Raw genomic sequence first — 50,143 nt, forward strand, 5'->3', positions numbered from 1 at the left:
TTGTTTTCGCTGTATCTTTGATACCCACGATTTCAACTTCTTCACCTACTTTAACGATACCAGTTTCTACACGGCCAGTTACAACTGTACCACGACCAGAAATAGAGAATACGTCTTCGATTGGCATTAAGAATGCTTGGTCGATTGCACGTACTGGCTCTGGAATGTAAGTGTCAAGCGCTTCAACAAGAGCTACAACAGCGTCTTCGCCATATTGACCTGATTCACCGTTAAGTGCTGCAAGAGCAGAACCACGGATTACTGGAGTGTCGTCGCCTGGGAAGTCGTAAGTAGAAAGAAGTTCACGAACTTCCATTTCAACTAATTCGATTAACTCTTCGTCATCTACGATATCGCATTTGTTTAAGAATACAACGATATAAGGTACACCTACCTGACGAGAAAGAAGGATGTGTTCACGAGTTTGTGGCATTGGACCATCAGTCGCTGAACAAACAAGAATCGCACCATCCATCTGAGCAGCACCAGTGATCATGTTTTTAACATAGTCGGCGTGGCCTGGGCAGTCAACGTGAGCGTAGTGACGAGTTGGAGAATCGTATTCTACGTGAGAAGTATTAATTGTAATACCACGTGCTTTTTCTTCTGGAGCAGAGTCGATTGCAGCGTAATCTTTCGCTTCACCACCGAATTTCTTCGCACATACAGTTGCAATTGCAGCTGTTAAAGTTGTTTTACCATGGTCAACGTGACCGATTGTGCCCACGTTAACGTGTGGCTTATTACGTTCAAACTTAGCCTTAGCCATGTTCATCTTCCTTTGTAGATTACTCATGCAGGATCACTGCATGAGCATTAGATTTTAACTATAAAATTAGTTAGGCAATATAGTAATCGAAAGATTACTCGTCGTCACCTTTTTTACCGCCAGCTTGGAACTTAGCGATGATGCCTTCCGCCACGTTACGTGGAGTTTCAGCGTATTTAGCAAATTCCATAGAGTAAGTCGCACGACCTTGAGACATAGAACGCATTTGAGTCGCGTAACCGAACATCTCAGCCAGTGGAACTTCAGCACGGATTGCTTTAGTACCGCCAGGTAAATCGTCCATACCTTGAACCATACCACGACGACGGTTTAAGTCACCCATGATATCGCCCATGTAGTCTTCTGGAGTTTCTACTTCAACTTTCATGATTGGTTCAAGAAGAACAGGATCTGCTTTCATGAAACCGTCACGGAATGCGTAAGAACCCGCCATTTTGAACGATAATTCGTCAGAGTCGACATCGTGGTAAGAACCGTCGAACAATGTCGCTTTGATGCCAACGACTGGATAACCAGCAAGGACACCATTCTTCATACGTTCTTGGATACCTTTGTCAACCGCACCGAAGAATTCTTTAGGTACTACACCACCAACAACTTCTTCAGCGAACTCGTAGTCTTTACCAGTTTCAGGATCAAGCGGTTCTAAACGTACGTATACGTGACCGAATTTACCTTTACCACCAGTTTGACGAACGAATTTACCTTCTTGTTCGATTGATTTCTTGATCGTTTCACGGTAAGCAACCATTGGTTTACCAATGTTCGCTTCAACGTTGAATTCACGCTTCATACGGTCAACGATGATGTCAAGGTGAAGCTCACCCATACCAGCGATGATAGTCTGACCAGATTCTTCGTCTGTGAATACGCGGAACGATGGATCTTCTTTCGCTAAACGGCCAAGCGCAACTGACATTTTTTCTTGGTCAGCTTTGGTCTTAGGTTCAACAGCCAATTGAATTACTGGCTCTGGGAATTCCATACGCTCAAGTGTGATTACGTTGTTTTCGTCACACAGTGTATCACCCGTAGTCGTGTCTTTAAGACCTACACACGCCGCGATGTCGCCCGCACGAATTTCTTCGATGTCGTGACGGTCGTTTGCGTGCATCTGTACAATACGGCCAATACGTTCACGTTTCATTTTCACTGGGTTGTAAACAGGGCTACCTGCTTTCAGAACACCTGAGTAAACACGTACGAACGTTAAGTTACCTACGAATTTGTCGTTCATGATTTTGAACGCAAGCGCAGAGAACGGAGCATCGTCAGACGCTTCACGAGAACCTTCAGTTTCGTCTTTGTCGTCTAGGATACCTTTGATCGCTTCTACGTCTGTAGGCGCTGGAAGGAATTCAATCACTGCGTCCAACATACGTTGAACACCTTTGTTTTTGAACGCCGAACCACACATCATTGGTTGGATTTCACCAGCCAAAGTACGTTGACGAAGACCAGCTACGATTTCTTCTTTAGAAAGGTCGCCTTCTTCCAGGTATTTGTCCATGAGTTCTTCTGATGCTTCAGCAGCAGCTTCAACCATGTTTGTACGCCATTCTTCAGCTGTATCTTGCAGATCAGCAGGAATGTCGCCGTATTCAAACTTCATACCTTGAGAAGCTTCGTCCCAGATGATTGACTTCATTTCGATTAAGTCAACAACACCTGTGAATGTGTCTTCTGCGCCCACTGGAACAACGATTGGCACTGGGTTCGCACCAAGACGTGTTTTCATTTGCTCAACAACGCGGAAGAAGTTCGCACCAGTACGGTCCATTTTGTTTACGAACGCAATACGAGGCACTTTATATTTGTTCGCCTGACGCCATACAGTTTCAGACTGAGGCTGTACACCACCTACAGCACAGTAAACCATACACGCACCGTCAAGAACACGCATAGAACGCTCAACTTCGATTGTGAAGTCAACGTGTCCCGGGGTGTCAATTACGTTAATACGGTGTTGGTCGAACTGGTTAGCCATACCTTTCCAGAAGCATGTTACAGCTGCTGAAGTAATGGTAATACCACGTTCCTGCTCTTGTTCCATCCAGTCAGTTGTTGCTGAACCTTCGTGAGTTTCACCTAGTTTGTGGCTCTCACCTGTGTAGAACAAAATACGTTCAGAAGTGGTTGTTTTACCTGCGTCAATGTGCGCAGAGATACCAATGTTACGGTAACGAGAAATTGGGGTTTGACGTGCCATGATTTCTAGCATTCCTAAATTTTGTTGTTTAAAACAGGACGCTTTAAGCTGCATAGCAACTTAAAGCGCTTTGATGACAAACTAGTGACAACTAAATTCATCACCCTCCTGATTAGGTCCTGTTTTATCCGCTTAGAAACGGTAGTGAGAGAAGGCTTTGTTGGCTTCAGCCATACGGTGCACATCTTCACGTTTTTTAACCGCTGCGCCTTTACCTTCAGCTGCATCAAGCAACTCACCAGCAAGACGTAAAGCCATAGTTTTTTCAGAACGCTTAGCAGCAGCATCTACTAACCAACGCATCGCTAGAGCAGTACGACGGGATGGGCGTACTTCCATAGGAACTTGATAAGTAGCACCACCAACACGGCGTGCTTTTACTTCAACCATAGGACGAACTTTTTCAAGCGTAGCTTCAAAAAATTCAACTGGGTCTACTTTGTTTTTTTCTTGAACGCGGTCTAAAGCACCGTAAACGATACTTTCAGCAATAGATTTTTTACCATCTTGCATTACGTGGTTCATGAATTTAGCGATTGTTTGGCTGCTGAACTTAGGATCCGGAAGGATTTCACGAGCAGCGACTACGCGACGTCTTGGCATTTTAAAACTACCTATAAATATGACACTTCAGGTTAATCCAGCAGTAGCATAAAGTGTCGTATGCATTCGCTGGCCTTACTATACGTCGCTTGAATATTCACAAAATAAATGCAGAAATCAGACAAGCGAGACGATAAAGGATTGCAGTTCTAACGAACTAAGAGCTTAATCTCGAAAGATTATTTCTTAGGACGTTTAGTACCGTATTTAGAACGTGACTGGTTACGATCTTTCACGCCAGCACAGTCTAAAGAACCACGAACGGTATGGTAACGTACACCTGGTAAGTCTTTAACACGACCACCACGGATCAGAACAACACTGTGCTCTTGCAGGTTATGGCCTTCACCACCGATATAGCTAGAAACTTCGAAACCTGAAGTTAAGCGAACACGGCAAACTTTACGCATTGCTGAGTTAGGTTTTTTAGGTGTAGTTGTGTAAACACGTGTACAAACACCACGACGTTGTGGACAAGCCTTCAACGCAGGAACTTTAGATTTTTCAACTAAAGTCGTACGACCCTTACGGATCAACTGATTTGTTGTTGCCATGTGGCAATTCTCCCGTTAATAAAAAGCCCCAAAAACATACTACTTTTTGAGGGCATGCAATTGTAAGTCAAGATACTAAAATGGTCAATATTCGACAGACCGGCAAATATTGACCATTCCCGCATTAAAGGCTGATTTTACTGCTTTTTAAGGTATTAGCACCTTATTGCGCTTTTTGCTTTTTTGTAACCTTCTTCGCTACCGGTTTCTCAGCGTCTGCTTTTTGCGGTTCAGCCTCCGTTTCTGGTGGCTCCTCCACTGCCGGTGGCGTGTCGTCAAACTCGTCATCATCTGCAGGTTCCGGCTCAATCGATTCCGGTGGAATTGCCGGTTTTTGTGGCTCGACTGCAGCATTCGGTTCAACCATTTTATCGGCCAGCTGCTCTAGGCCCTGCTGGATATCCTGATCGACCTGTTCCGGCTCCGGTTTTTCCTCTGCCGATTTTTTCTGGATTTTCACCTTAGAGATGGTGCTGTTTTGCTGCAGCTCAATATCCTGATCCAGCTTTAGCTCCTCGACGGCTGGTGTAGCCGCATCTGGCTGTTCCAGTAATTTCGGTGCAGCTTGTGCCAGTAAGGCTGCGGCTTTTTCATAGGCATCGACCGGGGATAGCTGACTGCCCTTATGCTGGATGAGATATTCACGGGCATGCGAGAACACTTCCTGCGCTTTCTGGTGCACATGTTCGACCAGCTTCCAGCTATAGGCGGCACTGACCGAGGCTGTCGCCACCGGGGTTAATTTGCTTAACAGCGAGAACTTCGGCATCGAGTTCATCCACTGCCACTTCATTTCGCCCTGCTCATTGACCAGATATTTACGTAGCGCTTCCATATCATTGCTGGAACCAACCAGCTGCTGCAGCTGATGCACATCATGGGTTTGCAGCATGTTCAGCACGCTTTTAATACCCAGCAAGACCGCCTGCTTTTCGGCAATCAGGCCCAGATCAACCTGTTTGAAAATATATTGCACAATGGCCTGGCCTTCTTCTTTATTCAGCTCAAAGCCATACGAACGCCCAACCTGATAGATGGTACGTAACGACATGATCATCGAAACCGGCACATCTACCGCGGTTCCAATCACGCCGGTAGCCCCGGTGATCGCGCCCTGAATCGAGGCCAGCCATTTATTCTGCTCTGCCAGCGCCTGGCTGATGCGTTTGGAACGGTTCACATCCTGGGTCAGTTCCTCTAAGTCACGTACTCCGGCTTCATCTAAAACTGCATCGACCGAACTGATATTGGAGGTGAAGGTATTTAGCTGGTGAAAGAAGTAATCCGACACCTTATCGGAAAACTGAGGCGCCACAAAATGGGCAAGATTATTGACCTTATTATAATGACGACCTAGCAATTGACGTGAGACCTGCGGCAAATGTGCCTTCAGTACCTGCTGCGGATTGTCATAACGCGATGAATGGCGGCCGAATACCGGGCTGGCACTGCCTTCCACCACCCGCCCCTGACTGCTACCCGCCTCTTCTTTACTGGTCGAACCGGGCGCCACATGCTGAACCAGGTCAATGCCGGTATGACTGAGCTTTTTAGCCACTCCAAACGCACTCGAGAGGAATCCGCCTGATTGCTTATTATTAGAATCTGTCATTCTTGCTCCTCATTTTCTTTCTTAAGATTTATTGCTAAATACTAGGTATAGTCTGCGTTTATCTCAACCTTATTGTGTTTCTTTTGGTTATGTTCACGTAGTCTGCTCCCCAAATCTGGTCATTCCCAAAGAGGCATAGGATTTGCCATAAGAATTCAAAATTCTTTCTGTTATTATGAATCCAATTGAAAAACTTGGGAAATGCACTGGACACCGGCATTTGCGCCGACAGTCTCCAGGGTTGGACCCGATAATATCACCATAAGGGAACTGTAGATGAAACGTGTTGTAATCACTGGCATGGGCATTAATTCGTGCATTGGTAATACATTAGAAGATGTAACCCACTCTTTGCAAAATGGTATTTCAGGCACACGTTTTAACCAGACTTATGCTGAACTGAATTTTAAGAGCCATGTCAGTGCAGCTGCAGAACAGAATTTTGACAATATCGACCGTCGTTTAAAACGCTTCATGGGCGTGTGTGCAATGTATGCCTATAACGCAGCGGCAGCAGCCATTGAACATGCCGGCCTGAAAGTTGAAGATTTAGCTGGTAACCCGCGTTACGGTATTGCCGGTGGTTCAGGCGGCAACTCGACTGCATCTGTGGTTGAAATGGTGGAATTACTGGAAGAAAAAGGCGCGCGTAAAATTGGCCCATTCTTTGTACCACGTAACATGTCAAACACCATTACGGCCAACCTGGGCGTTGCCTTTAAACTGCAAGGCGTTGCGCACTCGATTACCAGCGCATGTGCAACTTCTGCCGATGCGATTGGTTATGCCTACAACCTGATTCAACTGGGTAAACAGGATCTTATGCTGGCTGGCGGTGGTGAAGAAGATCACTGGTCACAAAGCCTGCTGTTTGATGCGATGGGTGCGCTGTGTGCCAAATACAATGACACCCCAGAAACTGCTTCTCGTCCATATTCAGCAGACCGTGATGGTTTCGTGATTGCCGGCGGCGGTGGCTTCCTGGTACTGGAATCGCTGGAACATGCACAAGCACGTGGTGCCAACATTCTGGCAGAAGTGGTCGCGTATGCAGCCAACTCGGATGGTGCTGACATGGTTGCGCCAAGCGGTGAAGGTGCAACACGCTGTATCCTGATGGCGCTGGATGAAGCCAAACAGCATGGTGTTGAATCGATTGACTATGTGAACACACACGGTACATCTACCCCTGCAGGTGACGTGACTGAACTGAAAGCCATGGAACGTGCCTTTGGTGAAGGCCAGGTACCAGCCCTGAGCTCGACCAAATCTATGACCGGTCACAGCCTGGGTGCTGCCGGTGTACAGGAAGCGATCTACTCTGTCCTGATGATGCAAAACGACTTTATTGCGCCAAACATCAACGTGACCGAGCTGGATGAAGGCGCGAAAGGCTTTGATATCGTACTTGAAAAACGTGACGCAAAATTGAATACTGTGATGAGTAACAGTTTTGGTTTTGGCGGCGTAAACGCTTGTCTGATTTTCAAGAAATGGGATGCATAATCCCTAAATAGGATTTTCGATGGATGCACCTTCTGATGCTTTTTTATGGGTAAAAGCATTACATATTATTGCCGTGGTGTGCTGGTTCGCTGCACTGTTCTATCTGCCACGGTTATATGTTTACCATGCCATGAGTGAAGATGCGGTCAGTCATCAGCGTTTTGAAGTCATGGAACGCAAGTTGTACCGCGGAATTATGTGGCCTTCCATGATTGCCACCCTAATTACCGCCCACTTTCTGGTAGATTGGGGTGATGCCACCCGGAACTACCACGATGCCTTGTGGTTTTACCTGAAAGTGGCACTGGTCGGATTATTGGTGATTTACCATCTGGTTTGCGGTTATTACCGTCTGAAACTGATTGGCAATGCCCATTACAAGTCACACAAGTTCTGGCGCTTTTTCAATGAAATGCCGACAGTGCTGTTATTTGCAATTGTGATTCTGGTGGTGGTGAAACCTGTGTTCTAGCTCCATCGAAGAACAGATAAAAAAAAGCCTCGTTTGATACGAGGCTTTTTTGTGGGCTAGCGAAGGGTTTCTGACTTGGCATATTGCTCGGTCTGGGCATATTGCTGGTATTTACGCAGCCGCGGTTTATATAGACCATAGTAAGTCACGGTTAAAATCACCAGCCACAACGGACTGACCAGCAGTGCTTTCAGCGTATCCGGCTCCAGACTGAGAATCACCAGTGCAAACAGCAGGAAGGCCAACACCACATAGCTCATCAGCACCCCGCCCGGCATTTTAAAGCGTGAAGCAGCGTGTAACTGCGGCTGCAGTTTACGATAGCGCAGGTAACACACCATAATAATGCCCCAGATGCTAATAAACAGAATCACGCACAGCGAGCTGGCCAAGGTAAAGGCTTCAACGGTATTCGGCACAAAATACTGCAAGGCTGCACCGGCCATAATAAACAGACAGGAGAACAGCAGACCTTTGGCCGGTACTGCCCGTTTTGACAAGGTCGCCAACGCCTGTGGCGCCTGCCGGCCACGCGCCAGGCCAAACAGCATGCGGCTGGTCGAAAACACACCGCTGTTCATGGAAGACATCACCGAAGATAACACCACCAGATTCATAATAATCGCAGAGGTGGGAATACCGGCATGTAAAAACAACGACACAAACGGACTACGGTCTGCCGGAATCTGGTTCCACGGCGTCACCGACATCACCACAAATAAAGACAGCACATAAAACAGGATAATCCGGGTCGGAATTGCATTGACTGCTTTGGGTAAATTCTTTTCCGGATCTTTGGTTTCAGCCGCCATGGTGCCCAGCAGCTCCACCCCGACAAAGGCAAACAGCGCAATCTGGAAACCGGCCAGAAAACCGTTACCGCCTTGTGGAAACATACCACCATGTGACCAGACATGCTGAAAACTGGCAGTGGTGCCATCTGGCGCGGCAAACTGGTTAAAGACCATATAGCCACCAATACCAATCAGGCCTAAGATGGCCAGAATCTTGATCAGGGCAAACCAGAACTCGATTTCACCAAACAGCTTGACCGTCAGTAAATTCAGTCCCAGTACAAACAGCACACAACCAACACTGATCAGCGCCTGCCCCATGGGAGTAAACGTGGTATCTGGTGGCAGCCAGAAACCGAGATAATTGATGATGGCTGCCAGATCGGCAATTCCAACCAGAATCCAGCCCAGCCAGTAGGACCAGCCAATATAGTAGCCCGCACCCGGCCCGATCAGCTCATGCGCCATATCAATAAAGGATTTATAGTGCAGATTGGACAGCAGGATTTCACCCAATGCGCGCATCAGGAAGAAAAACATCAGGCCAATAATCATATAAATAAACAGGATGGATGGGCCAGCCAAGGCAATGGTTTTGCCGGAGCCCATAAACAGTCCGGTGCCAATAGCGCCGCCAATGGCAATTAACTGCAGATGCCGGTTGGAGAGTTTGCGTTGTAATTCATGTGGCGACGAATGAACGTCATCGTGACGAGAGGAAGTCATGTTCAATATCCTTATTGTGCCCTGACCCTGCCATCAGCGCAGGCTGTGCATACGTCATCCTGCAATGATGGTCCTGTACATCCCAACAAATCCTATCTTGGGCTGTACGCAGCGTCAGTGGCTGGGAGAGAAAACCAAACCAGACGGCTTATTTCTGTGCAGCGGTCACTGCAATTTCAATCAGCCAGTCCGGGTTGACCAGTTCCGCCTGAATGGTGGCGCGTGCCGGTGTGGCATGGCCCTGCAACCATTCAATCCAGAGCGCATTCACGGTCTGGAAATCGGACAGATTCTTTAAAAAGAGTTGCGCAGATAAAATCCGGCTTTTATCGCTATTGGTTTCGGCCAGCAGCGTATCAATGGTCTGCAGCACTTCTTGCGTTTGCGCAGTGATGTCCTGCCCGGCAGTGGTTTTCGGAATCTGACCCGACAGATAGACCACCTGATTAAATACCGTTGCCGCACTCATCACTTCAGTGCTGTGAATACGTTGAATATCTTGAGAACTCATGTTGTGATCCTGTTGAATAAAATTTTATGCCTGCACCACAAACGGCACCCGGGCGGTGATGGCGCACATCAGCTCATAGCCAACGGTACCGGCTGCCTGACTGACCTCATCGACCGGCAAGATGGCACCACTGCTGGAATAGCCCCACAGCACCACTTCAGCGCCAATATCGGCGTCAGGAAGATGGCTGAGATCGACCGCCAGCATATCCATACTGACCCGACCCAGCGTCTGGCTGCGCTGCGAATTGACCAGTACCGGTGTACCGCTTGGAGAAATTCGCTGATAGCCATCGGCATAGCCACAGGCCACTACGCCAATCCGCATGGCTTGTTCAGCAACAAAGCTGGAGCCATAGCCAATACTTTCTCCAGCCTTCAGCTGCTGGACAGCAATAATTTCACTGCGCAGGCTCATGCTCGGTTTCAGGTTCCAGTCCTGAATCGTATGCTGTGGAAAATCGGGCGAACTGCCATACAACATGATGCCGCTACGCATCACATCACTATGCAGGGCCGGCGCATGACGCAGCAATGCCGCGCTATTACAGAGTGAACGCTGGCCAGGCAGGCCGGCAATGGTCTGTTCAAAACACTGCTGCTGATAGTCGATGCCCGGCGCACCAAAACGTTCGCCATCGGCATCGGAGAAATGCATCATGTGGGTAATAGAGCTTACAATTTCCAGTGCCTGTAACTGGGCAAAGGCGCCCCGGTAAGCGGCGGGTGCAAAACCCAGACGGTTCATGCCACTGTTCATTTTCAGATAGACATGAAAACGTGCTTCCGGATGCTGGCGCTGGAACTGCTGTAACCAGTCAATTTGATGGGCACTGTGAATGCTAAAGCTCAAGCAATGTTGCTGACAGACAAATAAATCTTCCAGACAGAAAATACCTTCCAGCAACAGAATATCGCCCTGCCAGCCCAGCTGGCGTAATCTCAGCGCCTCGGCCAGATCCAGCAAGGCAAAGCCATCGGCGGACTGAAAAGCCGGATAGACCCGCTCGATGCCATGACCATAGGCATTGGCCTTGACCACGGCATAAACTTGGCTGTCCCCGGCATACTGCCGGGCAATCTGCAGGTTATGGCGCAGTGCATCGAGATGCACCACTGCCTGAATTGGTCTAGACATCGTTCTTCCTTGAATCAATACCTTAAGCAGCGTAACGCTGTAACGATAAGCCTTCAGTGCTAATTTCCGGTTGCTGCTGCATCACCAGATCACTGATTAACTTGCCCGAACCACAGGCCATGGTCCAGCCTAAAGTCCCGTGACCGGTATTCAGGAACAGGTTTTTATAGCGGGTGCCACCAATAATCGGGGTGCTGTCTGGCGTCATTGGACGTAAACCGGTCCAGAAGCTGGCCTGCGGTAAATCACCACCCGGGAATAAATCTTTGGTGACCATTTCTAAAGTGGCACGACGATCCTGATTCAGACCGAGGTTAAAGCCGCTTAATTCAGCCATACCACCGACACGAATCCGCTGGTCAAAACGGGTAATGGCAATCTTGTAAGTTTCATCCAGAACTGTTGATTGTGGCGCCATGGCCGGATCGACAATTGGCACAGTCAGCGAGTAACCTTTCACCGGATAGACTGGCAGCTCCAGATGCAGCGGTTTCAGGAATTCACGTGAATAACTGCCAAAGGCTAATACATAACGGTCTGCGGTCAGCACTTTGCCATTGACCAGCACGCCTTTAATCTCGTCGCCTTCAACCAGCAGTTTTTCTACATTCTGGTTAAACTGGAAATCAACACCCATCTCCTGTGCCAGTTTGGCCAGCGCATTGGTAAACAGATAGCAATCACCGGTTTCATCATTAGGCAAGTGCAAGCCACCAACCAGTTTATCTTTGGCCGCAGCCAAAGCCGGTTCAACCCGGGCCAGACCATCACGGTCTAACAGCTCATATTCCACACCGCTTTCTTTTAATACTTCAATGTCACGCTGTACGGCATCGAGCTGGGCATCTTTACGGAACAGCTGCAGCGTGCCTTTAGAGCGGTTTTCATAGCTGATTCCGGTGTTCTGACGTAACTGTCTCAGGCAATCGCGGCTATATTCGGCCACCCGCACCATCCGCTCTTTATTAATGGCGTAGTGCTGCGCATTACAATTTTTCAGCATTTGCGCCATCCACTGTAACTGCCACATGCTGCCATCCAAATTCACGGCCAAAGGTGCATGATGCTGGAACATCCACTTCACAGCTTTAAATGGAATCCCCGGTGCTGCCCACGGCGTTGAATAGCCCGGTGAAACCTGTCCGGCATTCCCGAAGCTGGTTTCTTCCGCCGGCCCGGTTTGACGATCCAGCACCATCACACTTGCACCCTGCTGCGCCAGATAATATGCGCTGGTCACCCCAATGACACCGCTTCCCAACACAATTACACGCATAGACTTGACCTCAAATACATTCCAGTTTATTTAACTAGTATATTTTCGGATCAATAGTGAATTTTGCTATTTTTAGTGGGTATTTTCAGATAATCCGCCCATTTTTTCAGGATATTTTTTGGAATAAAGGAATTTTTAGATGCGTAAATTAGACCGGATTGATCGCATGATTTTGGACATCCTGCAAAACAATGGCCGGATTGCGATTAGTGAGCTGGCGGCCAAGGTCAATTTATCCACCACGCCCTGCTCGGAACGGGTTAAACGGCTGGAACGCGATGGCATTATTATGGGCTATTATGCCCGCCTGAATCCTGAACTGGTGGACAAGAAACTGCTGGTATTTCTGGAGATTAAACTGTCGGCCAAATCGGGCGATGTGTTTGATCAGGTGGCGCGAGATCTGGTGGATATTCCGGAAGTGCTCGAGTGTCATCTGATTTCCGGCGAGTTTGATTATCTGGTTAAAGCACGGCTCAAAGAAATGAGCGCCTACCGGCGTTTACTTGGCGATTTACTGAAAAAATTGCCGGCCTCAGCCTCTTCACACAGTTATGTGGTAATGGAAGAAGTTAAAGAAAGTCTGTATTTAAATATTGAAGGCTGATGTTTCAGAGAGTCGATAGATCCGTCGATGTGATTAGGCGCATGGAAAATCCAGCCACCGGCTGATGAATACAGCATCAGCCGAATGGATTTTTTATATTAAGCCTGACAGGATGCCAATGCACTATTTAAGTCAGCCACCACATTCGGCAACTGGGAAAACTGCTGAATACGGGCTTTTGGTGCAGCATGATCCAGCTCTTGCATCGTGCCATAACCATATTCGACCGCGACCGCTTCAATCCCGTTATGTCGCGCCCCCAGCACATCATATTCCCGGTCGCCGACCATAAGACATTGGCTGGCCTGCAGCTGTTCCTGCTCCAGAATATAGGCAATTAATTCATCTTTATGGGTCCGATCACCATTCAGCTCGCTGCCATAAATGCCGGTAAAATACTGTTCCAGCTCAAAATGCTCCAGAATCTGCCGTGCATAAATGGTCGGCTTGGCCGTGGCTAAAAACAGCTGATAGCCCTGGAGTTTCAAGGTTTGCAAGGTTTCCGCCACAGTCGGATAAACCTTATTTTCATATAAACCGGTCACGGCAAAACGCTCGCGATAACCCATCAGTGCCTGTTCCGCCAGCACATCATTCGGTTCAACCTGTAAAATTTTTGCCAGTGAAGCTTTCAGTGGCGGACCAATAATCCAGTCAATATTTTCAGATTCTGGTAGTGGATGACCAATTTTTGCCAGTCCATAACGCGCCGAGGTGGTAATACCCACTTTTGGATCGGTCAGGGTGCCATCCAAATCAATCAGCAGATGTTTAATCATGAATTTTTCTCCCCCTTCGACCGTGAAATACACTCGAGACTTGATTCAAAGTTGCCTATACTAACGTAAATTCATGATTGAAGGATATGGATGTGCGTCCAACGGTACTTTGCTTTTCTGGTTTAGATCCCTCTGGGGGCGCGGGCTTACAGGCTGATATTGAAGCGATTGGTCAAAGTGGCGCACATGCGGCCATTGCCTGTACCGCCCTCACGGTGCAAAACTCGCAGCAGGTGTTTGGCTTTGAAGCCACTTCCAAAGCATTGCTACTGGCCCAGGCCAATGCCGTGGTGAACGATCTGCCAATTCGCTGTGTTAAATCGGGAATGCTCGGCACCACCGACAATATTGCAGCGCTGGCAGATTTCTTGAGAGAACATCCGGACTATTACTATGTGCTGGACCCGGTTCTGGTCGCCAACAGCGGTGGCTCTCTGGGTGATCAGGCGACTTTGGTCAAGGCCTTTGTCGAGCTGATTCCACTGGCAACCTTACTGACCCCGAATACGGTAGAACTGCGTGCCCTGACCGGTGAAGATGATCTGGAACTGGCCACCCAGAAACTGTTTACGATGGGTGCCAAGGCGGTTTTGGTTAAAGGCGGCCATGAAGATACCCCGGATCACATCCGCAATGCTTTATATATAGATGGTGAACTGATTTCAGAAACCCGTTGCCCGCGTTTAGAAGGCGAATACCACGGTTCGGGCTGCTCGCTGGCCAGCTTTATTGCCGGCCGTTTAGCACTAGGTGATGAACTGCAAGCCGCTGTGAATTATGCTGAAACCTGGCTGTTTGGGGTACTAAAACAGGCAGAAAGTCCGGTACCGAATGGTCAGAAGATTCCAAAACGCTTTTAATCCTTAATATAAAAAATACCTGCCCCATGGCAGGTATTTTTTCGACCTGAATCTGAAGCCCTTTAATCCGGCATATCATCCAGCTGCTGCGGTTCGGCTCGCGGCTGGGTATTCATCCGGTGCCGGAACGAGGCGGAACGTTCATAAGCCTGTTTACGTACCCGCATAATTGAACCCAAAGGTTGATGCGCCTGCACGCCATGCCACGGGTTAAACGACAACACATCATCGGCATAAACCCGCCGCTCCGGACTATAGCTGTCCTGTTTGGGAAAATGCAAAGTGCCAATGGTCTGATGCGCAGATTCTTCTTCCGGCCATAATACCGAGGCATCTTCAATGGGCATCCGTTCCAGACTGGTACATAATTGCGCACGCAATACATAATCGGCGCTATGGTGCTTAAAGAAATCCCGAACCAGATCGCGGATGCTGGAGTCATGGCTAATCTGCATTGGAATATTGGTCAGCTGACGTACCGAGGTCGATTCCGGCGCCACACTGATTTTTGCCATATAGTCGCCATAACGCAGTGCAGCCATGGTGTGATAGGTTTCACCGAGAATATGGTTCTGACTGCGCGCCCAGCCTTTTAAAGTTACCGGTACTTCTAAACCGGCTTTATCCACCAGTGTATTTAAACTGCGCGCCATACTGCGCATGCCTTTTAACATCGGATCGGGCGCCTGTTCCGCGCGTGTCACCAGAGGCAGCATCTGCTGGTATTTACGCAGCGTGCCAAAGGCCAGCACCGGAATATTCACCATCAGAATATCCTGGTTTTTACCATCACTCGGATCATCGGCCAGTAAGCGTGCGCCCGGCACATTCAGGATTTTTAAGGCAAAGCCATGCGGTACTGGCACCTGGTCACTGCGTAAATCTCCCGGCGCAGCCGATAAACGCACCATCACATCATAATGTCCTGGCTCGGCAAAAATTCCCTGCGCCAAATGCGGCGGCAACACCGGCACGGTCAAAATACCTTTCAGAAATGCATGTGATTTGGCATGCGCATCGCGGACTGCATGGCGATGCTTGTCAAACACCTGTTGTCGGGCTTGGGCCATATGCTCGATAATATCTTCAATCAAGCGGCTTTCATTCGGCTGTTCCTGTTCAACCTGCGGGGTATACAGTAGATACGGCTCTGACATCGTGAACGCTCCTGTTCCGGCCTGAACATCTGGCAAAAATTGGCTAATATCCACCAATCTAGCAAGCTGAGAGCCAGAAAAATATAGTGCTTATTCAACAGTTCAGGAGAGTTTGGTAAGCGTAGACGACTCAGCTCAACACGATACTTGGGTTCAGTCTTGATGATGTCTGGATTTAAGCTGCGCCACATGCGCGCGCCGGGTTTGCCAGGACGGGTCCAGTACTTCTTTTTCCAGTCGTAATTGCAAACGTTTTAAGCGCATGGCGGAGATGACTTCGGTCTGGAACTCCTGTACGTAATTTACCCAGCCTGTCCCTTGAAATACCTGCTTTGGCATCTCTGTTTTAAATTCGCAGCCCGGCATAAATACCACTATTGAATGTAAATGTTCCGGCTCCAGCAGATCAGCCAGCAAATGACTCAACACCTGAGTATGTTTGTAATTCTGATGCAAGGGATTCTGGAATTTATAACTCTTTTTATAAATTTTCTGGGTCCACATTTTTTGCCGCGCACTGCCAAAAATCCAGCCCTTATAGTTTTTGCTTTCTATCACAAAGACGCCAAAAGGACTTAATAGCACATGATCAATTTGTGTGGTGCCACCATCCTGATCGGGCAAGGTCAAATCATTAAGTAAAATATAACGCTCATCCAGATGTTGCTTGGCCTGTCGCTGAACAGCCCACTCCCCGATTTTGCCCTTTAAGTCCGGCAGGAACACCCGCAGCAGGCTCAAGCCCAGCAGAACCAGCAACAGCCACCACAGCTGTGAAATCAACATACTCAAAATATTTACATCATGCATTTCGGTTTTATTTTAATGGTGATGATCTTGACCCGACTCTAGCATAAAACGGTGTTTCATTCAGGAATGATAATGCTGGTTTAATTTTCGTTATCAGGTGGATACAGAAAGATTCTATCTACCTGAAGATGTTCAATCTGGTGATCTATTTTTTAATCAACGGATGCTTACTGATTTAAGCTGTTTATTGGCCTGCTGTGGGCGATGCAACACCACAGATTATCCGTATTTATTTTTGCTGTTGTTCCAGTTTTAACAGAATCTCTTTATTGTCTAGTCCACCGGCAAAACCAACCAGTGTACCGCCGCTGCCAATCACCCGATGACAGGGTGCAATAATTGAAATTGGATTTTGGCCATTGGCCGCACCGACAGCCCGTACCGCTTTGGGACTGCCGACCTGCTCAGCAATTTGCCGATAACTGCGGGTTTCGCCAAAAGGAATATTCAGCAGTGCCTGCCAAACTTTTTTCTGAAATTCTGTGCCTTCAAAATCTAAAGGCAGTTCAAAAGTCTGACGCTGGCCCTGAAAATATTCATTCAGCTGTTGTTGCGCATCCAGCAAAATCGGATGATCCAACTGCTCTACCAGCTCGGCCTGCCGGACCCGTTTGGGATTTTCATTGTCCCAGATCACAGCGACCAGCGCGCTGTCTGTAGCCACCAGTTTTAAACGCCCGACCGGAGAAGGCATATACATAAATGCAAGTTTCATCTCCTTCTCCTGTTCAGTTTTGGTCTAGCTTGATTATGCCGATGAAAGTTTCATCAGCACAAGACCGGAAATAATTAACACTGCCGCCAGCATACGCATGGCCGATGCCGGCTCGCCCAGTACAAAAATACCCACCAGAAAAGAACCGACCGCACCAATTCCGGTCCAGATGGTATAGGCCGTGCCCAGCGGCAAACTACGCATGGCATAGGCCAGCAGGCCAAAACTGAGCACCATAAAGAAAATGGTCAGAATGCTTGGGGTAAGCTTGGTAAAACCGTCTGAAAGCTTCATAAAATAAGCCCAGACAATTTCAAAAATACCGGCAAAAATTAATACGATCCAGGCCATCACGCCCTCCTCCATTATTCAGATAGAGTCAGGCCGTCCTGACGATTTTTCTTAAAGACAGCACCTTTAAGGGAGGTCGTTCCTCCAGAATTACGGTATCAGTATAGCAAAAATCCGCCGCCTGCCAGTAAAACACCGTTGGAGGGGAATGACCTTCAGCTCAAGAGGGACTAAAAATCACAACCCAGATAAGGCGATTCAAACTTTTTCACTTAAGTGAATAAATTGCTTGCTGGAGCATAGGTCGTTTCTCCAGCAAACAAAAGGATGAACCAAAGCCCATCCGGTGTATGGATAAACGCTGGATCGGATTAAAACTTCAACCGTAACCCGGCGCCATATTGCCAGCCCTGTTCCGATTCTGTCGCATCCTGCTCAGCTGTCTGGGCCAGCCCTTTATGATAGCCATAGGCCACATCTACAAACGGCATGACTTTTTTGCTGATTTCATAACGCATCTGTAGCCCGGTCTGCAGCTGGTTTAAACCAGTTTTCTGCGCTTGCACCGATTCATCTGAAAGTACCAGCTTGGCCTGCAAATAAGGTGCCAGAATCAGTTTCTGGGTCAGCAAAAGATCTCGCTCAGTGTCCAGACTCAGCAGCACCTGCTGATCTTCGGCAAGCGACAAATAGGCCTCAGATTCAAAGAAATACGGCGCCAGCCCATGCAGGCCAACCACACCACGCCATTGCTGTGCCGAAGTCTGATCCTCCTGATAGGCCACACCAGCCTGGATATCCCAAAAATCAGAAATCATCCGGCTATATAAAACCTGTGCCTCATATTCAGCTTGTTGCGACTCGGCCTGCTGGGTATGCAGTTTGAAAAACAGCTTGTGTTCATCCGTTCCGACCCGGCTTTCCAGCTCGGACTGCCACACTCCGCGTCCACCCGCATGCTGCATCCATTTTGATTCCAGCATACTGGACTGATACCACTGCCCGCCATGCTCCTGTCGGTGATCATGCGTTGTTGCCGTTGCAGCCTTCTCCACCAGATGAGGCATGCTCATGAGCTGATGTTGCTGATGTTGCTGATGTTGCTGATGTTGCTGATGTTGCTGATGTTGCTGATGTTGCTGATGTTGCTGATGTTGCTGATGTTGCTGATGTTGCTGATGTTGCTGATGTTCAGCCTGCATCATCTGCTTGTGTTGTGCATGTTTATCGACAGATTTTACTGACGTCTGCGGTACAACTTCATGTTCTGTAACATGGGAAGATGGGTGCTGTGTCTGCGCCGATAACATCGGTGTCGCAAACAGCATGGCTCCCAGCAGATTGAAACGGGCAAAATTAGTGATGTGCATGTGCATCTCCCGAAGACTGAACAGCAGCTGGCAGCGCAGATGGAGCTGCGGGTAATGAAGCCGTCTGCTCTGGCATCACCTGTGCCACCACTAACTTATTCATCATGCCCGAACTCATGTGATACAGCAGATGACAATGGATTGCCCATTCCCCCAGCTCATCGGCGGTCAATAACGCGCTCACGGTTTTTCCAGGCGGTACAATCAGGGTATGTTTATTTGGCAGGTCGGCAGCAGCCTGACCATTTTCCAGCTGCATAAACATGCCATGCAAATGCATCGGATGCGCCATCATGCTGTCATTAATAAATTTCAGCCGAATCCGTTCGCCATAGGCCACCTGCAATGGTTCAGCCTCGCTAAATTTCTTGCCATTGATGGTCCAGATATAACGTTCCATCGTGCCGCCCAAACGAATCACCAGCTCTTGCACCGGCGCGCGCGTATCCGGCTGCGGCTTTAAGGCTTTTAAGTCCGCATAGCGAAGTGCTTTATGTCCGGCGGGTGTTGAGGCATTGGCCCAACCTTGAGGGACCGAACTGGCCGAAGATTTTGACTGCGCCTGCGTTGCATGCGATGAATGCACTGCAGGATGATCTTCGGCTACCGTTAAAGATTCAGTCTCTTTAATGGCAGCATGCGTCATCGATGGATGCTGCAGGGTCGAAGATGTGGATGACGCACTATGTACCGCATGTGGCGCAGTACTTTCTGCACCATGAGCAGCATGTCCCATATCTTCCATGGTCAATACCGCACGTGGTCGTGCGGTTGGCATGTGCAGTGGCGGTGGTTGCATGCCCTGTTGCAATAAACTACCAATGGCAAAGCCTGAACGGTCAATTGATTCTGCTTCAATCTGGTAATGGCCGGCTTTTGGTTCCACCAGTACATCATAGGTTTCTGCTGTCCCAATCCGGAACTCATCTACAGGCACCGGCTGGACCGGCTGGCCATCAGCGCTGATGACGGTCATTTTGAGCTGCGGAATGCGTACATCAAAAAACGACATGGCCGAGGCATTAATAAAACGTAAACGCACTTTTTCATTCGGTCGGAACAGCCCGGTCCAGGCCTGTTCCGGTGTTTTGCCATTAATTAAAAACTGATAACCGGTGACATCCGACAAATCGGTTCTAAGCATACGCATCTGGTTCCACATGGAACGTTGCTGCCAGGTCTGTTTCAGGCCCTGCTGTTTCACCTGCTGCAACACATCGGCCAGGGTTTCACGCTGGTTCTGATAATACTCGGCCGACTTTTTCAGATTATTTAAAATCGTGTCGCTGGAAGATGCGTGAAAATCGGACAGCATCACCACATAATCCCGCTCGGCCTGCTCATGCGCAGCCACAGGCTGTTTGCCTTTGGGATAAATGACTAGCGGGCCATATAGCCCATCCTGCTCCTGACCTTTGGAATGGGCGTGATACCAGTAGGTGCCCTGCTGCCGTAGCTGAAAGCGATAAGTAAAATGTCCCTTCGGCGCAATGCCCTGAAAGCCGTTAAAGCCCGGCACGCCATCCATTACACCCGGCAATAACAGACCATGCCAGTGAATGGAAGAATCGCGATTTTGAAGCTGGTTATGCACATGAATCACCGCTTCATCACCTTCCTCAAATTCAAGCAAGGGGGCTGTGAATTGGCCATTCACACTTATTTTTTTGGCAGTTTTTCCGGTCAGCTTGACCGGCTGCTCATCAATATACAGATGATATTCCCGGACTGCGGCCATCGCCCAGGACGATGCGCACAGACATAAGCCAAGCACGATGGCCTGACGCAATTGAATTGACATGATTTATCCTTAAAACAATAAAAAAAGAAAAGTTTTTAAAGTCAGGATAAGGTTTTCGGTGGACGCAGGATTTCCTGCCAGTAACCGGGTAAATGCTGGGCATGATAGAGATGAAAGCGCAGCTCAGGCTCAAAGGTCGGGCTTGCCTGTTCCAGCACAGGGAGCGCAATCTTGAGATAGCTCAGACCCGGCTGGCAATGCAGTGGCGGACAATCCTGACAGTTTAAATGCTGCTCTGGATGATGCCCTTGCTCGCAGTCGGATAACTGTGCAGATGGACTGGTGCTATGATGGCTTGGGTGATGCTGTTCTACAGGAGAATCTGCCTTTTCAGCATGACAAGGTGTAGGTGATGAAAGGGATGATTTCACACTGGTGATCATGGCAGAGTTGGACAGTTGCATGGCCGCATGCGCTGGTTGTACAACAGCCAGCACAAGACTGCTCCATCCCATGACAAATGCCATCAGATAGCTGAACCACACCGGTTGTCTGCGCTGTGTATGCAACAGGATTTCCTCACCCCATAAGACCAAACCCCAGCGTTGAAGCTGCTTAAAACAGCTGAACGCCTGTGCAAACCAGCATAGAGAAATTCACAGTTATACACAATACTTTAAATTTTAAATTGCTGCTGCCGGGAAGATTGTTTTGCATATCAATAAAATAATAAAGTTATTTATTGTGCAGTATAACTCTTAAGCAGAGCTGAATAAAAAAGCAGGAATTTTAGGGCTTTTGCTCAAATAAAAAGGACTCATTTGAGTCCTTTTTATACATTTTATGTCTAATTGGTAAACGATTGATGTACAACTGTTTATAAATTAATCCGGTTATCCATACTGTTATCAACATAGATATCCATAGAGTTAATCACAAAGTTATCCACAGGGTGCCGATAACTTATCCAGTTTTATTAGGTATTCACGGCACCGACTTTGGCCAGCTCGGCACGCATCTCATCAATCACAGCTTTATAATCCGGTTTGCCAAAAATCGCTGAACCTGCCACAAACATATCGGCACCGGCTTCGGCAATTTCACGGATATTGGCCGGGCCAACGCCACCATCAACCTCAAGGCGAATATCACGGCCTGAGGCATCAATGATCTGACGCGCCTGACGTAATTTTTCCAGGGTCATGGGAATAAATTTCTGGCCACCAAAGCCCGGGTTCACACTCATCAATAAAATCTGGTCGACTTTATCCAGCACATAATCCAGATAATGCAGTGGTGTTGCCGGGTTAAAAACCAGACCCGCTTTGGCACCGCCCGACTTGATCAGTTGCAGCGAACGGTCAATATGATCTGAAGCTTCCGGATGAAAGGTAATAATATCGGCACCGGCTTCCAAAAAGTCGCCAATCATACGATCTACCGGAGAGACCATTAAATGCACATCAATTGGCGCCTGAATCCCATAATTTTTCAGGGCCTTACATACGCCTGCACCAAAGGTGAGGTTGGGTACATAGTGATTGTCCATGACATCAAAGTGGACAACATCAGCACCGGCTTCAAGCACTTTTTCTACCTCTTCCCCTAAACGGGCAAAGTCTGCAGAAAGAATAGAAGGCGCAATTAAATATGGCTTGGACATGGGAGACCCTGGCTAAGTATTTGAGTGACTGCGCCATTATAACAAATTGTCCCCGGCTCTGGGGCGGCAGATGGCCACCTGCGGCAAGATTGCAAATCTACAACGCTGTGTTGCAACACGCGGCTTTGTCTGGGCGCTCTTTTCTCTTAGGCTTAAGGCTTACTGAACAGGATTTTTCATGAAACGTTATAGTCATATTGCCACCACACAAGCGGCCCGTCTGGCCAAACGCCTGGGTAACCACTGGAAACACAAATTTGAAGTACAGGAAACAGCACAGGAACTGCGTATTTTGATGCCAAGCGCGACCATTGTGTTACAGCCACAATCTGATGCGCTCTATACCGAAATTATTGCTTTAGATGAACACACCGACCTGAACCGGCTGGAACAGGTGGTGCTGGATCATCTGCAACGCATGGGACAGGAACAGTTAAGTGCTGACTGGCAGCAGGCCGATTAAACCTACTTAGATCTGCTCATTTTACTTCGGCAGATTGCTTGGCTTCAAAGGCCTTGACTGCTTCAATACGCTCCTGCGTGGCCGGATGGCTTTGCAGAAAATCCCAGACCGACTTACCCTGCTCGCTTTCGCCGCTTTCATCTGCCAGCCGTTGTAACAGGTTGGCATAATGGATGGTTGGCACCTGCTTGTGCTGCATGGTGGTTAAGGCATAATGATCGGCTTCGGCTTCAAAATTACGCGAATAACTGGCACCTACCAAAGCCAGAGGCAGGCTGGTCATTAAATCGGAGCCATCACCGGTAATCGCAATCAGGATGACCCCAAAACCTAAACTGGCCAGCGCCTGTTGCAGACTATGCCGCTCGACCAGATGACCCTGCTCATGTGCCAGCACCCCCAGAATTTCCCGGTCATCCTGTGCCAGCTCAACCAGTTCATCGGTCAGAATAATAGTATTGTTGGGAATCGCCACCGCATTGGCACCCAACCGATTCCCTTCTCGAAACAGCAGTTTCGCCGGCCGGTCTTCTGCCACCAATGCCTGATACTGCTGTAAAATTGCCTGCTGGCGCGCCGCACTTAAACGGCTTGGACCCGTCATCTCCAGCACATAGTGTTCTGCTTCATTGCCGACACTGTTCAGGGTGGTTTCCGGTAACTGATTGGCCACCACATGCGAGGCCCACGGAATGCCCCACTTCACCGTGGCAAAGGCCAGCGCCACAATAAAAATGGTGCTAAACAGAATCAGGCTGGGGGTACGCTCCAGCTTCCAGATCGACTGATAGATATTCTTTTGCTGCAGCTGAAACCAGTCCGGTAAAGGCTGCTGAAACTCCAGACGTGCATCATCCTGGAGTTCAATTACCGGCTGGATACGGCCTAATGCGCCTATCAGCAGCATGTCCTGATAACGATAACGGCGCTGCAAGGCAAAGTTTTCACCATACTGAACCCAGATACTGTCCGCATCGGCTGCCAACACCTGAGCAGTATAAGGCTTGGCACTCTGACCATCATAAAACACGGCTTCAACCGTCATCTGTTGCATCAGTGCTTTCCTTATAAAGACACATCAATATCAAAGATATCGCTGATTTCTTCCGCAATCGCGCTTGGATCACCCTGTAACTGGTTCATCAGCAGGTCCGGATCATTATTTAAATGCAGGCTTAAAGACTCCACCTGATAGCGATATAAACGGATTGCCGCCCACGGCGTCATAAGGCCAAGGGTTAAAATTTTCACAATCCAGTTGCTGAGCACAATCCAGGCATAGCGCCACTGGTTGCAACTGGTCTGAAACTGGCTGCGACTGAGGGTGGTATTGTTCCAGCTGGTCATAAAAATCCGCGCCAGCATTAATGGCCAGATGAATAAAGCCGCCAGCAGATAGATGCCCATAAAAATCCAGACATACTGCACCGCACTCAGACTGGAAAAATCGGCCAGCAAGGCCAGTACCAGCGCTGCCGCTCCCAGCAAGCCGATAAACAGAAACAGCGGCACATACATGGCGCGCATATAGGCCGGCCAGTCGGCCTGTAATTTAAACTGTAGCTGTCCCGCATAAAGATGATCGAGGCAATAACGCTTATACAGCCAGATCAGCACCGGGAAAAATATGCCCAGGGTCAAGATATACACCAGAATCCCTTTTAAAAATTCGATATAGGCTTTTTTGCTGGTGCCAGAAAAGAAAAAGCGGCTGTTACCAAATTTACTGTTACGTGCATTAAAGCGGATGGTGGCCCGAATCAGCCAGGGTACCGCCAGATACAGAATCAGCACCCCAATCAAGGTAGCGCGTACTGAATAGTTGGATAACAGTGAAATGGCCAGATACAAGCCAATCGCAATCAGCCGCCCGATTAAAATCTTGCTCGGCACACCGGTAAAGTCAAAACGGCGCTGGATAAATTCGGTATTGCCATAAAAATAGCGCAAGCGGCGTACTTTGGCCCATGGCGCATACAGTCCCAGCGTGACAATAATCAATAGAATATTGACAATCCAGATGCCGAAATATTCCATGGCAGTGCCATAAAAATGAAAAGGGTGGCGCTGTCCAAGCAGCTGCGGCTCAGGTGAATCAACGACAAGCGCCGGCGGCAACTGGGTCTGTTCCTCTGCGGTAAAAGTCGGATGTATATCTTGGTTTTGCATATCAGGCCTTATAATTATTTTTTAAAATAAAGACACGGTTAAAAATTAAAAAAGCAAAAATTCACAGACCGCTTTCACCCTGCAACAGGTCAAAAGCGGTGTTTTGCGCGATGGATGATATTAGGATTGTAATTGAACTGCATGAAATTGCAGATGATCATCGATAAAACTTTGAATAAAGTAATAACCATGATCATAGCCAGCATGTTCACGTAAGCTCAGCGGCTGTCCGGCCTGCGCACAGGCGGCCTGGAACAGCGCCGGATTCAGCTGACTATAAAACTGATCCTGCAAGCCCTGATCAATTAGAATATCGGCAAATTGCTTGCCTTTTTGCTGGACCAGTGCGGTGGCATCATGCGCTTGCCAGCCTTGACGATCATCGCCTAAATAAGTACTAAAAGCTTTCTCGCCCCACGAGCACTGGCTTGGTGCACAAATCGGCGCAAAGGCAGAAACTGATTTAAATTTTTCCGGATATTTAAAGGCTAGCGTTAACGCACCATGGCCGCCCATACTGTGGCCGAAAATACCAATGCTGTCGGTTTGCACCGCAAACTGTTCACACACCAGCGCATACAGCTCTTCTGCAACAAACTGTTCCATCTGGTAATGCGCTGCCCAGGGTGCCTGGGTTGCATTAATATAAAAACCTGCACCCTGCCCAATATCCCAGTGATCGCCCTGCGCCACCTGCTCACCGCGAGGTGAAGTGTCCGGGCTAATCAGAATAAAGCCCAACTGTGCCGCCAGACGCTGGGCATGCGCTTTAATTGCAAAAGTTTCTTCGGTACAGGTTAAACCCGCCAGGTAAAAAAGCGCCGGACAGTCCTGACCGGCCAAGGCTTGTGCCGGCAGAAAAATACCAAAACGGCTTTCCCCGTTTAAGCTGCTGGAATTAAAACGGTAAATTCGCTGTTCGCCATCAAAGCATCGATTGTTCTGTATTAATTCCATCGTCTTATCCTGTTTTAAGGGCTGTCTAAAGTTAAAGGCATTTCATTTGGCTGCGCCACCATGGCTTGCGGGAATAAACGCTGCTCCAGTTGCGGCAACATCAGCTGCATGTTCTTGCCCATCGACCATTGCGGTTCAGATGGTTCAAAACCTTGTGCCTGCTCCCATTTTTCCACGGTCAGCTTGGCCTGTGCAAAAGCCTCGGCAAAGCTGTTATTTTCACGCATGGCCTGATCAAAGAAAGCCCGGCCAAAATAGGTATAATCGGCTTCGTTGGAACAGCCGAATGAAGCGCGATCTGCGGCCGATGCGGTAATTACCAAAGTATTGTCATTTTGCAGGGCCGAAACAAAACTGCCCGAATAACAGGCCGAGATCACAATTACGCGCCAGCGGATACCGGATTTATCCAGCGCATCGCGCAGCCATTTTGGATCAACCTGTTGCAGTTCCAGCGGCGCATTTTCCATTTCAAACTGGTTCGGCAAGCCATGTGAAGTCATGTATAAAAACAGCACATCGCTTTCCGGATTCATCTGCTGGCCTATACGGCGCAGTGCCAGTTCCATACTGGTGCGTGAGGCAATCGGGGTGACATTGCGTGTCATCGGGTTATTCACCAGAATCATCGAGCGGCCAAAAGTGCCAAAGCGGGTATCGAACTGTTCCCGAATCCGCTCGACTTCGGACATAAACACATCCTGATAACTGGCTCCGGCCACCCCCAGAAAATACCAGTGTGATTGCGCAAATTCGCCATACTGAATCTTCTCCAGCGCCTGATTCAGTACCTTGCTTTGTGCATAAAAGGCTTCTTCACTAAACGTCGGCGGGACCTCTTCCACTTTCCAGATTGGCTGGCTCTTGACCGACATCTGCCACACCACCAGGGTAAACAGCGTGGCCAGAACAATCAGCGCACGTTCCCACCACGGCCATTTCAGCTCACGGGAAAATACCCAGACCACCGCCAGACTCTGCCAGACAAACAGCACCATAAAAATCAGTGGCAGATAGTCATAGAACACATAGGGCAGCACATCAATCATGCCCAGATATTGAATCAGGCTTTGCAATAAGGCGATGTGGGTGTCTAACACCAGCCACAGTAAAGCCGGTACCAGCATGAGGCGTGGATTATTAACGCGCTGGGACAGGAAAATCCCGACAATTAAGGCAATAAACGGCCACAAGGCATAACTGACCAGACCTTGCGGGTTAAAATCACCGGTTTCACCGGCGCTGAGCCAGCTAAATAAAGTATTGGCCAGACCACCTAAAATGCCCCAGAAAATCAGTTGCAGAATGGAAGGACGGACAATCTGTAAAGATCGGCGCGAACCAAAAAATAACCACATCCCCGCTGTTTGGTTGCTTTTAAAATCATGCCAAAAATTGATGGAGGGTTTAAAGTCGATCATAAGATTGTCGTTAGCAGTGGCTCGCTTTGTGCAGACTTAGTTTATGCCTGATGTCATAATTATCAATGCTCTTTTTTAACTATATAACAAATCTTTGCCCAGTTTTGAAGCGATTACCCGTTTACTTTGGTCGCGTCCTGCTGGAAGTAGGCATCGAAGCGGCAGGCATCTCCCGTCCATTGATGATCCGGTGTTTGCCCGGCCAGATATACCGCCAGACGTGGTCGCTTAACCACCACACGTTTGGCGATTTTTTGCGCCAGCGGTAGCAAGGCATCGCCCAAATCCATTTCACCATGTTCCGGCAATAACAAATGCAGCAGCTGCATCTGCTTTTTGACTTGTGCCTGTTTTTTTACCGCCTGCTGGTTCTGGTCACGCTGTGGAAACATCGGATCCAGATACACCACATCAACAGCCTGCCCTGCTTCTGCCTGCGCTTTTAAGTAATCAGCCGAATCAGAAAAGACCAAGTGGATGCGTGCGGCAACCTTGCTTAAAAACGGGTCCTGTAGGGCGCGCTGGTAGCTGTCTTCCAATAAACTAAACAGAATCGGATGCCGTTCTACCAGCGTTACTTCAGCCCCCAGATGCGCCATCAGCAAACTGTCATGGCCCAGACCTGCAGTTGCATCAATCAGCTGCGGTTTTTCCGCCAGGTTACAGGCACGGGCCAGCATTTCTGACTTTAATGACGCGCGTTTTAAACGCGGAATTTCAGCCTGCCAGTCTGGCTGCATTTTCATGCCCAGCGCACATAGCCACAGGCCATCGGCATCAACGCACAGCGCCATGTCTGGATGCAGTCTTAAAAAACGTGCATTCAGTTTGTCGATGACATCAATTTGAAGGGTAACCCCACGTGAAGAAAGCACAGCCTGATAGTGCTGTGCTTTCTCAAAAAATGCGGGTTCGGTATAGCAGCGAAGTTCGCTTACCATAAGGTCCAGCCTGTATATGCAAAGAGTAAAATCAGAAGGCCTGACACAATACGATACCAGGCAAAAATCATAAAGTCGCGTTTGGCCACATACGCCACCAGCGCGCGAATTAAGATTAATGCGGAGATAAAGGAAACAATAATCCCGACGCTCAATACGGTCCAGTCCTGCGTGGTCTGGAAGACATCATAACTTTGATATAAATCCAGCAAGCCTGCGCCAATAATCACCGGAATTCCCAGAAAGAACGAGAATTCTGTCGCCGCTTTACGTGATACGCCCAGGAACATCGCCCCAATAATGGTCGCACCCGAACGTGAAGTGCCCGGAATTAAAGACAGTACCTGAATCAGACCAATCCAGATTGCATCTTTATAGGTCAGGTCTTCAACTTCCTGTGCCCGTACTTGAGGTGGATGCTTCTCAATCCAGATAATGATCAGACCACCAATAATCAGACCAATGGCCACGGCGATATCATTAAACAACATCGCTTTCACGGTTTGCCCGAAAGTCAAACCAATCAGAATAATCGGCAGCGAGGCCAGAATCAGGCCAAAGCCCAGACGGCGTCCGGTTTCTTCGCCGGTGAACATGCCGGTGGCTGCGCCCCAAAGCCGGGTCCAGTATTCATAAATCACTGCTGCAATTGCCCCCATTTGAATGGCAATTACAAAAACATCACTTTTTTCTTTGGTCCAGAAGTTCATCAGTTCTGAAGCCAAAATTAAATGGCCGGTACTGGAAATTGGTAAGAATTCTGTGATTCCTTCAACAATTCCCATAATTGCCGCTTTCAGCAGCAGTAAAAAATCCATAGAAAATCCTAGTTATGATTTGCCTTGTTCTGGAATTTTTTTCCAAGCATTATCCCGCAAATACACCGGTAATGCGTATTCCGCACTGACCCATGCTTCACGTTGAGCCAATACGCGTGCAATGGTAGCAATATCTTGCGCCGTTGCACTTAAGTCTTTGTATTGTGTTTGTTCTTGTTGCAATAAGGTTGAACCTGAGCCTACTAATGGGGACTGCGCTACGGCCGCCGCATCACTATAGCCCAATAACTGTTCTTCGCTCACCGGCTGCATAATGCCTTCTGCATCTAACTGGAAACTGGCGATATAGACTTCATTCATCCGCGCATCCAGCACTGCTGTTACCGCGCTTAAACCTGCTAGCCGATAAGCCGCTTGCGCCAGCGCCTGCAAGGTCGAGACTGGAATGACCGGCAGATCATGTGACCAGGCCAGTGCCTGTGCCACCGCGGCATTAATCCGCACGCCACTGAACGAGCCCGGGCCACGGCTAAAGGCCACTGCGGTTAAATCGGCAGTGGCCGTTTCGGTCTGAGCAAAACCTTGCTCAATCATCGGGAGAATGGTTTGGGTTTGTGCCTTGGCGCGCTCATCCAACTGAAAAAACAGTTCCTGCGTGTCATTTACAATCGAAACGGAACACTGCTCATTGGCAGTTTCCAATGCCAGTAACTTCATGCACAACCTTAAAATTAAATTTTAAAAACTGGCCGCTATCATACTCCACTCCTAGACACTAGGCGAGAACTTCACCGGCTTTCACACAGAAAAAAAGCCAGTTTCAAACTGGCCTTTAGGTATCTTAAAGTTCGACTTTTTCCAGTTGCTGGAAATGCTTGAAGTGCTCGGCATAATGTAAGGCGCTCAGTTTCAGGCGGGCTGCCCCTGCTTCATCCAGGGTTTTTACAATCTTGCCGGGAGAACCCATCACCACCGAATTATCCGGGATGACTTTGCCTTCCGGAATCAGCGCATTGGCGCCAATAATACAGTTTTTCCCAATCACGGCATGATTCAGCACCACCGCGTTAATACCAATCAGGCTGTTATCGCCGATGGTACAGCCATGCAACATGGCCTGATGACCGATAGTGACATAGTTACCAATCTGCATCTCAATACCCGCATCGGTATGCAGCACCGCATTTTCCTGGACATTACTAAAATCTCCAAGACGAATCAGGCTGTTATCGCCACGCACCACCGCGCCAAACCAGATACTCACCTGCCGACCCAGCTCGACCTGACCAATGACCGTTGCGGTTTCGGCGACCCAACCATCCCATGGTTGATGTAATGCTTTTGGGGCAATGCCCTGAAATTTATACAACATTAAAATTCCCTATTTAGATGATTTAAATCGAAACGTCGGTGAATTCAGTAAAAATGGCCATTCTTTTTGATAATCCAGCCCATACTGAAATAAAGCCACCAGCATCCGTGCAGTTAATCCCCAGACAATCTCATTTTCAACACGCATGCTGGGAAAATATAAAGACTGATGGGCATAGCGCACCTCATACGGCACTGGCGGCGCTTCCATCAGATTTTTTAAAGAGGCGAAAAAAATACGGTCAATTTCGGTCGGTTGCGCTGACAGCTGCACCTCGGGTGGAATCAGGCCGACAATGGGTTTGACCAGCATGCCATTACGCGATTTTTGCATTGGCAAATCGCCAATCAGTTCCACATCAAAAGGATTCAGCGCGGTTTCTTCCTGTGCTTCACGCAGTGCCACCACAATATTACTGGTATCCTGCGGATCGCGCTTGCCACCCGGAAAAGACACCTCGCCAGCATGGCTGTTTAAATAGGCCGAACGGCGGGTCAGCAGGACTTTCGGCTGAGCTTCATCGGTAATCGCAATCAACACGGCCGCATGCGCCTCACGCATACTTCGCGAGAAGCGTAAGCGCTGTTGCAATTCCTGTGTCAATGAATGCTCTACCATCTTTTATTATCCTGATTGCCTGACTTTCATCATAGCTGAAATTCTGGGCAAAAGGATAGAAATGATGCCAAAGTTCATTTTTTCAGTTATGCTGATCAGCAACTTTATCGTTGATGCTGAATATGAACTTTTGCGGAACGTGTGGACATAAAACAGCGGAAAAAATTCCTTTAGGCGATCATCAGTTACGCCGTGTTTGCAGCCATTGTGGCAGTATTCATTATGTGAATCCGAAAGTGATTTGTGGTGCTTTGGTGCTGTGGGAAGATCAGGTGTTATTATGCCGCCGTGCCATTGAACCGCGTTATGGACTCTGGACCCTACCTGCCGGTTATATGGAACTGTTTGAAACCATGGAACAAGGCGCGGCACGTGAAACCCGTGAAGAAGCAGAAGCGGAAATCGAGATTGAGCAGCTGTACTGCATGTACAACATTCCACGGATTGGCCAGATTTATGTGCTGTTTAAAGCGCAGCTGATTGAAGGGCAATTTGGGGCGGGTGAAGAAACTATTGAATCGCGTCTGTTTAGCGAAGATGAAATTCCATGGGCAGAACTAGCCTTCCCAAGCGTGGAACATACCTTAAGACATTATTTTGAAGACCGCAAAAACCAGCATTTCCCGACTCATCTGGAAACCTTGGGTACGCGTTTGGATCATACTGGTTAACAATAAATATCCCCGCCAAGAAAAAGCCCATCCGTAGATGGGCTTTTGTATTTTAATGAATATATTGCTGTTACTGGATACGCACCTGTTCCGGGTTATAACAGTCCGCCACTTCGATGCTCACGGTTCCACCGGTGAGTTTAGCCAGTTCTTTATCGGCATCCGTAGCATTGTTGCTATCCTGATTGGTAAAAGTCTTGAGCTGCAAGGTATACAGGTTACTCCATGACACGGTATTGTTGCCGGAGAAGTCACTCAGGCTAATCCGGGTCGAGGTATGATTGACCAGATTACCCATATTCAGCCGCGCACCACCCACCACCATGGCCTGCTCGCCCTGGGTATTGTCAACCCGGGTATTCAGACCAATTACGGCACCATTCAGCTGGTTAAAGACCGGATTGGCCAGAATCATCCGCAGGGTAATCGCCTGATTGCTCAGATCGGTTGCTCCCAGTACACCAACACGATATTGCGTGACATTATTACTATCCACAATCTCTGGCGTGCTGCTATCTGTAGCGACTGCGCAGGTCCCCGACAGATCGGTTGCGGTCGGATTTGGGCCAATATCGGTACGGATATTGCCCTGCTCATCCAGCACAATCCCGAGCTTAATTGCTGGCGCGGCATTATTAGCAAAATTGAAATTCAGAGTGGCATATAACGGGAAAATATAACGCTCACCCAAGGCCACATTTTTCGCCGAAGTAAAAATCCGGTTATCCAGGAAATTCACCTGAAAATATTTATAGATATCCAGTGAGCCCTTAAACTGATCCGTGCCAATAGTCTGGGTCCAGCGGCCATATTCTTCCGGCTTTCCTGTCGGGAACTTGGTCAGGGTTTTATAAATGCCTTCGGTGCCGGCAATCATATAATCGTTATACAGTTTCCCCTGGGTCACGGTAAAATCTTCAGTCCGGTTACTGTTGATGCTAAAACGATAAGGCCCCTGGATCGTTTCATTCAGTGGATTAATCCAGTTATTTTGTGCCGCTGCGGTCATCAGTTCCGGACGGACACGTTTCAAGAAATCGGCCGTAATGGTCAATAACGGGTTTTCATTACTGGTCGACATGGTTCCACGCCACTGCATGCCATAACCGAAAGTATAACCCGAGCGATCGGTCATCAACTGGAACTGGCCAATCAGGTGTCTTAAGGTATTCGAGTTCTGTTTACAATCATCCTGATTACAGCCATATAAACCTTGTGGTAAGGTCGAACCCTCCACAGCCAGTACCGGATAGTTGGCCTGATAAGAGGCAGAGTTGGTCATATAAACCAGGGTTTTCAGCGCGTCAGAGGCCTGCGCATCACTGACGGTGCTCAAGTCAACCCAAGGACTTAACTTGCTGACATAGGCACCGGAACGGTAATCCTCCAGCGTCACCGAACCCAAAATATCATCCAGCTGTTCTTTTTTTAGCGCAGAAATATAAAGTGGCTGCACATCACCGGCAATGGTCGGCCGTTCTTGGTTCTTGGAACTTTCAATTGATAAAGCCTGTAAAATACGTGTAATTGCCTGTGCCACTTGAACAGTTGAATCCGATGGGGTCAGTTCGGTTGCGGCCTGTCCGGTTAAGCCACGGGCAATATCCAGCAGGGTTAAACGCGGCAAGCTGGCACTGACCGAATTGGCCAGACCAATATCAGCTAGGCTTACTGTCCCCAGATTAATTGATTTTTCTGTTTTTTCCTGAATAAAGAAATGGACTTTATCACCGGCACTACATTTACCGGTGGCGGCATTGGTGGTTGGCGCAATCAGGGTAATATAGGTTTTGCTTGGATCACTGCTACAGGTGAAATTCAGGCCATCCACCGGATAATCCAGGGCAAACTCCACACAGTTTTGCCCGCTAACACAACTGCCATTAATTTCCGACACAATATTCGGCTCTGGAATGACATTGGCACTTTCACCACCACAGCCACTGAGTGCCATCATCAAGGCGGTACTGCTCAAGGCTAAAATATTTGATTTCTTCATCCTGATGTCTCATGTTTTTTATTGATCTAAGGCAATAATTTTCAATTGGCCCTGATTACTTAACTGGCGGTTTTCCATATCGATTGCCGATGCCAGCGGGGTTAAAAGAAGATAACGGGTTTGAGCCGGCAATTGAATCACCCCTTCCACCTGCTCATGTTGCAATAAGGTGGATTGAGTATCCTGGCTCTTGTAGCCGCCTGCACCTTCAATCACACAGCCTTGCGCATCCAGAAAAACGGCAAAAGGCCAGTAAAATGTAGGTTGCCGGGTTTTAGAAGCGTATGAATTCACCTGAAGATGGCGTAAATCTCCCTCCAGCTTCACCACCTCATAATCAAATTCATCTGTTAATGGTGCACGTGGCCAGAGATTGACGTCTTTCTGTACGGCCAGGGTCTTGGCATGTTTAATTTTTTTATTGTTAAAACAGGACTGGCCTAAACTGCTGATGGCATCGGCCTGTGCAATACGATAATAAGTCGATGACAGCACCATTGGCTTGACACTTTCTGGCTGGCGTTTCTTGAACAGGCGATCCAGCACCGATTGTCCGACTCCTTTTTCACGTTCTACCACCTGCACCCGGGTCGCACCACCGCCCAATTTACTGTCAACTACGCCTTCCGGCATCATATAAAAACGCTTTTTCCCCTCCAGGTTAAATTCACTGTGTTCCAGGTATTCATTATTGACGTACTGCTCCCCTTCCATTTCGGTAAAACCGGAAGATGAAGTACGGTCTGGTTGATCAGCTTGCACAGTCTTCAATACTTTCTGAGATTCAGTTTGCGGGATGACAGATGTAATCGTTGGAGATGATGAAGCTGATACCGGTTTTGTGGTTGCCGATACAACTGGTGTGACGACAGGCTGTTCCACAACTGCTGTATCTGGTGTTTTTTGTGGGATACTTTCTGTGAGTTTTACCGTAGTGACTGGTTGAGTCGGTACAGTACTAACTGTGGGTACGACTGCAACAGCAGGAGCTCTGACAGGTTCAGAAACGGGAATTTGCGCTTGCGGCTGCGCCGGATTCAAAGCAGAGGATGCTCTACTTTGTGCCTGCGTTTTGTTTACCGGCACAGCTTCTTTTTTCGCGGCCGGCCGGGTTTCGGCCTTACGCTGTACCACCATCGGCCGGCCATCCGGGCCAATAATGGTATAAAACTCATTGGCATAACTTACACTGGCCGAGCCCAAAGACAGCGCCCAGAGTGAAGACAGGCAAATCAAGCCAGATAAACGCTTTGTCACTTTTACCATCGTGTTCTATAGCTCAGACCTAAAATTGTAATGTTGCTAGCGGTTTTGACATTCAGTCCCGCATACGGGTTGAGTAATAAGTTATTCACCCCTTCTTTGTTGGCTAGGCTACTGGTATTGGCTGGAATTTTGTCCCGGCTTTGCAGGAAGCCGATCGATAAATCCAGGTCAGTATCGGCATCAAAACGATAGCCCACACCTAAACCAAACAGACGTGCATTATTAATGGGTACCATGGTATTACGCTTGTCATCTGGAATCGCACTGGTTCGTGGTTCATAACCGGCACGCAGCTTTAAACGGTCGGTAGCAGAATATTCAATCCCGATGCCCCAACTCCATGGTGACTGGAAGCCCATCGGCAAGGCCAGCGAGCTGTCAGAGACATGTTCAGACAATAATTTGGCAATTTTCAGGGCAGAAATCTGGCGGTCAAATTCAAACTTGAACTTGTCCCAAGCAGCATAATCGGTCCAGCCGACATCAAAGTTCACCTGTAAATCTGGCATTACCTTGTATTTAATCCCGGCCTGGAAATGCGCTGGATATTCAAAATCCATCGCCACCAGCCCTGACTCACTGGCCGGAATATAGTTCGGGAAGCCTAAAATTGCCGCCAAAATTTGCCCGGTTGGGGAAGACATCAAGCCTTTAATCAGCTCACTCGGCGCCTTGGCATTATCAATATGATATTTACCTTTGAGCCGCATTTTGGCGGAGCTTTGATAGACCATACCAAAGCTGAAATCTTCACGTGGCTCCCATAACACCCCGAGGTTATAGCTTGGGCTCAGACTTTGCTCGACGGCCAGATCCATTTGTCCAAAACGACCAAACGGATTCATGCCTTCCTGTGCGTTACAAATCCCCAGCAACAGAATATCGGTAATAATATCGGAGTTTTCTTTAAACGGGGTACAGACGACTTCATCAATCATCCGCAGCATCCCGATCAGGTCATTCGGGAAACGCAAGTCGGTATTCATGGCAATGGCCTGGTAGGACATTCCCACCGATGCCCCGACTGATAGCTCATCATTGACCTGATAGGCAATTGACGGTGACAGATAGGTAATCCGTTCCAGTGCCACCTGCTGCCCCATGAAGTTACCTGGGTTGCCATCTTCAGCACCAAAACCGGCAATTAACGGCGCATACATCGCAGTAGCAAAGGTGGTTTTAGACCCCGGCGGATTGTAGGCAATCCCTGCTGTTGGTGCGGCCAGTGGCATGCCTTCACCCAGATCAACAAACTTTTTCAGTACCGGCACATAGAGCGATGCATATTCCACATCACCCGATACTTCACCTTTAAAGTCGGTACAAAAGTCAGCCAGAATTTCCGGTCCATCATGACAGACCAGTGGATCATCGGAATAACCAAATACGTTATAGTCGGCTGGCGCAGAAAACTCACGCTGTACATCAAAGTGCGCCAGCACCCCTTGTACATCGGTTTGCAAGCCTTCAATTTTAGTTAAGGCTGCCGGGTTAAAATGAATGGCACTAATGCCCGGTGGATCTGCCGTGACCGCGTTGCCCATGGTCAAGGAACGGATATCGACAGACAGGTTTTGTCCCAATTGTGCAAAAGCAGCACTCGAACAGCCCGATAAGATCAGCGCAGACACTAACGGGCGAAGTCGAATTATTTTCATACGACCAGCCTCTTAGCGAAGTTTCTTACCAAAGCCCAGAATATCGAGTGGGAAAGACAGACCTAAAGACACATCCGGTGCATCTTCTGTCAAACCAATACCAACAGTACCATTGACAATCGTTTCAGGAGAAACGCGCACCCCTAAAGAAATGGCCAGGGTAGAACTGGTCTGATCGGCCGGAGAATAGCTTTCGCCGGTGTGATAGAGGAATTCAGCGCCAGTATTAAAACTCTGCTGATACGACATGGTCATTGAAACATCGTAGTTAAAGGAATAGGCAAAACCAAAGGCGAAACCACCACTAATGCCCGGCTCAAATTCCTCAATAATACGTGGGCCACGAACTTGGTTTAAGCCCGACTCTTTAAAACCATAATTGGCGGAGACCGAAGCGAATAACACCACTGGGTCGATATATTTACGGGTACTGGCTCCAATCCCTGCAGAATAATAGCCCTTACCGGTCGCAAGTTCGGTAGTGCTATTAATTTCATACGGGCTATCACCGGTTTTGGTCGAAAGATTTCCGAATAAAATTAGTGGCAAACGGCCGGCTTTTAAAGGGAAAGGTTCCCAGCGTGCGCCTAAAGAAATATCTCCCAGACCCGCGGTATTCGCATCTTTTAATTGATCGGTCTTGGCCACCAAAGGTAAAGAGGCGGTTAAGGTCAGGTTATCCAATAATCCATATTGAACGGTGAAGGTGTTGGTCAATGCATGCGATGCATTTTCCTGAACACGCAACTGATAGATTTGGCCTTGCGCCATTTCCATATCAATTTGCGTATCACGATAATAGGTATAATCAATATCGTAATAAGATGAGATATTGCCTTTTTTGATTAAGGAATATTGGCGTTCATTGGAGGTAAAGACTTCTTCCAGATTGGCTTCTTTGGTAGCATCCCCTTCCTGCTGCTGTAACGCAGTTGATGCAGCCTGCTCAGCACTCGGTGCAGTCGCTGTTGCTGTTTCAATATTGGCCTCAGCAACTGCTTCAGTGCTAACTTCTTCAGGGCTTGAGTTTTCTGCTGGAGCTGTGGCTTCTGACGCAAGCTGCTGCTCTTCTACTGTTTCATCTTGTCCTAATTGTGGCTCTTCTGCAGCATAAGCAGCTGCGCCCCAGACCATTTGGATACTGATGGCCAATACGGTTTTATTCATCCATTTAGATTTCATCTTCTTCCCTTCCAATTTTTAATTTTTTTTCGTTTTTAAAGTAAATATTTACTTACTTTTATAATAGAGTCTTAAAAAGTTGTACTGATGTTCGCCGAAATTCTCTGACTCAGGATTCATGTTTCGTTCTAAACGAATGGTCGAGGCTTTATCGGCAATTTTGTCCATATAGAATTGTGGATATTGAATATTGACAAAGGCATGATGGTTAACAGTGGCATCTTCAACATGGCGCATATCACTATCCTGTAAAGCCAAGAAGTCTTTACGATATTCAGGCGCCACATTAATCAGGAACAAGGTATTGTTTTCCCACACCTCTTTAAAACGCTGCTCATCAAAACTGATATTCCCCAGTGCCGGGTCGGCCACATAGACCCGGCCATCCTTATAGGCCTTATACACCACAAAATGCTTAAAACCGGCATAGGAAATCGGCACAATTGCGGGCTGGCCCTGCTTGACCAGATCTGAAAATTCCCCACGATAGCCGCCACTTTCCATGCCCAATGCAGCAACAAAACGTTTCATATCCAGCAAAGAGAAACTACGCCGTTCAATAATGCGCTCATATTCCCCATAACGTAGCAAACCACTCATGGTCTGCTGCTCTGTCAATCGGGTTCCGACATAACCATTTAACAGCGTGGTTAAAGCGGCCGATCCACAGCTATAGTCATAAGCCTGACGTACAATGCCCCGGAATTGATCTTGTAAAGCAGGTTGAATACGTACAGGCTCACGATGCATACGGGTAAAAGAAGAATTGCGGGAATCCAGTGTCTCCGTATAGCGTACGGTTTCCGGATGTTGTTCCTTTAAGTCGAAGGCTTGTGTGGCAGCGTAATACATCAATGCCGAGCCTAATGCGATCTCTAACATAATTTTTTACTTTTCAAGTTCCAGGCAGCTCTGCCAGTTCATTTTTTATTTTTAGAGTAAGAACTCTACTTCCATGTATTTAGCAAGATACCTTTTTTTTAGAAAAAAAACAGTATTTTTTTATATTTTTGCCAACTTTTACAGTTTTTGTGTAAAAAAAAGCGCGTGAAAACACGCGCTTTTTCAATAGAAGACTTAGTGACCACGAATAGTGATAACCGCCCCCGGAAGATATTGACCAGCCGCTGGGCTGAAATAGGTTTGCATACCTTGAATTTCAACATCACCGATAGATGCAGCATCTCGGCTACCTAAATGAACACCTTGTACATAGTGATCTTTAGCACCACCATGGCTAATCATCTGGATATAACCTTTGTCATCCGGGTTGCTGACACTTGCCCCCATAACACGCACATCTTGTGTAATGGTTAAGTTATTAGCATCTGCATCGGCAATTTTAATACTTTCAATAAAGATCTCACCTGCTGCACGCTCAGCACTTGCCGTTGAGTTATCCAGAATACCCAAATTATTAATTTCAAGACCACCAATCATCGTAGTATTCAGTTTAATCATCGCCCCTTGTGGCGCAGCACCTAACTGGATATTGGCTGACATTGGGCCTGTCTTAAGCGATAAGCCTGAAATAATGGCATTATAATTCGAATCTACACCACCACGGCGAAGTGTCGAGGTTGTGCTTGCGCTGCCTTGCACACCCGAAGCAGTTACACCAATTTCACCAATTTTAATATCCAGACCAGACACATCAGCTGCGATGTTAATAAAGGCTGTGTTACCACTACCTGCACCGGCATCAGAGTCAATTTTTAAATCTGCCAAGTTACGAGATTCAAGTAGATAAGCACCTGCATCATCATAGTTAGCACCAACGACGATACCAAAGTTTTCATTCGCATCACCAGCAATGCCATTCCCTTGAATAACAATCGCACCAGCATTATCAATGGTACCATTTAAACCATCATTATCATGGATAAAGAGCTTTTCAATTTCAATTTTTGAAATACCGATACCAATCGATAAACCATCTTGACCTGTGGTTGCGCTAAGTGCTGAATCATCCATTGCCTGCATTGCAAATGCATTTGCACTTAATGCCATTGAAGATACTAAAGCTAGTTTAGTAAATGTTTTCATATTTACTCTCCCAAGAGTATTATTTTTTTGATTGTTACCACTCTTGTGCAGCGGGTTGATTATTTGTTTTTAGCAACCTGCTACGTATTTCCTTGAGCGGCTGGATAGCACTAACAAAGTTATCCCCCTGTCAAATTTTGTTCAACTGCTATTGATCATATTTTTCAGCTTGCCGATAAACGGTCATAAGCATTTTCTTGGCGCAGAATCAGGTAAAATAGATATTTATTGTTGATTTTCTCCAAATTTATGGCCACCTCATCTTTCTACAAACAAGTACTTTGTGAATCCTCCTATACCCCAGCAGAAATTTTAAAGGCGCTGGGTTCACTCTCACATCTTGTTTATTTAGAAAATAATGGCCAACCGATTATTGGCTTATCGGCAAAACATTACTACCTTATTCAACAAAATAAATGGCAGTATTTTAAGCAACACAGTTTTAATCATTATCTTGAAGAAACAGCAGCGCCTTCTTTAGATGACTTTTTGCAGCCAACTGGTTGTATTGGCGACAGTTATTTTAAAGGTGGACTGATCGGTTTTATCAGCTACGATTATGCCGCCCAACAGCACATTCATACTCAAAGCAAAGCTCAACCGTGTTTATTTCTAGGACAATTTCACAGTTTTCTAACTCTGGAAAATGGGCACTGGTATTTCACCAGCGATGAGCAGCAAGCCGAATTTTTATTGACTTATATTCAAAATTTGTTGGCTCAAAAACAGGAGAATTCATTTAAATTAACTCAGGCCTGTACCGCACGCTGGAATAAAACTGAATATCAACAGGCCTTTAATCAAGTCCAGGATTATATTGTTGCAGGTGATTGTTATCAGATTAATTTAACCCAGGAATTTAAAGGTTCTGCGGAAGGATTATTATTAAATACCGCTGCTGATTTTTGGGCGCTAACCCATGCTCCTTATGCTGGTTATTTAAAAATAAATGACTTTGAATTACTTAGCTGTTCACCTGAATTATTTATTGATTTTCTGCCTCATCGGCAACTCCTCACCAAACCGATTAAAGGCACCATGCCACGCTATACAGATCCACGATTAGATGAGCAATCTAAACAGACCTTAAAAAATTCTGAAAAAGATCAAGCTGAAAATGTGATGATCGTCGATTTACTGCGTAATGATCTGAGTGTCTATGCCGAAACCGGTTCAGTAAAAACGCCGAAGTTATTCAATATTGAATCATTTAAACAAGTACATCATATGGTGAGTGAAATCACCGCGACGTTAAAAGCAGAGATCAATCCACTAGATGTATTGCTGTCTGCACTTCCGGGCGGCTCGATTACTGGCGCCCCTAAAATTCGCGCCATGCAGATTATTGAAGAGCTGGAAGGCACACCACGCGGGGCCTATTGCGGATCAATGGGTTATTTTAATTTTGATGGTACCGGTTCCTGGAATATTCTGATTCGCTCAATTCAAAAATATCAACACGAAGTTTCGTTATGGGCCGGTGGTGGTATTACCATTGCCTCTGATTGTGATGCAGAATATCAGGAATGTTTTGATAAGGTTTCGGCGATGCTGGATTTACTCAATACCTGGTACACACCTGAATAAATAAAAAGCGACTCAATTGAGTCGCTTTTTTATGAATCCCTCCCCTTGAGAACCATTGTTTCTCACCTTTTCTAGAGGGAAGAGTTCCCTCCTTTATCAAAGGAGGGTTAGGGTGGATTCACTTAAGCCAAAATCTCGTTTTTCAAAGTATCCACTAAACGCTGGTTTTGTTCATCGGTACCGATGGTGATCCGAAGGAATTGGTTAATCCGTGGCTTGTTAAAATAACGCACAATGATGCCACGTTCACGCAATTCAGCTGCCAATTCACCCGCGTCTTTACTTAGCAGTGAAGCAAAAATAAAGTTGGCACTCGATGGCAATACCTTAAAACCCAGCTCAGCCAGCTGAGCTACCAGTGTTTCGCGACTCGCAATCACTTTCTGGTTCTGCGCTTCAAAGTATTCCTGATCTTCAAACGATGCGACAGCTGCTGCAATCGCGAAACGATCCATTGGATAAGAGTTAAAGCTGTTTTTCACCGCTTCCAGCGCAGCAATTAAATGTGGCTGGGCAATCGCAAAACCGACCCGTAAACCAGCCAAAGAACGCGATTTAGATGTGGTTTGACATACCACTAAATTCTCGTATTTTTCCACCAGGCTGACCGCAGATTCGGCACCAAAGTCTACATAGGCCTCATCAATCACCACAACTGAGTTTGGATTGGCTTGAAGCACTTCCTCAATGGCAGCCAGGCCCATATCAATACTGGTTGGTGCATTCGGATTGGTAATAATAATGCCGCCATTTGGCTGCTTATAATCATCCACCACAATTTCAAAATTGTCATTTAGAGGGATGACCTGGGTATTGACCCCAAAAAACTGGCTATAGACCGGGTAGAAACTATAGGTAATATCCGGATACAACAGCGGCAGATCCTGAACAAAGAAGGCTTTAAAAATATGCGCCAGCACTTCATCAGAACCATTGCCGACAAAAACCTGCTCAACCGGCACCTGCTGCTGTTTGGCAATGGCCTGTTTTAACTCGGAGGCATCCGGATCTGGATACAAACGTAACGCATCCGCCGAGTTTGCCAGTACCTTCTGCACTGCTTCCACCACTTTTGGCGATGGCGGATACGGGTTTTCATTGGTATTCAGTTTAAGTAAATTCTGGATTTTCGGTTGTTCGCCCGGTACGTACGGTTCTAATTCACGTACTGCCGGACTCCAGAAACGCATTTGTTCGGTGGTGATATTCATTTTTAAATTCTCAAAGTTCCCTCTCCTGAGCAAGTTTTAAAGCACAGCTTTAAAATGAAGCGCAAGTGAGGGCTAGGGAGAGGTTTTCTATTTCTTTAATTACTGATAACGATAACGTGCTGATCTCGCATGTGCATCCAGGTTCTCTTGCTGCGCCAATACATCCGCAGTTTTGGCCAGAGTTTTCACCCCTTCTTGCGAACACATGATCAGGCTAGAACGTTTCTGGAAATCATACACACCCAGCGGTGAGGAGAAACGCGCAGTACCTGAGGTTGGCAGCACGTGGTTTGGACCAGCACAGTAATCCCCAATCGCTTCAGGGGTATAACGTCCCATAAAGATTGCCCCGGCATGACGAATATCTTCTGCCATCACTTGCGGATCATCCATGCATAATTCCAGGTGTTCAGGTGCCACCTGATTAATTAACTCAATCGCTTCCTGACGATCCTTCACCAATACCAATGCACCACGGTTTTCAATCGAGGTACGGGCGATCTCAGCTTTTGGCAATGCTTCTAGGTGCTTTTCAATCCAGCCATCAACAGCATTCAATAATTCCTCATCCGGTGTAATGAATACTGCTTGTGCGACGGTATCGTGCTCGGCTTGTGACAATAAATCCATCGCCAACCACTCTGCATTATTCTCGCCTTCGGCATAAACTAAAATTTCCGAAGGTCCGGCGATCATATCAATACCGACTTGACCAAATACCGCACGTTTTGCTGCTGCGACAAAACGGTTACCCGGGCCGGTAATTTTGTCGACCGATGGAATGGTTTCTGTTCCATAGGCCAGCGCCGCGACCGCTTGTGCACCACCAATGGTAAACAGACGTGTCACGCCCGCTAAATAGGCCGCCGCCAGCACCAGTGGATTCAACTCACCATTCGGCGCCGGAACCACCATGATAATTTCAGGCACACCCGCGACATGCGCAGGAACAGCATTCATGAGTACTGAAGATGGATAAGACGCCAGACCACCCGGCACGTAAATGCCCACGCGGTCCAGTGGCGTGACTTTCTGACCCAAGGTATTGCCCAAGGCATCAACATAGGTCCAGCCATCCTGCTTTTGCGCCTGGTGGAATTCACGGATACGTGCTGCAGCCAGCTCCAGTGCCTCACGCACCTCACGATTCAATCCATCAAAAGCGGCTTTAAGCTGTTCCTGGGTCAGTTCTAGATCTGAAAATTGATGCGCGGGATGTCGATCGAACTGCTGAGTTAATTTAAGAACATGAGCATCACCATGCTGACGGACATCAGCAATGATTTGGTCTACGGTTTTTAACAGTTCTGGATCACTCACTGTTTCAAAAGCCAACAAGTCAGCAAACACCTGCTTGAAGTTCTGATCTTGAGTCGATAAACGTCGCATCAATTTACCCACAAGGTTGATATGGAAAAGATTAGTTTACCTGTTTTCAAGGCTTTTGTGGGTATCAATCGCGCATTGGGCCACGGACTTTTATGGAAAATTACTTTTGCTCAAATTGAAGAAAAGTATTAACAGGACTGTTCTCATAGACCGCCATAAAAAACCGCTCTCAAGAGCGGTCTTTTATTTGAACAACTTACGCCTGTTTGGCCTGTTCACGATCAGCCACAGCCTGTTCTAGCTGGGCAATAATCGGATTTAACAACGCCTGTTTACGTTTAAAACTGGCTTTGTTGACGATTAAACGGGAAGATACTTTACAGATTTCTTCCAGTGGTTCTAAACCATTGGCACGTAACGTATTTCCGGTATCGACCACATCGACAATGTAATCACCCAGGCCGACCAGCGGTGCCAGTTCCATCGAACCGTAAAGCTTGATCACATCAACCTGTTCACCCAGGCTGGCATAGTATTGACGGGTCAGGTTCACATATTTGGTCGCAATTTTTAAGCGGCCTTTTGGACGAACCATACCGACTTTACCCGCTGTCATCAGTTTACAGTTGGCAATTTTTAAATCTAATGGTTCATAGACATTTTGTGCGCCATGTTCCATCAAGACATCTTTACCTGCCACACCTAAATCTGCTGCGCCATTTTCCACATAGGTCGGCACATCAGAAGCACGTAAAATCAGAATACGCACCTGTTTATGGGTGGTTGGAAAAATTAACTTACGGGATTTTTCAGGATCTTCCAGCAAGTTAATGCCCGCTGTTTCCAGCAGCGGCAGTGTCTCTTTTAAAATACGTCCCTTACTTAATGCTAAAGTTAAACCATGATCAAAATTGCCCATTACGTCAAAGTTTGGATCATCGTTTCTCATATCGCTCATTAACTTACTCGCTTAATTTGGGCACCTAAACCTTGTAACTTCGCTTCGACATTTTCATAACCGCGATCAATATGATAAATACGGTCAATCAGTGTTTCCCCTTCAGCCGCCAGAGCTGCTAACACTAAAGAGAACGAAGCACGTAAATCTGTAGCCATGACAGGTGCTGCAGATAATTTTTCTACACCGGTTACCACAGCATCATTGCCTTCAACCTGAATATTGGCGCCCATACGTGCCAATTCAGGAACATGCATAAAACGGTTTTCAAAAATCGTTTCAGAGATGGTGGCAAAACCACGACCAACGGCATTCACTGCCATCAACTGGGCCTGCATATCGGTCGGGAAATCTGGATGTGGCAAAGTACGGAAGCTGACCGCTTTCGGACGTTTACCCATCATATCCAGTTCAATCCAGTCATCCCCACGGGTGACTTCTGCGCCCATCTCTTCAAATTTGTCTAGCACCGATTCCAGCAGGGCCGGATCGGTATGCGTGGTTTTAATCTTGCCACCAGTAATGGCTGCCGCCGCCAGATAGGAACCGGTTTCAATCCGGTCCGCCACTACCGCATATTCACAGCCGTGCAGACTTTCTACACCAGTTACCACCAAAGTATCGGTATCCAGGCCTTCGATTTTGGCACCCATCTTAATCAGCATTTGTGCCAGATCGGTGATTTCCGGTTCACGCGCAGCATTCCGGATGGTGGTGACACCATCCGCCAGCACGGCAGCCATCAAGATATTTTCAGTGCCGCCTACGGTTACCATATCAAAAACCACTTCGCCGCCTTTTAAGCGGCCATCGACTTTGGCATGTACATAGCCATTTTCGACCTGGATTTCTGCACCTAAAGCTTCTAAAGCTTTTAAATGCTGATCGACCGGACGCGAACCAATCGCACAGCCGCCCGGGAGTGATACTTGTGCACTGCCATAGCGCGCCAATAGCGGTCCAAGCACCAAAATAGACGCACGCATGGTTTTAACGAGCTCATACGGTGCAAACTGGTTGTTCAGGGTCGAGGTATCGGCCACCACAGTATCGCCTTCATAAGACATGGTGATACCGAGGCCCGCAATGAGTTTAACCAGTGTGTTTACATCTTTCAGATTAGGCACATTGGTCAGGGTAATAGGTGAGTCGGCCAGAATCATGGCAGCCAGTAATGGCAATGCTGCATTCTTTGCACCAGAAATGCGCACTTCACCTTCGAGCTTAATACCGCCCTGAATTAAAAATTTATCCATTAATTTATTAAGCTCCGAATAAGCTTGCTTTACGCCATTCTTCTTTGGTCATTGCTTTAATTGTTACCGCATGAACTTCACCGCTGGCGATCAAGGCATTAATCGGCGCATACACTGCCTGTTGGCGTGCAACAAGACGTTTGCCTTCAAACTGATCATCGACAATACGAAGATCAAATTTACCACCCTGCCCACTAACGACTACATCTGCCTCTGGAAAAGCAGCTTTTAAAATTTCAGCGAGCTGTTCATTATTCATCACAAGACCTCTTATAGGACCAACGGTGTAAAACCGGTCATTTTACTATAAATGAAAAAAATAATTCATTAGTCACATACATTATATATATAAAAAAAGAGGTTTTTTAAAAACCTCTTTTTGCCGATTGTTTCAGCTAAATCGCGACAGGCTGATAAACCAGCTGCATTTTGCGATGCTTGTCTAATTGGCGTTTTAATTTTTCTGACATTTTCTTAATCGATGTATACATATCATCAGCACAGGCCTGGGCAAACAGCTCCGTTCCAGGTAAACGGATAATCGCTTCTGCGATATGGTTGGCACTGCCTTTTTTAGAATGCTTATCGATCTGATGATCTTTACTGAGCTTCACCTGCATACTATTGACCTGATCCAGATGTTTGGTCATTTGCGCGAACTTTGCTTTTATATTTTCTTCAATTGCAGGTGTAATTGATAAATGATGGCCACGAATTGTTATTTGCATAATTCTATCCCTCACCTTCGTTAGGATTAGACGAGTCATCATCAAAATGATTCACGTACAGGACCAGAACTGCTGCTCAGTGATACCTTCATGCAATCATTTTGACTCATCCTCATAGAAAAAAGATTCATTATGTTGTCATAATGAATCTCTAGAATAGGCAGATTTTCAAAACTAGATCAAGACTTTTCTTTCAGAAGAAGATGGAATATGTAAAGATTCGCGATATTTTGCAACCGTACGTCGCGCCACATCAATTCCCTCTTCTTTTAAAATATTGGCAATTGCGTTATCAGACAAAGGCTTACGCAGGTTCTCTTCAGCAATCAGTTTTTTGATCTTGGCACGAATCGCAGTTGACGATGCTTCACCGCCCGATGTAGTGCCAACATGACTTGAAAAGAAATATTTCAACTCAAACAGGCCACGCGGGGTCAGCATATATTTATTGGTGGTCACGCGGGATACCGTAGATTCATGCAGCTCGACCTCTTCGGCAATATCGCGTAGCACCAAAGGTTTCATGCCTTCTGCGCCAATTTCCAGAAAAGTACGCTGATGCTCAACAATACAGGTTGCCACTTTGAGTAAGGTTTTATGCCGCTCATCAATACTCTTGATAAAGTTTTTGGCTTCCAGCATCTGGTTACGCAAATACTGATTGTCATCACTCTGATCGGCACGACGAATCATATTGGCATAAAACGAGTTAACCCGGAGCTTTGGCATGACATCCGGATTCAGCTGTACCTGCCAGCTGTCATTTTTCTTCATCACCACCACATCTGGAATCTGATAATCCGACTCTTTATCTTCAAACTCCATACCCGGATGCGGTTTCAAGGTTTTCAGCAACTCGACCGCACATTTCAGCTGATCGGTGTTTAAACCGGTCTGCTTGAGTAGTTTTGGAATTTCATTGCTGATTAATAACTCATAATGGGTCATCAACTGCATAGCATCCTGACGACATGGGGTATTTGTCGGCAGACTTTCCAGCTGGATCAACAGACATTCCGCCAGATGACGCGAACCAACCCCCACCGGCTCCAGCCGTTGAATATGTTTCAACACCACCAGCACTTCATCGTCTTCGATGCTGTCTTCATACTCCATCGAATCGAGCAGATGCTGGACCGAAGCAGTAATCTCGCTGATATCGCTTTCCAGAAAGCCCTTATCATCCAGAGAATCAATAATGCAGTAAGCAATCAGCTGGTCAATTTTAGAAAAATGCAGCAGGTTAATCTGCTCCAGCATATGCTCTTTTAAACCCAGCACACCCTGACGGTTATCTTCACGCTCTTCATATTCTGGCGTACCTAAACTAGTCGGCTGATGGGTATAAACATCATCCCAGTCGGTATCGACCGGTAAATCATCTGGCAGATGATCGGCATTTAATTCATTGGTTAAATCTTTTTGATCACGATCTGTATCTGCCGCTGACAGACTCTCAACATCGGCCTGTTCTTCAACTTTCTCTAATAATGGATTACTATCGAGCTGTAATTGAATTTCTTGCTCAAGTTCTAAACTTGATAATTGAAGTAAACGAATGGCCTGTTGCAACTGGGGTGTCAATGACAGGGAGTTGGCAACTTTTAATCCCACTGATAACTTCATACTACCCACCTTTTTTAATACCGCGTTTTATAAGCAATTTTTATGCCTGTTTTGATTTTTATAGCATGCTTTTGTTAAAAAATATACAAAAAAATTTTCATAAAGAAAGGCCACCCGAGGTGACCTTCTGTAATTGCTGATAAATTTAGAACAATGCTTTTGGCAAACGGATCTGAATAATTTCATTATCATCGGCCAGATTGGCATTTCGCCCGCTTGAACCAGGAAAGTTATTATCATTCAGCACAGTAATCAGGTCTGGACCTTCAATGACAATATCTTCAATGGTCTGAAACGGAAAACCAAAACGCTCACCGGTCGCAATATCGCCCGCTCGCGCAGTGCCATAAAGTAAATCCGGATTGGCAATATCCATCAAATTGACCAGATCTTCTCTCTGCATATTCTGACCAGCGGTGCTGAGCGTGACTTTAATCAGCTTTTTATAGCCCAGCAGATCGTTTTCACTATCATCCCGTTCAATAATAATTCCTTCAGTCGGGCTATACAGCTGAAAATCACCAATCGCGGTGGCGCTAGTATGCAATGGAAAATAATAATATTTGCCTGTATAGGCTTTTTTTGCCAAATCAAATTCAGACACGATTAAACGATTAGAACTATCGTTCAGTAATGGCTTTTCCAACAGCGGATACAGATATTTTCCATCTTGAGAGATCGCCATGCCTTCAAAACCACCGCTACGCTGTACCAGTGGTTCAACAAAATTCAGCTGTTCTTTATTGAACTGATTCTGAGGTGAACGCAGCTCTTGCGCCGGATTCAGTGGATTCGGTAATGGAATTGGCGGGCTCAGCAATATACCCTCAGCAGAAAAATGGAGTAAATAGGGTCCAAACTCATCTCCAATCCAGATCTCGCCATTCGGTGCGCGTTGTATCGATTCCGGATCAAAATCTGCACCAGTTAATAAACGTTCGGCCGTGTCTTGATGGACAATAGAAAAGGGAATCAGTTTATTTGGATCACGCAGCTGCACATAACTTAAATGCTTTACTTCAGCATTAGCTGCTGTTTTTGTTCTAAAGGTCGGTTGAATCAGATGCAAACGCAGCAGATAGTCAGCCGAGTTATCTTGTGTGCCAAAACCATTGTCAGACATCACCAGATAAGTCCCATCATTATTTTTTAAGGCAGCCGAAAAACCTTGCACAGGCTGCCCTGGAAATGGCGGCAAAATCCCATTTGCACCAGTCACATACGCACCGGAATCTGGTCCTTCTGCATAGGTGGCCACATCCAGTTTTGCAAAAGCCACCAAAGTTGGCTCAGTGATCAAGGGTATAGGCATCACCTGCGCCTTTTCATCAGACTCATTACATCCGTTCAAACCCAACACAGCGGCCATAACAAGGCCAAGAGATCTTTTTTTCATAAAGTTTAAAAATAGCAATTGGGGAAACCATTCAAACAGGAAAAAATGACAGTGCTGGGATGATTCAGTGACAATTTAAAGACCGGTTTTTACGGCCAAATATTAATTTTCTATTTATTGAATACAACACCTAGATACCTTTCTGGAAATTATAATTCTTTTAGTTTTATTTTCTGCATAAAAAAATCCCCCTAGCTTTTAGCTAGGGGGATTTTGAATTAATGAGCTGGCGATGACTTACTCTCACATGGGTAACCCCACACTACCATCAGCGCTAAGAGGTTTCACTTCTGAGTTCGGGAAGGGATCAGGTGGTTCACTCTTGCT

General features: G+C 47.1%; 48 protein-coding genes and 1 rRNA gene. 7 read left to right on the forward strand and 42 right to left on the reverse strand.

The window, feature by feature from the left end; translation table 11 throughout:
* The 5 genes from FTU67_RS12230 to FTU67_RS12250 all read right to left on the reverse strand — a co-directional run.
* Positions 1 to 769: elongation factor Tu (locus tag FTU67_RS12230; RefSeq protein ID WP_180061790.1), on the reverse strand; the 769-nt coding region annotated here is incomplete at its 3' end.
* A 94-nt stretch (positions 770 to 863) separates the two neighbouring features.
* On the reverse strand, positions 864 to 2,999 hold the full coding sequence (gene fusA / locus FTU67_RS12235; RefSeq protein WP_005179843.1) for an elongation factor G: 2,136 nt from the start codon (positions 2,997 to 2,999) through the stop codon (positions 864 to 866).
* Positions 3,000 to 3,131: 132 nt separating this feature from the next.
* The gene (gene rpsG / locus FTU67_RS12240) at positions 3,132 to 3,602 is read right to left on the reverse strand and encodes a 30S ribosomal protein S7 (RefSeq protein WP_005179845.1); all 471 of its coding nucleotides are present in this window, start codon (positions 3,600 to 3,602) and stop codon (positions 3,132 to 3,134) included.
* A gap of 179 nt (positions 3,603 to 3,781) precedes the next feature.
* A complete protein-coding gene (rpsL, locus tag FTU67_RS12245) occupies positions 3,782 to 4,156 on the reverse strand; it encodes a 30S ribosomal protein S12 (RefSeq protein WP_002050319.1) in 375 nt (124 codons plus the stop codon).
* Positions 4,157 to 4,319: 163 nt separating this feature from the next.
* On the reverse strand, positions 4,320 to 5,768 hold the full coding sequence (locus FTU67_RS12250) for an EcsC family protein (RefSeq protein WP_180061791.1): 1,449 nt from the start codon (positions 5,766 to 5,768) through the stop codon (positions 4,320 to 4,322).
* Between the two features lie 276 nt (positions 5,769 to 6,044).
* Between FTU67_RS12250 and FTU67_RS12255 the strand changes: the two genes are divergently transcribed.
* Both FTU67_RS12255 and FTU67_RS12260 read left to right on the forward strand, forming a co-directional pair.
* Positions 6,045 to 7,274 (forward strand): beta-ketoacyl synthase N-terminal-like domain-containing protein, encoded by a 1,230-nt coding sequence (locus FTU67_RS12255; RefSeq protein WP_005179853.1) that lies wholly within the window; start codon positions 6,045 to 6,047, stop codon positions 7,272 to 7,274.
* 19 nt (positions 7,275 to 7,293) lie between these two features.
* The gene (locus tag FTU67_RS12260) at positions 7,294 to 7,746 is read left to right on the forward strand and encodes a CopD family protein (protein WP_005179856.1); all 453 of its coding nucleotides are present in this window, start codon (positions 7,294 to 7,296) and stop codon (positions 7,744 to 7,746) included.
* A gap of 56 nt (positions 7,747 to 7,802) precedes the next feature.
* Here FTU67_RS12260 and FTU67_RS12265 read toward each other — a convergent pair whose 3' ends face one another.
* The 4 genes from FTU67_RS12265 to FTU67_RS12280 all read right to left on the reverse strand — a co-directional run bounded on the left by FTU67_RS12265 (position 7,803) and on the right by FTU67_RS12280 (position 12,190).
* A complete protein-coding gene (locus FTU67_RS12265; RefSeq protein ID WP_016659472.1) occupies positions 7,803 to 9,266 on the reverse strand; it encodes an amino acid permease in 1,464 nt (487 codons plus the stop codon).
* A gap of 148 nt (positions 9,267 to 9,414) precedes the next feature.
* The gene (locus FTU67_RS12270; RefSeq protein WP_005179861.1) at positions 9,415 to 9,777 is read right to left on the reverse strand and encodes a RidA family protein; all 363 of its coding nucleotides are present in this window, start codon (positions 9,775 to 9,777) and stop codon (positions 9,415 to 9,417) included.
* A gap of 24 nt (positions 9,778 to 9,801) precedes the next feature.
* Positions 9,802 to 10,914 (reverse strand): alanine racemase, encoded by a 1,113-nt coding sequence (gene alr / locus FTU67_RS12275; protein ID WP_180061792.1) that lies wholly within the window; start codon positions 10,912 to 10,914, stop codon positions 9,802 to 9,804.
* Between the two features lie 22 nt (positions 10,915 to 10,936).
* Positions 10,937 to 12,190, reverse strand: a complete 1,254-nt coding sequence (locus tag FTU67_RS12280; RefSeq protein ID WP_180061793.1) for a D-amino acid dehydrogenase — start codon at positions 12,188 to 12,190, stop codon at positions 10,937 to 10,939.
* 139 nt (positions 12,191 to 12,329) lie between these two features.
* Between FTU67_RS12280 and FTU67_RS12285 the strand changes: the two genes are divergently transcribed.
* Complete coding sequence (locus FTU67_RS12285) at positions 12,330 to 12,797, forward strand: Lrp/AsnC ligand binding domain-containing protein (protein ID WP_005179867.1); 468 nt, start codon at positions 12,330 to 12,332, stop codon at positions 12,795 to 12,797.
* 98 nt (positions 12,798 to 12,895) lie between these two features.
* Here the strand turns inward: FTU67_RS12285 and FTU67_RS12290 are convergent, their stop codons facing one another.
* Positions 12,896 to 13,576, reverse strand: a complete 681-nt coding sequence (locus FTU67_RS12290) for an HAD-IA family hydrolase (RefSeq protein ID WP_045795528.1) — start codon at positions 13,574 to 13,576, stop codon at positions 12,896 to 12,898.
* A gap of 92 nt (positions 13,577 to 13,668) precedes the next feature.
* Between FTU67_RS12290 and FTU67_RS12295 the strand changes: the two genes are divergently transcribed.
* Positions 13,669 to 14,436 carry a hydroxymethylpyrimidine/phosphomethylpyrimidine kinase gene (locus FTU67_RS12295; RefSeq protein ID WP_180061804.1) on the forward strand — a complete coding sequence of 256 codons (768 nt, stop codon included), beginning with the start codon at positions 13,669 to 13,671 and terminating at the stop codon, positions 14,434 to 14,436.
* Between the two features lie 62 nt (positions 14,437 to 14,498).
* On the opposite strand, the gene FTU67_RS12300 is transcribed toward FTU67_RS12295, so the two are convergent.
* The 8 genes from FTU67_RS12300 to rpe form a co-directional block, all read right to left on the reverse strand.
* Complete coding sequence (locus FTU67_RS12300) at positions 14,499 to 15,593, reverse strand: catalase family protein (RefSeq protein WP_104989065.1); 1,095 nt, start codon at positions 15,591 to 15,593, stop codon at positions 14,499 to 14,501.
* 153 nt (positions 15,594 to 15,746) lie between these two features.
* The gene (locus tag FTU67_RS12305; protein WP_016659479.1) at positions 15,747 to 16,403 is read right to left on the reverse strand and encodes a nuclease-related domain-containing protein; all 657 of its coding nucleotides are present in this window, start codon (positions 16,401 to 16,403) and stop codon (positions 15,747 to 15,749) included.
* Between the two features lie 229 nt (positions 16,404 to 16,632).
* Positions 16,633 to 17,118 carry a methylated-DNA--[protein]-cysteine S-methyltransferase gene (locus FTU67_RS12310; RefSeq protein ID WP_180061794.1) on the reverse strand — a complete coding sequence of 162 codons (486 nt, stop codon included), beginning with the start codon at positions 17,116 to 17,118 and terminating at the stop codon, positions 16,633 to 16,635.
* A gap of 33 nt (positions 17,119 to 17,151) precedes the next feature.
* Positions 17,152 to 17,469 (reverse strand): quaternary ammonium compound efflux SMR transporter SugE, encoded by a 318-nt coding sequence (gene sugE, locus FTU67_RS12315; RefSeq protein WP_005179881.1) that lies wholly within the window; start codon positions 17,467 to 17,469, stop codon positions 17,152 to 17,154.
* 311 nt (positions 17,470 to 17,780) lie between these two features.
* Positions 17,781 to 18,482, reverse strand: coding sequence for a copper resistance protein B (locus tag FTU67_RS12320; protein ID WP_286420608.1), 702 nt, complete (start codon positions 18,480 to 18,482; stop codon positions 17,781 to 17,783).
* Positions 18,483 to 18,765: 283 nt separating this feature from the next.
* Positions 18,766 to 20,580 carry a copper resistance system multicopper oxidase gene (locus FTU67_RS12325; protein ID WP_180061796.1) on the reverse strand — a complete coding sequence of 605 codons (1,815 nt, stop codon included), beginning with the start codon at positions 20,578 to 20,580 and terminating at the stop codon, positions 18,766 to 18,768.
* 41 nt (positions 20,581 to 20,621) lie between these two features.
* Positions 20,622 to 21,089: a hypothetical protein gene (locus tag FTU67_RS12330; RefSeq protein WP_180061797.1), complete on the reverse strand. Its 468-nt coding sequence runs from the start codon at positions 21,087 to 21,089 to the stop codon at positions 20,622 to 20,624.
* A 407-nt stretch (positions 21,090 to 21,496) separates the two neighbouring features.
* Complete coding sequence (gene rpe / locus FTU67_RS12335) at positions 21,497 to 22,183, reverse strand: ribulose-phosphate 3-epimerase (protein ID WP_075175405.1); 687 nt, start codon at positions 22,181 to 22,183, stop codon at positions 21,497 to 21,499.
* Between the two features lie 178 nt (positions 22,184 to 22,361).
* On the opposite strand from rpe, the gene FTU67_RS12340 reads away from it, so the two are divergent.
* The gene (locus FTU67_RS12340; protein ID WP_104472524.1) at positions 22,362 to 22,646 is read left to right on the forward strand and encodes a DUF2218 domain-containing protein; all 285 of its coding nucleotides are present in this window, start codon (positions 22,362 to 22,364) and stop codon (positions 22,644 to 22,646) included.
* Positions 22,647 to 22,662: 16 nt separating this feature from the next.
* Here the strand turns inward: FTU67_RS12340 and FTU67_RS12345 are convergent, their stop codons facing one another.
* From FTU67_RS12345 to FTU67_RS12385, 9 genes are all read right to left on the reverse strand, one after another.
* Positions 22,663 to 23,700, reverse strand: coding sequence for a M48 family metallopeptidase (locus tag FTU67_RS12345; RefSeq protein ID WP_104503993.1), 1,038 nt, complete (start codon positions 23,698 to 23,700; stop codon positions 22,663 to 22,665).
* An 11-nt stretch (positions 23,701 to 23,711) separates the two neighbouring features.
* Positions 23,712 to 24,815, reverse strand: a complete 1,104-nt coding sequence (locus tag FTU67_RS12350) for a YjgN family protein (RefSeq protein WP_005179890.1) — start codon at positions 24,813 to 24,815, stop codon at positions 23,712 to 23,714.
* Between the two features lie 120 nt (positions 24,816 to 24,935).
* The gene (gene fghA, locus FTU67_RS12355) at positions 24,936 to 25,772 is read right to left on the reverse strand and encodes an S-formylglutathione hydrolase (RefSeq protein ID WP_180061798.1); all 837 of its coding nucleotides are present in this window, start codon (positions 25,770 to 25,772) and stop codon (positions 24,936 to 24,938) included.
* Between the two features lie 14 nt (positions 25,773 to 25,786).
* Positions 25,787 to 27,193 (reverse strand): C13 family peptidase, encoded by a 1,407-nt coding sequence (locus tag FTU67_RS12360; RefSeq protein ID WP_180061799.1) that lies wholly within the window; start codon positions 27,191 to 27,193, stop codon positions 25,787 to 25,789.
* Positions 27,194 to 27,306: 113 nt separating this feature from the next.
* Complete coding sequence (locus FTU67_RS12365; protein WP_005179895.1) at positions 27,307 to 28,134, reverse strand: class I SAM-dependent methyltransferase; 828 nt, start codon at positions 28,132 to 28,134, stop codon at positions 27,307 to 27,309.
* Entirely contained in the window at positions 28,128 to 28,952 is an 825-nt protein-coding gene (locus FTU67_RS12370; protein ID WP_016659491.1) for an undecaprenyl-diphosphate phosphatase, read from the reverse strand. The genes FTU67_RS12365 and FTU67_RS12370 overlap by 7 nt, the downstream gene beginning before the upstream one ends.
* A gap of 12 nt (positions 28,953 to 28,964) precedes the next feature.
* On the reverse strand, positions 28,965 to 29,630 hold the full coding sequence (tsaB, locus tag FTU67_RS12375; RefSeq protein ID WP_005179899.1) for a tRNA (adenosine(37)-N6)-threonylcarbamoyltransferase complex dimerization subunit type 1 TsaB: 666 nt from the start codon (positions 29,628 to 29,630) through the stop codon (positions 28,965 to 28,967).
* Between the two features lie 124 nt (positions 29,631 to 29,754).
* Entirely contained in the window at positions 29,755 to 30,282 is a 528-nt protein-coding gene (locus tag FTU67_RS12380) for a gamma carbonic anhydrase family protein (RefSeq protein ID WP_163143421.1), read from the reverse strand.
* Between the two features lie 12 nt (positions 30,283 to 30,294).
* Positions 30,295 to 30,903 (reverse strand): CoA pyrophosphatase, encoded by a 609-nt coding sequence (locus tag FTU67_RS12385; protein WP_005179902.1) that lies wholly within the window; start codon positions 30,901 to 30,903, stop codon positions 30,295 to 30,297.
* 122 nt (positions 30,904 to 31,025) lie between these two features.
* On the opposite strand from FTU67_RS12385, the gene FTU67_RS12390 reads away from it, so the two are divergent.
* Complete coding sequence (locus FTU67_RS12390) at positions 31,026 to 31,574, forward strand: NUDIX hydrolase (RefSeq protein WP_180061800.1); 549 nt, start codon at positions 31,026 to 31,028, stop codon at positions 31,572 to 31,574.
* Positions 31,575 to 31,644: 70 nt separating this feature from the next.
* On the opposite strand, the gene FTU67_RS12395 is transcribed toward FTU67_RS12390, so the two are convergent.
* The 6 genes from FTU67_RS12395 to FTU67_RS12420 all read right to left on the reverse strand — a co-directional run bounded on the left by FTU67_RS12395 (position 31,645) and on the right by FTU67_RS12420 (position 39,725).
* Positions 31,645 to 33,573, reverse strand: a complete 1,929-nt coding sequence (locus FTU67_RS12395; RefSeq protein ID WP_180061801.1) for a flagellar protein FilF — start codon at positions 33,571 to 33,573, stop codon at positions 31,645 to 31,647.
* A gap of 18 nt (positions 33,574 to 33,591) precedes the next feature.
* Complete coding sequence (filE, locus tag FTU67_RS12400; protein WP_005179905.1) at positions 33,592 to 34,839, reverse strand: putative pilus assembly protein FilE; 1,248 nt, start codon at positions 34,837 to 34,839, stop codon at positions 33,592 to 33,594.
* Positions 34,833 to 36,497, reverse strand: coding sequence for an OmpP1/FadL family transporter (locus FTU67_RS12405; protein WP_016659496.1), 1,665 nt, complete (start codon positions 36,495 to 36,497; stop codon positions 34,833 to 34,835). Before FTU67_RS12405 ends, filE begins: the two co-directional genes overlap by 7 nt.
* A 12-nt stretch (positions 36,498 to 36,509) precedes the next feature.
* Positions 36,510 to 37,679 (reverse strand): hypothetical protein, encoded by a 1,170-nt coding sequence (locus tag FTU67_RS12410; protein WP_168383803.1) that lies wholly within the window; start codon positions 37,677 to 37,679, stop codon positions 36,510 to 36,512.
* A gap of 48 nt (positions 37,680 to 37,727) precedes the next feature.
* Positions 37,728 to 38,561 carry a C39 family peptidase gene (locus FTU67_RS12415; protein ID WP_045795549.1) on the reverse strand — a complete coding sequence of 278 codons (834 nt, stop codon included), beginning with the start codon at positions 38,559 to 38,561 and terminating at the stop codon, positions 37,728 to 37,730.
* A gap of 195 nt (positions 38,562 to 38,756) precedes the next feature.
* A complete protein-coding gene (locus tag FTU67_RS12420) occupies positions 38,757 to 39,725 on the reverse strand; it encodes a DUF6160 family protein (RefSeq protein ID WP_168383804.1) in 969 nt (322 codons plus the stop codon).
* A 249-nt stretch (positions 39,726 to 39,974) separates the two neighbouring features.
* Between FTU67_RS12420 and FTU67_RS12425 the strand changes: the two genes are divergently transcribed.
* A complete protein-coding gene (locus FTU67_RS12425; RefSeq protein ID WP_005179916.1) occupies positions 39,975 to 41,312 on the forward strand; it encodes an anthranilate synthase component I family protein in 1,338 nt (445 codons plus the stop codon).
* Between the two features lie 122 nt (positions 41,313 to 41,434).
* Here FTU67_RS12425 and hisC read toward each other — a convergent pair whose 3' ends face one another.
* From hisC to rrf, 9 genes are all read right to left on the reverse strand, one after another.
* Complete coding sequence (gene hisC, locus FTU67_RS12430; RefSeq protein WP_180061802.1) at positions 41,435 to 42,523, reverse strand: histidinol-phosphate transaminase; 1,089 nt, start codon at positions 42,521 to 42,523, stop codon at positions 41,435 to 41,437.
* Between the two features lie 99 nt (positions 42,524 to 42,622).
* Positions 42,623 to 43,924: a histidinol dehydrogenase gene (gene hisD, locus FTU67_RS12435; RefSeq protein ID WP_163170368.1), complete on the reverse strand. Its 1,302-nt coding sequence runs from the start codon at positions 43,922 to 43,924 to the stop codon at positions 42,623 to 42,625.
* A gap of 184 nt (positions 43,925 to 44,108) precedes the next feature.
* Entirely contained in the window at positions 44,109 to 44,810 is a 702-nt protein-coding gene (gene hisG / locus FTU67_RS12440) for an ATP phosphoribosyltransferase (protein ID WP_005179926.1), read from the reverse strand.
* Positions 44,810 to 46,066 carry a UDP-N-acetylglucosamine 1-carboxyvinyltransferase gene (murA, locus tag FTU67_RS12445; protein ID WP_005179929.1) on the reverse strand — a complete coding sequence of 419 codons (1,257 nt, stop codon included), beginning with the start codon at positions 46,064 to 46,066 and terminating at the stop codon, positions 44,810 to 44,812. Before murA ends, hisG begins: the two co-directional genes overlap by 1 nt.
* 7 nt (positions 46,067 to 46,073) lie before the next feature.
* Positions 46,074 to 46,325: a BolA family iron metabolism protein IbaG gene (gene ibaG / locus FTU67_RS12450; RefSeq protein ID WP_005179933.1), complete on the reverse strand. Its 252-nt coding sequence runs from the start codon at positions 46,323 to 46,325 to the stop codon at positions 46,074 to 46,076.
* 136 nt (positions 46,326 to 46,461) lie between these two features.
* Positions 46,462 to 46,794: a ribosome hibernation-promoting factor, HPF/YfiA family gene (hpf, locus tag FTU67_RS12455; RefSeq protein ID WP_005179935.1), complete on the reverse strand. Its 333-nt coding sequence runs from the start codon at positions 46,792 to 46,794 to the stop codon at positions 46,462 to 46,464.
* Positions 46,795 to 46,968: 174 nt separating this feature from the next.
* Entirely contained in the window at positions 46,969 to 48,420 is a 1,452-nt protein-coding gene (locus tag FTU67_RS12460) for an RNA polymerase factor sigma-54 (protein WP_160241019.1), read from the reverse strand.
* 145 nt (positions 48,421 to 48,565) lie between these two features.
* Positions 48,566 to 49,816: an esterase-like activity of phytase family protein gene (locus FTU67_RS12465; protein ID WP_228289048.1), complete on the reverse strand. Its 1,251-nt coding sequence runs from the start codon at positions 49,814 to 49,816 to the stop codon at positions 48,566 to 48,568.
* A gap of 224 nt (positions 49,817 to 50,040) precedes the next feature.
* Positions 50,041 to 50,143, reverse strand: a 5S ribosomal RNA gene (gene rrf, locus FTU67_RS12470); the annotation flags it as partial.

Source organism: Acinetobacter sp. YH12132 (assembly GCF_013418645.1).
In the GTDB taxonomy this organism is placed as follows: Bacteria; Pseudomonadota; Gammaproteobacteria; order Pseudomonadales; family Moraxellaceae; genus Acinetobacter; species Acinetobacter indicus.

Coding starts and splice junctions, on each gene's coding strand:
- FTU67_RS12370 (WP_016659491.1), bottom strand. CDS start 28,952: ATGGATTTTTTACTGCTGCTGAAAGCGGCAATTATGGGAATTGTTGAA.
- FTU67_RS12325 (WP_180061796.1), bottom strand. CDS start 20,580: ATGTCAATTCAATTGCGTCAGGCCATCGTGCTTGGCTTATGTCTGTGC.
- FTU67_RS12385 (WP_005179902.1), bottom strand. CDS start 30,903: ATGGTAGAGCATTCATTGACACAGGAATTGCAACAGCGCTTACGCTTC.
- FTU67_RS12320 (WP_286420608.1), bottom strand. CDS start 18,482: ATGAGCATGCCTCATCTGGTGGAGAAGGCTGCAACGGCAACAACGCAT.
- FTU67_RS12310 (WP_180061794.1), bottom strand. CDS start 17,118: ATGAAACTTGCATTTATGTATATGCCTTCTCCGGTCGGGCGTTTAAAA.
- hpf (WP_005179935.1), bottom strand. CDS start 46,794: ATGCAAATAACAATTCGTGGCCATCATTTATCAATTACACCTGCAATT.
- FTU67_RS12350 (WP_005179890.1), bottom strand. CDS start 24,815: ATGCAAAACCAAGATATACATCCGACTTTTACCGCAGAGGAACAGACC.
- FTU67_RS12460 (WP_160241019.1), bottom strand. CDS start 48,420: ATGAAGTTATCAGTGGGATTAAAAGTTGCCAACTCCCTGTCATTGACA.
- FTU67_RS12305 (WP_016659479.1), bottom strand. CDS start 16,403: ATGCATGATGTAAATATTTTGAGTATGTTGATTTCACAGCTGTGGTGG.
- FTU67_RS12415 (WP_045795549.1), bottom strand. CDS start 38,561: ATGTTAGAGATCGCATTAGGCTCGGCATTGATGTATTACGCTGCCACA.
- FTU67_RS12280 (WP_180061793.1), bottom strand. CDS start 12,190: ATGCGTGTAATTGTGTTGGGAAGCGGTGTCATTGGGGTGACCAGCGCA.
- fusA (WP_005179843.1), bottom strand. CDS start 2,999: ATGGCACGTCAAACCCCAATTTCTCGTTACCGTAACATTGGTATCTCT.
- rpsG (WP_005179845.1), bottom strand. CDS start 3,602: ATGCCAAGACGTCGCGTAGTCGCTGCTCGTGAAATCCTTCCGGATCCT.
- ibaG (WP_005179933.1), bottom strand. CDS start 46,325: ATGAATAATGAACAGCTCGCTGAAATTTTAAAAGCTGCTTTTCCAGAG.
- hisG (WP_005179926.1), bottom strand. CDS start 44,810: ATGAGCGATATGAGAAACGATGATCCAAACTTTGACGTAATGGGCAAT.
- FTU67_RS12345 (WP_104503993.1), bottom strand. CDS start 23,700: ATGCAACAGATGACGGTTGAAGCCGTGTTTTATGATGGTCAGAGTGCC.
- FTU67_RS12260 (WP_005179856.1), top strand. CDS start 7,294: ATGGATGCACCTTCTGATGCTTTTTTATGGGTAAAAGCATTACATATT.
- FTU67_RS12425 (WP_005179916.1), top strand. CDS start 39,975: ATGGCCACCTCATCTTTCTACAAACAAGTACTTTGTGAATCCTCCTAT.
- FTU67_RS12405 (WP_016659496.1), bottom strand. CDS start 36,497: ATGAAAATAATTCGACTTCGCCCGTTAGTGTCTGCGCTGATCTTATCG.
- FTU67_RS12395 (WP_180061801.1), bottom strand. CDS start 33,573: ATGAAGAAATCAAATATTTTAGCCTTGAGCAGTACCGCCTTGATGATG.
- tsaB (WP_005179899.1), bottom strand. CDS start 29,630: ATGAAGTTACTGGCATTGGAAACTGCCAATGAGCAGTGTTCCGTTTCG.
- FTU67_RS12250 (WP_180061791.1), bottom strand. CDS start 5,768: ATGACAGATTCTAATAATAAGCAATCAGGCGGATTCCTCTCGAGTGCG.
- rpsL (WP_002050319.1), bottom strand. CDS start 4,156: ATGGCAACAACAAATCAGTTGATCCGTAAGGGTCGTACGACTTTAGTT.
- FTU67_RS12410 (WP_168383803.1), bottom strand. CDS start 37,679: ATGAAATCTAAATGGATGAATAAAACCGTATTGGCCATCAGTATCCAA.
- FTU67_RS12360 (WP_180061799.1), bottom strand. CDS start 27,193: ATGATCGACTTTAAACCCTCCATCAATTTTTGGCATGATTTTAAAAGC.
- sugE (WP_005179881.1), bottom strand. CDS start 17,469: ATGGCCTGGATCGTATTAATTTTTGCCGGTATTTTTGAAATTGTCTGG.
- FTU67_RS12365 (WP_005179895.1), bottom strand. CDS start 28,134: ATGGTAAGCGAACTTCGCTGCTATACCGAACCCGCATTTTTTGAGAAA.
- fghA (WP_180061798.1), bottom strand. CDS start 25,772: ATGGAATTAATACAGAACAATCGATGCTTTGATGGCGAACAGCGAATT.
- hisC (WP_180061802.1), bottom strand. CDS start 42,523: ATGAATATCACCACCGAACAAATGCGTTTCTGGAGTCCGGCAGTACGT.
- FTU67_RS12300 (WP_104989065.1), bottom strand. CDS start 15,593: ATGTCAGAGCCGTATCTACTGTATACCCCGCAGGTTGAACAGGAACAG.
- FTU67_RS12420 (WP_168383804.1), bottom strand. CDS start 39,725: ATGAAAACATTTACTAAACTAGCTTTAGTATCTTCAATGGCATTAAGT.
- FTU67_RS12270 (WP_005179861.1), bottom strand. CDS start 9,777: ATGAGTTCTCAAGATATTCAACGTATTCACAGCACTGAAGTGATGAGT.
- FTU67_RS12340 (WP_104472524.1), top strand. CDS start 22,362: ATGAAACGTTATAGTCATATTGCCACCACACAAGCGGCCCGTCTGGCC.
- FTU67_RS12255 (WP_005179853.1), top strand. CDS start 6,045: ATGAAACGTGTTGTAATCACTGGCATGGGCATTAATTCGTGCATTGGT.
- murA (WP_005179929.1), bottom strand. CDS start 46,066: ATGGATAAATTTTTAATTCAGGGCGGTATTAAGCTCGAAGGTGAAGTG.
- FTU67_RS12265 (WP_016659472.1), bottom strand. CDS start 9,266: ATGACTTCCTCTCGTCACGATGACGTTCATTCGTCGCCACATGAATTA.
- alr (WP_180061792.1), bottom strand. CDS start 10,914: ATGTCTAGACCAATTCAGGCAGTGGTGCATCTCGATGCACTGCGCCAT.
- FTU67_RS12465 (WP_228289048.1), bottom strand. CDS start 49,816: ATGAAAAAAAGATCTCTTGGCCTTGTTATGGCCGCTGTGTTGGGTTTG.
- rpe (WP_075175405.1), bottom strand. CDS start 22,183: ATGTCCAAGCCATATTTAATTGCGCCTTCTATTCTTTCTGCAGACTTT.
- FTU67_RS12285 (WP_005179867.1), top strand. CDS start 12,330: ATGCGTAAATTAGACCGGATTGATCGCATGATTTTGGACATCCTGCAA.
- filE (WP_005179905.1), bottom strand. CDS start 34,839: ATGGTAAAAGTGACAAAGCGTTTATCTGGCTTGATTTGCCTGTCTTCA.
- FTU67_RS12290 (WP_045795528.1), bottom strand. CDS start 13,576: ATGATTAAACATCTGCTGATTGATTTGGATGGCACCCTGACCGATCCA.
- FTU67_RS12390 (WP_180061800.1), top strand. CDS start 31,026: ATGAACTTTTGCGGAACGTGTGGACATAAAACAGCGGAAAAAATTCCT.